Source organism: Shewanella kaireitica (assembly GCF_023284045.1).
GTDB classification, from domain to species: domain Bacteria; phylum Pseudomonadota; class Gammaproteobacteria; order Enterobacterales; family Shewanellaceae; genus Shewanella; species Shewanella kaireitica.
The window spans coordinates 519,042-576,712 of record NZ_JAKIKQ010000001.1; the positions used below are offsets into that span (position 1 = coordinate 519,042).

The window sequence follows — 57,671 nt, forward strand, 5'->3', positions numbered from 1 at the left end:
ATCGAGAATTACAGGCTAACTATTGTTATATTCCCAATTTACCGCGCAACGACATAACCACATCACACTGGCGAGAAGTCGCAGTGTCAGGCAATGTATTTGCGTATAAATAACGGTGAATATAAGTGTCATGTTACCAATAGAATTTAATGTCTCGAAGGTTCAATAGTCTATTTGTTGTTCGCTTGAGTCAACAGTTAAATCATTAAAAGGTAAATTAAATCTATGCTGTATTTTTTGGGGAGAATATTAGGCGGCTATGCCGTTATCTTTGTTATGCAGAAACGCGAACGCTAGATAGTCAAAAGGGGCTAAGCCCTTCAGCTTTTGCCCCTTTTGTTTGCGGTTGTATGATCCTTTGCCTTTTTTAGGTTTTTCAGTACGTGTCCTAAATAGTGGACTGGTAACGATAGCCTTTAATGCGTTGTCTTTAATAACTCCGCGGCCACTTTCGTGCTTTATCTGCGGTGGTGATTGGCGATGTTTTGCCATTTGCTGACTCCAGTTAAAATACTCGTTTGAGTGTTAGTACTCGCTAGCAATTATACGCTTATAAATTGTACGCGCTAATACTTTTTACAACGGTAATAGGTATTAGCACGTAGTAGTTGTTCAGCTATGCGTTAAGCAAAGATGAAGCTATAAAGGTAACCAGCACCTATCGCCATACCGAGAATGACAGTTAAAAATGCTGCTATCATCTGATTTTTAAAAATCGACTTAAGCAAAATCACTTCCGTAAGACTGGCGCCTGCGCTACCGATAATTAGCGCCATGACTGAGCCGAGTGCCATGCCTTTAGCAACTAATGCTGAGCTTAATGGAATGACCGCCTCTGCACGAATATAGAGAGGAATACCAATGACTGCAGCAATTGGAATGGCATACCACATGCCTTCACCTGCATACTTTGCAATAAGCTCAGTAGGCATAAAACCGTAAATGAATGACCCAAGTAAAATACCGACCATTAAATAAGGTAAAACCTGCTTAAAGTCTTTCCATGTTGAACGCCAAACACGCATCCAACGGTTGTCTTCAGTTACTTTAGCCTTATTGTCGCCACAGCTACTTTGCGCAGTACTCGCAGGTGAGCTGCATGAACTTGCTAATGGAGCGCTGCCACATGATGCTGTCGCAAGTACTGGAGCGGCAGGGGCTGATTCACTACAGCAAGATGTCACTTCTGCTTTAACGGGCGCACTTTTAGGCGCTGTATCGCCACAACTAGTACCACAGCTAGAGGCTGTTACCGCTTCATAAGCTTCAGGTTTCACGTAACGTTCAAATCCTAGTTTCTCTAGCACGTAGCCTGCAGTCACCGAAACGACCATAGCGACTAAGAAATAGAACACCGCGACTTTAAAACCAAATGTCACGACGAACAGCCCAATAATAATTGGGTTCAATAATGGGCTTGAGAACAAGAATACCATCATAGGGCCAAAACCAGCTTTTGCTCTAAGTAAACCTTTCAAAAAAGGAATTGTTGAGCATGAGCAAAAAGGCGTTATCGAACCCAGCAGCGCGGCAATGATGTAGCCTTTGCCTTTCTTTGAGCTCAAGATTGATTGGATTTTTTCTGGTGGAATATACTCTTGCAATATTCCGACTATGTAACTAATTGCAAGAAACAGTATGGTTAACTCTGCAGCTAGAAACAGAAACATATTGGCTGTTTCTTTTGCCATGTTGAAGATTTCAGGGCTCATAATAATGACCTACTAAATGTTTGTTCGTTATTTCTGGAATTGCCGAAATAATTAAGATGGACAGATAATAGACTTATTCAAAAATAAATCAACAATTATTTCGGCATTTGTCGAAATGGGTTTTGAGTTTCTTCGATAGTGTTAAAACTTCTGGCTAATAAATGAAGTAAGCGACTATGATAGGTTAAGGCTTTTCAAGAGCTTAAAGGAATAAATATGTTAGACGCTATTTGCAAATTAGATGAAGCTGAGCCGATAACTTTTTCAGTGTTCAAGTTTCAAAAATTATCAGATGAGGATATAGAAAAGTATCGTCAAGCACTTGTTTGTCCTGCCTGTGCAGGTAAGGCTTATTATCGTAAAGCCTCAAAAGACGGTAAAGCTGCTTGTTTTGGTTCCCGCTATCATCAAAGTGATTGCGTCGAGTTTAAACCATCTGCAGCTAAGACTCGTGAGGAGCTACACGCCATTGAAGTGAATCAGCTAGTGGTTGATAGTGATGCAATGATTATCGATTTTAGCCAAGCAGCAAAAGTTTCTAAGGCTAAATCTCAGCAAAAGGTGTTAAAGGAAACATCGTCGAATAGCGATACAGCGGTAAAAACAAAGCCAGAAAAAAGTGTGCTTGAGGGAGAGGAAGCAGCACTCCCGTCTAAGACTTCTTCCGATTTAAAAGTAACAAGTGATGTTGAAAATAATCAGCCTGAAAAGCGCGTTGCGACTCAAGGACTGGAAAAAGTGCTACATAGTTTATTGCGAGGTAGTGACTTAGCAAGCTCAGACCTTTGGGTTTACACTGATGAAAAGTATCGCTGGCGAGCAAAGAACTTGTTTGTTAATTTTGCTGATGCAGAGCCAACTGAAAATGGTGCGCCACGAATGTATTGGGGCACGATATCCCATACCGATAAAAAGCGCTTGTGGTTAAATCCTGCAGAGACCAAAGATGTTGGGATCCCAATTGATATGTTTTCGAGTTCGCTAGCATCTCGTTTCGATCTACAATCACGTCGCGACTTTGAAGGTGCGGGGATCATTTTGTTCGGCAAGTGTTTTTGGAACAAAAGTAAAAGCCGTAAAATTATTCAGTTATGGGGAAACGATGTTAATCGGCTATTTATCTCAAAAGCGGACGAAAATGAATAGCGATATTTGTTAATCAATAAGCTGCTTATTGCGTGTTGTTTCATATGCTTGAGCCATAAGTTTACTACTATGTGCAAAAAAGTATTTACGATATTAATAATATTGATTGACTCAAAAGCGATTGAGGATTATTTTCTGCGCGATGTTTTTCCTAGGGCGTGACAACAGACCCGTAAAATACAGAGTATCGGCAGGTACATTAACCGGAAAGCAGCAATTGAACTCGGCAAATAAGTGTTTGAGTTTGGTGAATAATCTTGCCATTTTGGCACTTTATTATAAGGACCTTAGCGCATGTCTGAGCCGACAGCCTTAAGTCTTATCCCACCTGCGGTGGTTTTGGTGTTAGCAATCGTGTTACGCCGTCCAATCCTTTCTTTGATTATTGGTGCTTTAGTTGGCCTCGCGATGTATGACAGCGCGAATATGTTGACTAACTTTGCTGATACATCTTTATCTGTTATGGCTGATGAAACTATTGGCTGGTTAATTCTAGTCTGTGGTGGTTTTGGTGCTTTGATTGCGCTGTTGGTAAAAACAGGCGGTTCGATGGCATTTGGCCGTCATGCACTCAAGTTAGCCAAAGGACAGAGGTCTTCACTGTTTATGACGTTCATTCTTGGGATGGTTATCTTTATTGATGACTATCTGAATGCGCTAACGGTGGGATCAACCATGAAGCGCGTGACTGACAAGTTTAAGGTCTCTCGTGAGATGTTAGCCTATGTCGTTGACTCAACTGCTGCGCCTGTTTGTGTGCTCGTACCGCTTTCTACTTGGGCTGTGTTTTTCGGAGGACTCTTAGTTGATAACGGTATTGCCAGTGAGGGACAAGGAATTGCAGTCTACATGCAGGCTATCCCATACATGCTCTATGCTTGGTTAGCGGTCGCTATGGTGCTATTGGTTATTTTGGGCGTTATTCCTGCCTTTGGGCCGATGAAAAAAGCGCAGCTTGCAGCCGCAAAAGGTGAGCCCGCAAAAAAACAGATCGATTTAGATGAGGTACAGACCTCAGATGAATATGCGCTTAAAGCCATTGAAGATGAGTTTAAGAATGCCGATGACGGCGGCAAGTTACATAACTTCTTTGTGCCCATTTTATTGCTAGTTGGGTTTACGGTTTACTTTGATATTGATGTGCTGAAAGGGCTTATTGCGACATTAGCAATCACCTTACCTTATTACGGTATACAGAAGCTGATGCCATTGTCTGAGATGATGGAGCAGATGATTGATGGCTTTAAGAATATGTTGCCAGCAATTGGAACGGTAATTGCCGCATTCATCTTCAAAGATGTATGCGACAAATTGATGTTACCTGAGTTTGTTATTGGGAGTTTAAGCCCCTATATGACACCGGTTTTGTTACCGGCTGTGGTCTTCTTAACCATGTCATTGTTAGCTTTTGCAACTGGATCAAGTTGGGGGATTTTTGCAGTATCGATACCCATTGTGATGCCGCTAGCTCAAGCGGTTGATGCCAATATTCCGCTAGTGATTGGCGCGTTATTGTCGGCATCTTCATTTGGTAGTCAAGCTTGCTTCTACTCTGATTCTACGGTACTGGCAGCGCAAGGTTCGGGTTGTAATCTGGTGAGTCACGCGGTAACCCAATTACCCTATGCACTCATTGCTGCAGCGCTCACCTTTGTAGGGTTTCTACTGCTAGCGTAAATATCTACTATTTTGTTGTTACAAGACAAGCCGCATATTTTCGTGTGGCTTTCTTGTGGATTGATGTTTTCGCATTGTTGTAAGTGATTAACTCTTTAGTAATAGGCTCTATGGTGATTACTGTAAAGTAGACTTTTAATGTAAGGCATGTTCGCTGCTTGTTTATGCGTCCCGTTGTAATGATTAGTGTACAGTAGCCGTCAATAAACAAATGTCTTATGCTGTTATCTTGTTTAAATCTCCCCCCCATCAAAACTTGTGATGGGTTGCTAAGTAAAGCAACCCATAACTACCTCTTATAGGCAGGAAGTTCCTTCCCCCCAGAATTGACTCGCTATTTTCAGGCTTTTAATCGTATTTATTATGACTATTTTTTCTTTTTATAATAATAGCTTAAGGTCTTTGTTGATTGACTTTTCAGCAGACTTATAAGCCAAATAAGTGAGCTGTGTTGGTTGAACCTGTCAACTGGGTCGTCATAAGTAGATTCAAATGTTAATTTTTGGTTGCGAATAAGTTAAAAGTGCACTTATGTTTAATATATTTCATGTTTATTTGTATATTTGGGTACTTATTGTTGACTAAATGTGTCGAACATGTAGATTTGGTGCTTGTATTTATTGGTTTTATTTACAGTAAAAATATAAAACCCGGTAGGTGTTAACAAGCTGGGTACATAACCAACAAAGGGAATGATAAGTATGTCATCAATTAGCAGTTTGACTAAAGCGGTAAGGATTGCATTACTTGCAACTACCAGCGCAGCCTTAATGGCAAGTACTGGTGCTTATGCAGCAGATGAAGAAGATAATGGTATTGAAAGAATTGAAGTTACGGGATCAAAAATTAAGCGTATCGGCGAGCTCTCGCCAACGCCGGTAACAGTCATTACTGGTGCCGACATGATGGACATGGGGATTACTAACGTTGCAGATATCCTAAATAAACTTCCATCTTCAACTGTTGGTATTTCACCTGAAACATCGAACAATACGATTTTTGCAAACGGACTGAACCAAACTAACCTTCGTGGTTTAGGTAGTGACCGTACTCTTGTGTTAGTTAACGGTCGCCGTTTTGTAGCTGGTTCAAATGGTAGTTCGGCAGTTGATTTGAACACGATACCAACAGCAATGGTATCTAGAATCGAAGTTATTACTGGTGGTGCCTCGGCTGTTTATGGTTCAGATGCAATCGCAGGTGTGATTAACATTATCACTCGTACAGATGTTGATGGTGTTGAATTAGATGCTTCTTACATTCAGCCAGAACAAAGTGGCGGTGAAGAAAGCCAGTTCTCTTTGACAGCTGGTGGCGATTTCTTAGATGACAAACTTTCTACAGTATTTAACTTTACTTATGCAGAGCAAAAAGAGCTGCGTAACACTGATCGTGACTTTTTAGATAACCCTGTTAACAGCATTTATAATCCAGATACATCAGATGGTGCCCCTGCACGTATTCCATATACTGGTCGTAAGCCGCTATCTTGGATTAATGAAGCGGGTACATTCTTTGCTAATGATGGTGGTCAGTATACTTTCGCTGAAGATGGCAGCATGAAAGTATTTGATTACGGCGAAGGCTTAATTGAAGGGCCTGGCAACAACAGTAACTATTGTGGTCCAAGTTGTGAAGGTTATGACCCTGTTGATTATGGTCTAGTGCGTACACCGCTTGAGCGTATGGTGTTTACCTTAAATACTGATTATGAAATTAACGACGATCATAAAATCTTCACCGAAATTACTTATGTCGACTATCAGTCTAACGGTGAAAGTACGCCTGTTTTCCATACTCGTAACTTTATTGAAGCAGATAACGCATTTCTTCCTGATGCAACCCGTCAGCTAATGACCGACACAGGAATGGATTACTTTAACCTTTACCGTATTGATAAAGAGTTTGGTAACCGTACTTACAACCAAGATCGTGAAACAATGCGTTTTGTAATTGGTCTTGAAGGTACGATTAGTGATGATTGGGATTACTCGATTCATGCGCAACGTGGCCAGCTAGATGAAACTACTGTTTGGGGCGGTGAAATCTGGGGTGACCGTTATGACCAAGCTAAAGATGCTGTTTTTGCCGCAGACGGAAGCGGAAGCATAGTTTGTCGTGATGCTGATGCTCGTGCTGCAGGCTGTGTACCATTAAACCTTCTTGGTGAAAATCAAGCGAGTCAAGAATCAATTGATTGGGTAAGTACAAGTGCTGGTCAAACAGCTAAAACAACTCAGACAAGTGCTGGTTTAGTTGTTAGTGGCGCACTATTTGATCTACCTGCTGGTTATGTTAGTGCTGCATTTAGTGCTGATTACCGTAAGGAAGAGTCAGAAACAAATCCTGATCAAGCTCTTATTGACGGCACTATTTTTGGTAATACAGCTGTTCCAATGAAAGGCGAGTATGACGTTACCGAGTTTGCTGCTGAATTTAGCATTCCACTATTGTCTGATATGTTCCTTGCACACGACTTAGGTGTTGACCTTGCGTACCGTTGGATGGATTACAGCACCGCTGGTTCTGATGATGCATGGAAAGTTGGTTTAAACTGGGCGCCAATTGAAGATCTTCGTGTTCGTGCGACTCGTTCAAAATCAGTACGTGCTCCTAACATCGGTGAGTTGTTTGATCCGGGTGGACAAACATTTGAAAGCTTCACTGATGTGTGTGACTTAATCAACGTTGAGTTAGGTCCTGATGCGAACCGTAAGACAAACTGTCAGGCTGCAGGCTTACCACAAGGTTGGAACCCAACTGATGCTTGGTATCAGAGTAACCATCCTGGTACTAACGCTGGTAACCCAGATCTAAAAGCTGAAACATCGAACGATTACACTATCGGTGCAGTTTATACTCCAAACTATCTTGAAGGTTTCTCTATTACAGTCGATTACTGGGCGTTTGAAATTGAAGATGCGATTAACAGTATTAGTGTAGGCACTGCCGTTCGTTATTGTTATGACTCAGCTTCATTAGATAATATCTACTGTGATCTATTTACTCGTGACACGAGCACTGGTGACATTATTGATTTCGTACAGAAGCCAGTTAACTCAGCTTCATTCGATGTTAAAGGTGTAGATATTGAAAGTCAGTACGATATTCCTACTGATAACTTTGGTGACTTTAAGATCCACGTAATTGCTACATACCTAGAGCAGTGGGAAACAAACCCAACAGGCTTTGCTGAAGATCTACAGGTTGATGTTGGTGAATACACTGATCCACGTTGGAAAGCGATGTTTAGTTTAGGATGGCAGTACGACGCTCTTAATCTAGAAGCGAGATCTAACTACCGTCACTCAGCAGTTGCTGACAACGAGTGGAAACCAGAGAACAACAACTATAACGATATTCCATCACATACTGTTTGGGACTTCACTGGTTCGTATGCATTCACCGATACGCTTTCTGTACGTTTTGGTGTGAAGAATGCATTTGATATAGCGCCGCCACGTAACCCATATGTTTATGATGGTGCTGGTTACTATGACACAACAGGTCGTGCATTCTTCTTGGGCGCGAACTATAAGCTTTAGTAGTAAAAGTGTGTAACTCTATTTGTTCAGATAGATATTAAGTAAAAACCAGTAGTGATTCACTACTGGTTTTTTTATGCCTAAAAGGAGGTAATCAAATACGCACTTTGTTTTGAGGTTGTTGCTCTTATGTTTCTTTTTTTGTTGTGATTGGTTCGGTTTTTGCGTTAAATGTAACAAAGTGTTTGGTTAAATCTCTATTTACTGCTAGGTATAAAAGGGCACCCACTCAAGAAAGGATAATCTATGAGTCAAAATAGCCTGTTTAGTCGTACTAGTATAATGCTAACCGGAGCCCTAGTTACTTTGGGTTTATTCATCTTTATGTCACAGCTAGTCAAAACGGATCAAGTCTCTAGCGGGGCACCAACGGTCGCACCTGTTTTTCAAATTACTGCTGATATTCCTGAACCATTACCGCCTAAAAAAAGTGTTAGGATTGAGCCTAAACCTGTTGTGACAAAACCTCCTGTGATTACTATCCCTAACGGTGGTGACGGCGATGTCACGTCGATTGCTGAGATGACTCCACCTGTCATGCCACAAGTTATAGAGCAGTATACTCAAGGCCCTATTAATCAAGATGCATTGCCAGTTGTACAAGTATCACCCCAGTACCCGATTGCAGCAGCAAGAGACGGTAAAGAGGGCTACGTGATCCTTGAGTTTGATATTAGTACTCTTGGTAGCGTCACTAATGTTAGCGTTTTAGATGCCAATCCAAAACGTATTTTCAATAAATCTGCCGTACGGGCAATTAAAGGCTGGAAATACAAGCCGAAAGTCGTTGAAGGTAATCCTGTCACGCAAACAAAGCAGCAGGTGAGGTTGGACTTTACGTTGGATAAAGCTCAGTAGTATGAGTTCGAATTGAACTCGGGCGTAATCGAAGGAGAAGAGTTTACCGCGTAAACATGATAGCCATGATTACGCGGATTAACTGTGTGCTAGTGAAGTTATTGCAGGTCGATTGTTACCACATTGGTGACGCCAGACGCTAATTGCACCATACCTGTGGTATAAAAATCACCACTTTTGGCCTTAGCCTTTAGATAATACTGACCGCTATTAAGCATCTTAGTTCTGGTGTCTAATGTTAGAATTGACTTCTTATTCATCCATCCATTCTCATCCATTGAATATAGATATTGGTTGCTCTCTAATGCTGCACCGCTATCGAGATGAAAAGCAACAAAACGCACCATCGTCATTCCATTAGGGTTTTTCTCTGCGGTAATAGAGCGAATAACACCGTAATCCTTACTTGTTTTACCTGTGCGATGTACGCTGATATCTTCGGATTCATTAGAATATTGCACAGGATTGTGTTCGTAGCCTGGAGACGTCGTGGTGGTGTTAGTCGTTGTAGCAGAACCTATGCTTGCTATGTCTGATACTGAGCTAGTGATGTTACGAATGTCGGTGCTTTTGCAGGCAGCAAGGCTTAACACCGCTGCACATAGGAGTACTTTTTTCATTATTTAGTCCGTTAAAGAGGCTTCAATCCATGATTAAATCTTAGTAAAACTAAGTGGTTAATTTTGCGCAGTGCTAAGGTAGCAATCGCTTAGGCAGGAGTCAATATAAGCTTATTATGAATAATATTGATTTAGAGCAACTGAAGCTGGCTCTAAATCAATAATTTAACGCTTGGTAACTGCGTACTGATACTAAAGAAATATAGCGCCCCAGAAAAACTAAACCACTTGAGGCGATAGAGTGTTGGATTTAGAACTGATAAGCTGGCTTTTAGAGGCAAGAACAGCAAATATGCTCCAAACTAATGCGACGATTGCACATAGAGCGAGAGGTTGTTGCCAGCTGCCGTTATGTTCATGAATCGCTCCCATTATAATTGGTCCCGTCGCGGCCAAAAGGTAACCTAAAAACTGCGCCATTCCCGATAGTGTGGCTGCTTGATGTGCCGTTTGGGTACGTAAACTTATCAGTGCTAATGCAACAATAAAACCACCTCCCGCGCCAAACCCAAATAACATTCCCCATATCATGGCGTAACTCGGCGCATAGATGAGGCCGACAATTCCAAAAAACGCCATGATGGTTAAGCTAAAGCTAAGGAAGCGTTTATCACTGATCTTTGCCATTAGAGGAATAAGTATAATCGCAGGTACGGCCGTGAACAGTTGTAGCACACCATGAATGACGCCTGCTTGATGGTGACTGTAGCCGAGCTCAACCAATATAGTTGGTAACCAACTGATAAAGATATACATCAAAAATGAGTTCAGAGCTAAAAACAAAGTGATACTCCAAGCATCGACATTTCGCCATAGATAACTATGGCCTTCAAGCTCACTGGAATCTTTGCTGGGCGCTGTATTACTACGTAGTTGTGGTAACCAGACGAGTATGGCAATAACTGGGAAAATAGTTAGGCTAGCTAGTGAGAGCGCCCAGCTAGGAACTGCACCAATTGACAGTCTTGATGCTAGATCTGCTAATGGAATTGCTAAACTGGCACTTAGCGCTGAACCGACCCCCATCATGAGCACGTAAATAGAAGTCATAGTGGCGATCTTGGTTGGGAAATCACGCTTCATTAAGCTCGGCAACAATACATTGGCAATAGCAATGCCGGCTCCAATAATTATGGTCCCAGAAAATAATCCAACAGAGTTACCAATAGATCGAATGACTAAGCCAATGGTCACTAATATCAGTGATAGCATTAACGCTTGTTCTAATCCATGCTTACGACCAATTCTGGAGGCGATAGGAGAGAAAAAAGCAAATGCGAGTAAAGGTAGTGTGGTCAGCATTCCAGCTTGGGTCGCCGATAAATTAAGTTCTAATCGAATCAAATCAAGCAGTGGGCCGATACCTGTAATCGGGCTTCTAAGGCTAAGCGAAATAATTAGCACACCGAACATCAAAAAAGCGCCGTGAGTAAGACGAAAAGAGAATGGATTTGCCATGATGAGTTCCTCGAGCAAAAGAATGACTGCTTGGCAGTGAAAGTGGGCTAGATTACGCTTCATTTTTCTTGCTGTATTGAGATATAGTGACATTTCATATCTAAAAACGGCCAAAATAATTGCAGCAAATAAATTCTTTTCCAGTATTTGACTCAGATGCTTTTCCACAAGATGTGGTAGCTTTAAGCATGTCTGGAGGAGAGCGGGATGCAGAAACACCACAACATCAGCATCGTAAGTGTCAGTTAGTCATCGCACTTAGCGGCTATGTAAAGTGTAAAATTGCCGATGCTATTTGGATGGTGCCTCCCAACAGTGCAGTGTGGATCCCAAGCCAACAATGGCACAGTAATTTGATCTCCAGTAATGCTAATGTATGTATGCTATTTGTTGATCCTGACGTAGCAGGCATGCCAGAAAAGAGCTGTACCTTGTCGATAACACCATTGATAAGGGAGTTGACGATACATTTGACTCAACAAGAGCAGGACTACCAAGCCGGTAGTGCTACAGCCCATGTGGCAAGAGTGTTAATCGATCAATTAAGACTGATGCCGACTGCGCACTATGATTTTCCAACGCCGAGTGAGCCAAGGCTGAAGTTGATTGCGGCGAAGCTTATTCAAGCACCTGATGATAGACGAACCGTTGCCGACTGGGCAAAAGATCATGCCATGAGTGAGAGAACCTTAGCGCGACTAATCAAACAAGAGGTCGGGCTAACCTTTGGCCGTTGGCGAGGGCAGCTGCATATTGTATTAGCATTGCAAAAACTTGCTAGTGGTGAGTCTGTTCAGCGTATTGCTGAAGAGCTAGGTTATGAATCTGTGAGCGCTTTTATTACTTTTTTCAAAAAAACGCTCGGCAAATCACCCAAGCAATACATTAAGCAGGCTGATACTTGAAGCAATGCATTATAGCTTGATCATCTCTTGATAATGACCGCTACTTTCTAAGCCACACATCTCATCATACGCTGTTTGGTACTCAAGCTGCGTCTGTTGGTAACGATGGTTGCGCAGCAGCTGCTTGGCCTGCACAAGTGAATTAACAACTAAGATCTCTTCCTCTTCAGTTAGCTCAATGAAGTTTTTATTGGAATCGACTGCACCAACAAGATAATGGGTGGAATCTGCGACACCGATGATCTTGGGTACATTGGTTTGCTCGAACGCTTCTTGTTGCAGTGTGTCTGCTTTGCCGAAGTTTTTCATAGGTAGCTCCTTGTCTATTGTCAGGGTATACGTTTTCTTGGTGAAATTAGTTCACCTTTTAAACAGCTTTATGCGCCATCAAGGTGATGTACTGGCAGACCAAGTTGATGCTATTAACCTTAATTACTTACATCTACTTGGTTTATCTGACTGGCTTTTGCTGTTTATTTGGTCTTATTGACCATGACTTTCTTTGTTGGTTGAGGCATTGTATTGAGTGTCTAAATTAGACTTCTCCTATTCACTGCTTGGTTACGCATGAATGGGTAGAACAGGCATCATTAAAGAAAGGATAAGCAATGACGTTAATATGTCCGAGGATTGTGATTGTGGGCGGCGGCGCTGGTGGACTTGAGCTGGCGACTCAATTAGGGCGCAAGTTAGGTAAAAAAAAGTTAGCGCAGATTATATTAGTTGATAAGAATCGGACCCACATTTGGAAACCTTTGCTACACGAAGTCGCGACGGGGTCGTTAGATTCTGATCTTGATGGTGTCGTTTATTCAGCACATGCCGCTAAACATGGTTATCAATTCCAACTTGGGACCTTTTGTGGTTTATCGCCAGAGGATAAGTCTATCTCTGTAGCACCGATTACCGATGATAGCGGCAAAGTGTTATTACCTGAACGTCAGATACAGTTCGACAAACTGGTGATTGCTATCGGCAGTGTGAGTAATGACTTTAATACTCCAGGAGTAAAAGATAACTGTTTTTTCCTCGACTCTCATCAGCAGGCGAATCGTTTTCACAATGCGCTTTTAGATAGCTTTACCCGGGTGCATCAATCAGATTCAATCAACGAGCTTAATATTGCTATTGTTGGTGGAGGCGCGACGGGGGTTGAGCTTTCTGCTGAGCTTTATCATGTTACCGATCTTCTTAAAGTATATGGCCTGAGTAAAATGACGGCTGATAAGCTCAATATACATTTGATTGAAGCTGGGCCGAGGATCCTGCCAGCTTTGAGCGAAAGAATCGCTGGCTCTGCACGTCATGAACTTACTCAGCTTGGCGTCTCAGTAAAGGAAAATACTCGCATTAGCGAGGCTACTGCTGCAGGGTTTGTCACCGCCGAAGGGGTGTTGATTGAAGCTAACCTGATGCTTTGGGCTGCAGGTGTAAAAGCACCTGATTTTATCAAAGAGATGCAGCTATTTGAGCTTAACCGAGCTAACCAGATTAAGGTTAAAGCGACGCTTAAGAGTACTGTGAACGATGATATTTATGTGATTGGTGACTGCTGCGCCTTTGAACAAGCTGACGGTAGCTTTGTGCCACCAAGAGCGCAATCGGCGCATCAAATGGCGCAATGTGCCGAAAAGAATATTATCAAGGACATGAATGCAGAGCCATTAATCGAGTATGTTTATGTCGACCACGGTTCCTTGGTCAATTTATCGCGCTACAGTACTGTTGGCAGTTTGATGGGAAACCTGACCAAAAGCAGTATGTTTGTTGAAGGGAAAATTGCGCGTTTCGTTTATATATCTTTGTATCGTATGCATCAAAAGGCGATTCATGGCACCTTTAAAACCATAGCATTGTGGCTAGCTGAAAAGCTTATGAGAGTGGTTAGGCCGAGAATGAAATTACACTAGGTCATTTGTTGTTATTAGCTTTGTCAAAATTACACTTTTCAAAGGTGATTGAGGTAAAGTAAGTGTCATTAAGAATGGTTTATATTTCATAAACAGATGGATATTTGATGAGTAACCAAGTGATTGATTTAGGATTCGATTTCGATAATAGTTATGCCAATGAACTAGAAGGGTTTTACGTCTCTTGCCAAGGTGATAAAGCGCCTGCTCCTGAATTGGTGAAGCTAAACATTGCATTGGCTGAACAGCTAGGGATCAGCAATCGAGATCATGCTCAGTTAGCCGAAGTCTTTTCTGGTAGCGAAGCGCCGCAGGGAGCTGCTCCACTCGCACAAGTTTATGCGGGCCATCAGTTTGGTGGGTTTAGTCCGCAATTAGGTGATGGCCGTGCTTTGTTGTTAGGGGAGGTGCTTGATTCAAGCGGTAAACGGCAAGATATACAGCTAAAAGGATCTGGGCGTACTCAATTCTCTCGCGGCGGTGACGGTAAAGCGGTACTTGGCGCAATTCTACGTGAATATATTCTGTGTGAAGCGATGCATGCGTTAGGCATTGCCACCACTCGAGCACTTGCAGTCGTAACCACCGGCGAGCCTATTTACAGAACGCGATATTTGCCTGGTGCTGTACTTACTCGGGTGGCATCAAGTCACATTCGGGTGGGAACATTTCAGTACTTTGCTTCGCAAGGGGCGGAAGATAAAGTTAAGCAGCTGGCTGACTATGCCATTGCACGTCATTACCCTGAGCTTAAACAAAGCCCACAACCATACTTAGGTTTAGTTTGCGCAGTGCGTGACAAACAAGCGCAGCTCATTGCCCAATGGATGTTAGTTGGCTTTGTACATGGAGTCATGAACACGGATAACATGACCATTAGTGGTGAGACTATCGATTACGGCCCCTGTGCATTTATGGACGATTATGATGCTCGTGCGTTATTTAGTTCTATCGATCAAGATGGTCGTTATAGCTATAGTAATCAACCCGCGATGGCTCAGTGGGATCTCGCTCGCTTTGCTGAAACACTGCTCCCCTTGATTAATGACGATTCAGATAAGGCGATAGCACAGGCCACGGATGCAATAAAAGCATTTTGGGATCAATTTAAATCGCACTGGCTGCAGGGCATGCGCGCTAAACTTGGCATGGTTGCCGAACTTGAAGGTGATTATGAGCTTTGCGAGCAGTTACTGGCATCGATGCAAGGGCAAAAGGTTGATTATACTCAGCTATTTCGTGTGTTGGCCGATGATCTGTTGTCAAATAGCAATGAAGCAGAACCGCTTTTTACTGACTCTAGCTTATTTATACAGTGGAAGCCGTTATGGCAGGTCAGGTTAGCGCAAGAGTCATTGTCTACAAAAGAGAGTGTTGAGTTAATGAACACTGTTAACCCAATTTATATTCCGCGTAATCATTTGGTTGAAGCTGCTATAGAAGCGGCAGAAGAGCGTAGTGATTATCAACCCTTTGAAACACTCATTAACGTTTTAGCGCAGCCTTTTACACAGCAGCAAGGTAGAGAGGAGTATGCTCAGGCAGCCCCAGCAAGTTTTGGAAAGTTTACTACCTACTGCGGTACTTAATCTCTCCGTTTTTACAAAAAAACCACGCAATGGAATAGATCATTGCGTGGTAGTCGAGTACTAATGCCGAGTTGTGGGGTGAGGCATCAATCTAAAAACGCTAGCTCTAAGTGTGCTTTTTCACCTTTGACTTCGACGGCGACGCGATAGCTGTCAATGGCATCTTTCCACTCAACTGAACCTAGCTCAAGGTTGTACTTACCTGATTCTGATTCTGTTATTGCCATGGTGCAGTCGACATCGGCAATGCAGTTAGAATTGTTAACTTGATGCCAGCCAAGCTTATATTTTACTGATGAACCGCCCTCTTCAGGATAGCCCATAAGAATTAAGTTAAAACCACTGGCTTCAGTAACTAACTTGTCGTCATCCCCAGTCAGTGTTAATGCCACGCTGCCTTTTTCTGCATCGACTGTTGTTAAGTTAACGGTTAAGGTTTCAGTATCATTAATTCCAATTGTTGAAACCGGTGGCTCGACGGGTGGCTCAACGGGTTTGTTGTCGTCATCATCACTACCACAGCCGAGTAAAAGCACGGAGCTTAGACCGATAGCACAATATAATTTAGTGTGTTTCATCGTCATTCCCTCTAGTTTACAAAGTGGCCTGTGTGGCAGGTATCACATGCCATATTGGTTTTCACACTTGGTTGGAATGTTGATTCTGAAGTATGGCAAGTTTGGCATCCCGCAACCGTATCTGAAATTGGGTGTGGATTTTCCGTTTCGCCGTCAAAAGCGTTGTTAAGCATAGTGACTAGCTCATAAACGACAGACGCTGATAGTTGCTTGCAGCGCATACCTTTTTGGCTGAATGACTTACCATTTTCTCTTGCCCAAAGGCTGATTGAAGAGTGACACATAATGCTGTTTGCTGATGTTGGCGTACCCACTTGATCCTTGGTTTCTGCCATATCAGCGCCGATGCCTTCAATAAACTCAGCAGTTTGCAGCGGTAGCTCTGCACTCTCGTAATAGCGCATGGTTGGGTTAAGAATACTATTGGCTGATTCACCATTAATCGAAAGCAAGTTAACTAGCATGCCGGTGGCGTTAATATTACCGCAAACGGTTCCTTCGCCTAGCATACCCGCATAACCGTAATGTGCCATTGCTGTAGGCACTTGAGCAAATTTCTCAGCATCTGGTGAGTTTGATGCCGCTAAGCTTTGAATGATGCTATCAAACACTTGGAACATACAACCGTTACCTGTCTCATAAGCTAGTTTTGCGACAGTCATTGGATCTAACTTAACATAAGCAAGGCGAGTACCCACTTCTAGTTTCCAATCACCGGTGCTGCTTGTTACTGCTGCAATAACAGGGTTGGCTACTAGTGCGCCGCCTGCGGCTACTGAAGAGATACCAATGATACGGTTTATTGCTTGTCTTCTATTTAATGTTTTCATCGTTTCACGTCCCATTTTTTTTATAAGTCACTCAATACTTAGGTTGAGCGTTTTGAATTAGCAGCAGACTATTGATAACTGTTTTAAATAATTGCCAGATATCTTTGCTGCGTTGGCTTGAGGTAAGCATGACAGACGTGAAAAACAGCGGTGAGAGCTAGTTCAAAGTAATTTTTGGGAATTTTACAGAGGTGAAGGTAGATAGCTTTGTTGATGTTTTATTTCTTCATTATGCATTTTTGAGAGATAAAATCTCTTTATGTTGCACTTTGTTGGTTCGTAATGCTAATTACAGGGTTTTATCCTACTTATTATCATCGGTATTTATTGATCTAGATCTAATAAAGAGTTGAATCGTTATATATTTATATTATCGACTTGTAATTCTTTACTGACTTATTTGTGAAGATTTAATAGTCATGCACTAGCCAAGTTTTGTATTAACATTAAGTAGATAAGTGCATTGCTTATTAGTGGTTTATAACATTGACGGGCTCTACATTATTGGCATTAGTTAGAACTAATGCATAGTTGTCAACAAATTATGCAAGCTATTACTAATTTGTGATTAGCTAAAGGTTTGTTGGCTCCTAAATCCAGTAAACTGGCTTTAGACTTCTATATGGATGCGATTGATATGCGGTTAAAAACCTTTGAGTTTGATATTGCTAATAGCCAATTATTCAACACTGAAACTCAAAGCTCATTTCATCTAACTCGTACCGAATGCCAGGTACTTGAACAGCTCGCTAACCACCCTAATCAAGTCATGAGTAAGGGGCAGCTTGCCTGTGCTGGTTCACAAACTGCAGTGATGAGTGAATCTGCAGTTGCTAAGGCGGTTTTTACGCTGCGAAAATACTTTGGTGAACAGCACGAAGACTTGATTGAAACGCTACCGCGTAAAGGATATAGACTCAATATTCAAGTCCCCACTGCAAGTTGGTCAAAGCGCTCAAAAGCCAGAAAAAAGTACCTTGCTTTAACGGTGGCAGGTCTGCTGTTGGCTTGTATTGCTATCGTCACGGCGATGCATCAATACATATTGTTTGAGAGTGTCGATGCACCGACTAAAAATAGCCGTAATATCGTATTAGATAACGGTGAAGAGGTGCTACTGACTTGGCTAGAATCGCCACGTATTAGATTGCGCCAAGAGGTTCCCATTGAAGAGAAAGTCATTTCGGCATTGAATCGTTGCCCACACCTAACGTGGCAGAGTGTAAACCTAGCGTTTTCTAATGATATGCAGGTACTAAATGTATCAATGCTTGGGCAGTCTGCGAGTGGTGAAACATTGATGAGAAACATTAAAACTATTGATTTTAGCTTGAGCCCAGAGTTCATTTCGAAAAGCTGGCTTGAAGAGGTATCTCTCTGTGATTAAGTATTTGAAAGTTGCGCTTAGCGGTGCGTTGCTAGCACTTGTGATTGGTGTCATCGTGCTGCAGCATATTAAGGCCACAGAAGTCGATATTGTACTTTCTTGCCGTAATGAATTAGTGGCAACCAATCCACAAACCCATGAAATTGAACATCATTCACTAATTGCTGATTTTGCGTTGCAAAAGCGATCTGCCAGTATCAGTTATCGTTACTTCACCACTGACGGTATTCCAATTGCGACTCTGCAGTTGAAGGGCGACATATTGAGCGCTAACAAAGATAAAGATACCTATATTCTTAACTTAGTGAGCAGTAAATTAGTACGTCATAACAATGATTTGTCTTTGCCGTTGCATGGAACACATCTAGAAGCATTCGCTAGTCGTAACATCACTAAGGAGGGGGTACATAATCTGACGATTCAGATAGTTAGCCGTGATGAAGCGGAAAATACAGCGCTATTGTACTTTTTACCCAGCACTAATATCTGCGCCTGTAGTTTAGTGACTATGGGTTAAAGTTGCTTTTACTAGCAAAGATATATGGCAGGCAAATCGATCCATCATCAATCTGAACATGGCGTGTATGGCAAACTGCAGAAAATATAGCAACTTTTAGTAGTCAACAACGGCTTAGTCAATAGAGCTGCAACAGACAGTCCCACTTTTGTAAGATCAGCTATAATTTCATCATTGGTTCGCTCTTATATTTCGGCTTGTCGTTCTTCAAGTCAGTTGTAAGATTTACATATCGGTGATGAGCATGACAGAACTTAAAGTGACCCGTGTCGGTAAAGGACTTGGGTTAGAACTCCCGCAAGAGATTGTTGAACAGTTACACCTTGGTGCAGGTGATAATATTAGTTTAGAGCAGATGGGGCATGGTAGTTTTCGACTTCGAAATCAAACTGATACTCAGGCTGAACAGATAGCGCTAATAGAGGGCTATATGCATGAAGAGGATGCTTAGCCTTTGTGTTTTTTACTGCTTATTCTTGGCGTCATTGAAACAAGTCATCACTGACGCAACACCTCTGCCACTCTTAAATCATTAGTACTTATAGACTCCCAACGTTTCAATTATCCTAGTGCGATTTTACTGTTAAAAATCGCTGAAGCTGTCGTTTTTCATTAAATACATCTCATGGTTATTATTGTTTATCGATAACTAGTTATTGACTAGTGTTGAGTACTCAGGTAGGTTTTTAGCTAAATTAGCTAGAGTTAAATAAAGAAGTTGAATGAAAGGCGCTATAAACATAGTGATGTTTTGTATCGGGTTATTGCTACTATCGGCTTGCCAATCTATATCTATCTCCGAGAAACACTTTCTCTACCCTGACGATTCAGTTACTCAAGATCAAATAGACCGTTGGGGGCGACAGCAGCAACTTGAGTTTATAGCCATTAATGCAACTGACGGCACCAAGCTGAAAGGTGCGCTAATTACGCGACCCAATGCTCGTTTTACATTGATCTATTTTGGCGGTAATCAGTTTCGATTGGAATCTCAAGGTGGAGAGTTAGCAAAGATAATGAGCCAGTTTGAGAATAACTTACTGATTATGGACCATCGTGGATATGGCATGAGCCAAGGTTCTCCGAGTATTGGAACATTGCAAACTGATGCCGTTGATATTTATGATTATGTAAAATCTGACCCAAGCTTGGGGGAGCTCCCTGTTATTGTCCACGGACTATCGTTAGGCAGCATGGTTGCAGGCCATTTAGCACATCAACGCCCAATAGATGGCTTAGTATTGGAAGGTTCTACAACGACTGCGCAAGGGTTGGTTGATGCGCAAGTACCTTGGTACGCAGCGCCATTTATAGAGCTGAATATTAGTGATGAATTGGCAGGTATAGATAACCTAGCCAATATCGAAAACTATAGTGACGACTTACTAATAATGGTTGGTGAAAATGATCAAACAACGCCAGTGAGTTTGTCTGAGACTTTATATCAGCATGCAACAACGGCAAGTAAGCAGCTGTTTGTTGTAGAGGGAAAAGGGCACGGTAATGCGATTAAATCAGAAGCTTTTTCCGCGAGATATGAAGCTTTTGTGCGAGGCGTTTTATTAGCCAAAACGAGTGAAGCGTTATGAATAGAATCAAAGCGTTGAGCTTGCTTGTTAAACTTGGGCTCTATTTTACCTTGCTATCTATGTGTTTGAGTTTATTGATAGGGGTTTTTCATCAACAACACCATGTTGTTATCGGTGGGGAAGGTGGTATGAAAGCTTGGTTGGGGCTTGAGGTTTCTGGTAATTGGCAGCCACTGGCTGACCAATTAGCACTTAGTGGCTTCAACGAAGTGCTGATATTGGGCGTAATACAGTTAGCACCACTGCTGGTTATAAACGGTTTGTTGTTGCGACTATTTAGCTTGTATCAACAAGGCAGAGTATTTGATCTAGCCAATATCAATTGTTTTAGATATTTAGGTTGGACGTTAGTTGGCCAGTTTTTGCTAAATATCATCTATCCCCTATTGGTTACGTCGACTATGAACAGCATTTACGCTGATCTGACTCTGACACGATCTATTACCTTTGGCGAAAACGATATTGCAATGTTATTGGTAGGCTTTATCATCATTGTTATTGCTGAAGTGATGCGGCAAGGGCTAATGTTGCAATCAGAGCAAGAGTTAACAATTTAATATGCCAATCATTATTGAACTTGATGTACAGCTAGCAAAGCGTAAGATGAAATCAACTGAACTCGCCGCTGCAATAGGTATTACCCCGCAGAATCTATCGATTCTTAGAGCGGGACGAGCTAAAGCCATTCGCTTTTCGACATTAGAGGCTATTTGCGGTTATTTACAATGCCAGCCCGGAGATATACTGCGTTATCAAGATGAGCTTACCGAACCTTGAGCGAACTTCATCATTAAGCTGCATTGGCAGATCAAGGCTTGTACCCCAAGCCTTTAAATTATTTACTTTAGTGTTGGCTTTTAAAGCTTGGCCTTATTCTAATCATCAATACTTTCTGCAGGGGGCAATACACATAAATTTGCAGCACTATATCGCTGTTCTTAAAAAGTCTGCTAAAACTGAACCGAGTGGTATTAATGTACGCTTTGGTGACTGAACCTTAAATGTTTGGCGCCTTTAATTAGCTTGATGAAGTCACTACGATTTATATGCACTAGACTACTATGATCCCCTGCCTCAAAATAGATCTCTTTAGCTTCAACCAACAAGTCATCATAAACAGCTTCTAAATTAAAAGCGGCGCCCACAGAGGGGATGGCACCACGCTGACAGTCATTAAACATAGGGTAGAGTTCTTGTTCGCTAATTAAACGTAGATCTCGATTTAGCTTATCTCCGAGAGCGCGCAAACTCACTCTATGATTAGCGGGTAATACCGCCATAACCCTGCGCCCCTCGTGATCTTCTAAAATGACTGCCTTGGCAAGTTTTGCGGGGGAGATATGGGCTGCAATTGCGGAGCCAACAGAGCTTGTACTGCGAGCGTGGGGCACAAGATCGTACTTCACGTTATTATCATCTAGATATTGATTCAATCGGCTTGAAATAGTCATAATATTACCTCTATGAACGATATGACTGTAGCTCTAATTATAGTTCAACCGTACTGAATTTTGTGGTTAGTCTGACAGAGTTAAGCTGGGTTTATAAAAACGCAAAGTTTGCCTAATCTAATTATGCTGTAGTTGGCACTTTGTCACTCGGTGAGAAGCTGAAGTGTGTGGCTTAATATTGTTGCTTTTCGGGTTAATTTGGTTTGAAAAAGATTGGTTGCAGGGCTTTTTTGCAGTCCTAATAATAGTTTTCTTGGCTGCGGGTAGACTCGTTAATTCTTTAATCACCTTAATAGGTGTATGCTGGAGACCTCTGTTTATAAAAGTAACTATTCAATGTTAATTTTAACTTCTAAGACTGGATGTAATTGATCTTACCTCGCACCTCTCAAACAGGTGACGATTCCTCCCTTTTTGCATCCATTGCAAATGACATCGCTAGCAAAGGTTACAGTATTAACCCTGTAGCATTACCACATGATTTAGCCTATTTATTAGCATCGCACATTACCACTATGCCCAAGAGTAACTTCAAACGTGCAGGTATTGGTCGTGCAGTGAGCCATAAAATAAATGATTTTGTCCGCACAGATGCCATTAGTTGGATTGGTGATGATACTGAAGCGGGCAAAGCGTGGCTTGATTGGACTACGGCGTTGCAAGTCTTTTTAAATAGACGGCTTTTTTTAGGGTTGTTCTCGTTCGAAAGCCATTTTGCACATTATGGTGAAGGCGACTTTTATAAAAAGCACAAAGACGCCTTTGTCGGCGAGGGTAATCGAATTTTATCGGTAGTGGTGTACCTCAACCAATATTGGTCGAAAGATGATGGTGGTGAGTTGGTGATCTATCAGAATCAACAATCCACCTCTGCAGTTATTAATGACCATACCATTAGTGTGACGCCAGGCTTTGGTACGATTGTGGTATTTTTAAGTGAGGAGTTTCCTCATGAGGTGCTCGCTGCTAAACGGGATCGATTTTCTATTGCTGGTTGGTTTAGGCTTAACAGCAGCATAGCCAATAATATCGATCCACCAAGCTAGTAATTATCTGCTTATCGTGCAGGTGTTAAATACAGCTTTTTAACTTTTAGCTGGAACAACGGCACCGCATCTGAGGCGTTGAGTTAGCCTTTAATTTGCTGAGGGATGACTAACTCTGCGCGAGTAACGCTGTTCAAAGTTAATAGCACTCATTTTAAAGGTACGAACGGCGTCAACCCAGCCGACAATCATAGGCACTAACGTCCAGCTAAACATTAGGTACAGGCTGCCTTTTAAGTAGTGGCCTAGGTAGAACTTATGTAAGCCCAAACCGCCAAACAGAACACTAAACCATATAGCGAGTCGCTGATTTTTAATGCGAATATCAGGGTCGACACCACAGAGAGACTCCAGCCCTTGTGCGGCTTTGCAATGAGGACAAACAGCTAGGTTTAGGTCGATATCTTCGTGGCACTGAGGGCAATTGATATTCTGCATCGCAATCTCCAATTATCAAAAACACATTATGCGTACATGTGTTCGCCGAAATATAGGTGTGCAGCTCACACTATTAAAATAAAGCTCATAGGATTGATGAGTTAAAGAGTGGTTTGCTGAAATTGAGTTTGGGCTATTGAGGTTTCTAGGAGGGCAATGCATATGTCCAGCGCTGTTTGCTTATATCAATTGATATAAGCAAACTTTCTACTCGTCGTCTTTTTGTTTGTTATCGATAATATTCGCTGGCTAAGGGCTATGAAATGATATCTCGATAGAGGTTAGATAATTTACTGGTGATGCTCTTTTAACTTCTGAAACAACACATCTTTTAGGTTGGCGCGCTGTACTTTGAGTTGATGCATATGCTCGTCATCAGTCGGGCTACCGTCAATTTCTAGCTGACGAATTTCATAATCTAATAGGTGATATTGCTTGGATTGTTCTTCAAAGATTGGGTCTTTATGGTTCAAATGAACAATGTCTTGTTTAAATTCTGGGAAATCAAAAATAAGCGCGTGATTTTCATTTAGCATAGTTACTCCTGAAGTGTGAACGATAACCTTGTTACTATTTACACTACAGCATTCTTGATTTTATCAAAGGCTAAATTTAGCTATTTTAGTGATCTTCCTAACAAATTTTATTAGCCTTGTTAATGCCATTAAATGAGGTAGTTATCAAGCTGGCGAAAACCTAATTGAATTCGCCTCATGAAGTGTTTTGGCCATATTATATGGTTAGCTAAACGTGTCCTTTAATTGATTGGCAAAGGCGATAAACTTCTCTTTAATGGTGCGCTTCACCGATACAGATAAACTGCCCAGAATGACTTTACCTTCGATGGTAATGATAGGTGCTTGGCGGTTCGCCATCGACGGCGCACAGTTTTCAATACTACTTACAGCGCAGTAGGTTTTACACACCACATTGACATTCTCAGGAATAAATACCGTTGCACTGCCTAAAATACAGTTAAGTTTTATGGTGATATCTTGGTGCTGAAAAATAGCATCGGTAAAGTCGAGCGTCGTTTCACCCAGTACATTATTAATTTGGATTGTTTTAGGGACTGCCCACTGGCCACTGCGCTCATTGTTGCCGAGCACACAATTAATATTCAGTGTGTCATCTTGCTGCTTGCTCGTGTAATTAGGAGTGAACTGTTGATCTTTCTTACTGCTGTACTCATCGTCTGCAGAAAGCGACAAATCGGCCACTAAGTCGAGCAGCTCTTGATGAGAGTCACTGGCCATCGCATCATCGAGCCGGCGCTCAAACGCTTCCGCGGAGATTATTCCGTGACTGTAATTCACAATCAGCTTATCGATGACTTCTTCTCTAACCTTTTCAATTGGTCGATCTTCTAATGTGACAGGCATCTGCCGCTCCTTTGGCAATTAGTCGCTATTAACAAAAATGAACCACTAATTAAGCATGTTATGTACCAACTTTTTAAAAGTAAATGCTATCAGGGTGTTACTTAAATGTTGGTATTGGTTTGAGTTGATAGACTGTTATAATTTCACTCTTTAGTTAAACATAGCACTAAAAAGTGGTGCTTTTAACCGCAGTACTTGCATTACTGCGGTTGTGAACGCTAAGGGGAAAGGCGGAGTTTGCGACTAATTTGCTTAAGGCGTGCAAATGATTAAAGAGTAAAATCCTGCCAGTAACTGTATAGGCCACTGATATTCGATGAGCACATGAAGGCCATCGCACCTCTGAGCTCTTCATCGCTCCAAAGCCACCATTGCATTTCAAGTAACTGAGATATTTCTGTTGCAGAAAATCGGAAACGAATGTGTTTAGCTGGGTTAGAGCCCACAATTTCGTAAGGTGCAACATCTTTGGTCACCACCGCGCGGCTGGCAATAATAGCGCCATCACCAACATTGACGCCACTCATTATCATGGCTTCACTACCAATCCAAACATCATTACCAATAACGGTATCGCCAGCACGTTCAAAACCATCAATCCCATGGCTAAAGTCTTCATGATCTTGATAGAAAAAGGGAAAGGTACTGATCCAATCGTGTCGATGACCTTGGTTTCCTGCCATCATAAATACCGCACCAGATCCAATTGAGCAGTAGCTACCAATAATGAGCTTATCGATGTCAGTTCTATCCGCCATTAGGTAACGTGCACAATCATCGAAACTGTGATTATGGTAATAGCCGGAGTAATAGCTGTGTTTGCCAACGATAATGTTGGGGTTGGTGACTTGCTCTTGCAGTGGCTTACCCACAAATGGGCTTTCGAAATAGTTGTTCAAGCTAAAAACCTTTAGTTTTAATGCAGGCAATATTTAAGTCAGTATTAGCACTGGCTGACAACACTGGTAATTGTTGGCTCTCCAGAGGTTTGCCAATGGTACTCAAAATAGCAATTAGTTGCTTTTACCTCGGTAGCACTTGGCTCACTTTTATCGAGCACGCTGATAGGAGTAGCCACTACCGAGTAACTGCCACTTTGCACGTAAATACGATAAGCCCAGTCGTTAACATCTAACCCTGCACCTTCAAATATTTCAGGTGGTGATGAATAGTCTGCAGAAAAACCATTGGCGGTAGCGGTGGCTGCCCAAGGTTGGTAATAGCTGCCTTTAACATCGGAGAATTCAACCACGTCTGTAAAGCTACTTCCTGAGGTTAACGTTTTAGCTTTAAAGAGTGAGACTGCTGTTTTTATTGAGCCCAAAGCTCCTTTAATCACAGCTTTATTGGCATCGGTTTTCAAATTGATAAATTTTGGTAATGCAACGACAGACAAGATCCCTAGAATGATAATCACCACCACGAGCTCTATTAGGGTAAAACCAGAATTACGGGAATATGTTCCACTATTTTTTGAGGAGATCATTGTTTGAATGCCTTTTTAACATTTGCCGGTTTATCATTAGTTGCTGTGTGCCTAACTCGCGAGTGTCTGCTGTAAAAGCTACTCATTTTTTGTTGCGATTCGGCTGATGACCTCATGAGCATCTTTTAGGCTAGCGCCTGTCTCTTCACGATATAACCGAATAGCGGTTAACTTTTTACCTAAGGTAATCGCCGTTAACACATCTTTAGATACATGTATGTTTTCATCAAACACAATGCCATTATTCTCTAGTAATGTGTCTATTTTATTTTCTATGATTTTTAATTTGCTATCTGTTTTTTGTATATGGAAAATGCAAAAAACGAGCCCTAAAATAACGATGATTAACAGTGGTTCATCCATGATGTATCGATTCCTTGTCCCTTGAGGATTTTGTTGCAGGGTATTTTAAATTGATCGTTATTAACTCACTTGTTCTGTATAGCACTTTTGCTTTATTTAGGGAAGCGGGCGCCTCTGTTGTGTCGCGATTTGAGAGAGAGCTTCATCAAAAAACAAAGAGCTTTCAGTTAAAAATTTAGATTTGAGCGTTACATCGGAAAGTGGATTGAATTAAAAGGTAGAGACAAAAATACCGATAGTGGGTCATCACTACCGGCATTTAATTTAGGCTGAACTAGCTCTTAAGAATGAGGGCTAGTTAAGGTTAATCTTCGCTTTCCAGCCACTCCAGATCTGAGTTAACCCAAGCAAGTGTCAGTTGCGCTAAGGCGATATAGAAATTGCCAGTGTCGACCTTGGCGACTTTTGCTACAAAAGTTGCTAACCAATTAGCCAGGTTGTCGCGAATAAACTCAAGCTGCTGTTGGTTACTGCAATGCATATTGATATGCGCCACATAAGCCAATATTACCGCTAGGTGATCGGCAGGCTCTGGAAACTCACTCTGTACCTGCAGCTGGCTCTGTTTTAAAAATTGCGTCATCTGCTGGTGTTGCTCACCAAATAGTAAAGGCTCATCACCTTTGGCTACAGGAGTGTCAGTTAAATACAGACTTGCGTAAGGTGAAGCACTGTTCTTAGTACCGACTAGAAATAGGCCGCAATAGTCGGCAGCAAGCTCTAGCAAGGCTTTATCGCTATTGAGTTTGGCAAACTCTGCAACAAGCACGTCAACATCAGCTTTAAAGCTAGCTTCGGCGGCAAGTTGTGACCAAAACGCTTGTGCTTGAGTACTGGTTAATTCATGCAGTGTTTTATGATCAATCTCTTTGGCGAACAAAGATGAAAGCAACTGATAAATAGTACTTCTTGCCTGATTTACTGGGTTAGCTGTTTCTGTGCTCATAGTGCTATCTCAACGGGTCCGCTAAATGAACTGACTCTTGGTACTTTACCTTGATACTTTTCAAATTCAACTAGGCAGGTATAGGCAGAGCATGCTTGCGCCAGTTTTGATGTACCAATATCTTGGGTTAAAGTGTTTGGATCACCGTAGCTACATAGTGCGCCAATTTCTGCGCCACCCTCTTTGCTACCGTCTTCGCCAACGGGACCATACCAAGCGCCTTCGTGAATACGAATAACTCCTTTAGGGAAGTTATTTGATACCACAGCACCCGCTAGCAGCTGGCCACGGTCGTTAAACACTCGCACAACGTCACCTGCTTTAATACCGCGTTTTTTAGCATCATTAGGATTTAAATAAACCGGTTCGCGACCATTAACGGTATAGGTTTCACGGTACTGCTCAGATTCGCACATCTGCGAGTGTAAACGTTTATCAGGGTGACAAGACTGCATCCACACAGGGAATTTGTCAGAACCTGGTCCGCCATGGCTGCGCTCTGATTTTTCCATCCAAGTTGGGTGGCCTGGACAATCATCATATTGGTACTGGGCTATCTTACGACTAAAGATCTCAATCAAGCCTGATGGGGTACCCAATGGGTTGATCTCTGGATCTTCTCTAAAGGCTGCATGACGTGTCCAAGGCTTACCTTCACCAAAGTGTACGTAACCCTGTTTCCAGAACTCATCAAATTCAGGCATCTCAAATTTACCCGCGTTAGCATTCTTACAGTCAGTGTATAGTTTGTTTAGCCATTCACGTTCGGTCATGCCGCGAGTGTACTCTTTCTCTTTACCCATAATACGGGCAAAGCGAGTGAAGATTTCAAAGTCAGACAAGCTTTCATAAAGTGGCTCGACCATCTTCTGCATTGCTAATACACCGCGGTTAGCGTAGCTGCCATAGACATCAATATCGTTGCGCTCGAACGTAGTACATGCAGGCAGTACTATGTCTGAGAAGCGACAAGTTGCCGTCCAGTTCATGTCGATAGTTACCACACATTCAAGTTTCTGAAATGCTTGCTTCATGCGGTTACGATCTTGGTGGTGGTTCCAAGGGTTGTTACCGGAAAACACCATCATTTTAATATCAGGGAAAGTGACTTTACTGCCGTTTGAGTCAATGGTTTTACCAGGCTCAAGTATCGCGTCTATCCACCGTGCAACTGGTATGGTGCTGCTGGTGCCTTTAAAGTCATTGCTATTAAACAGTGGCTTTTGGTCTTCATCCAAGTTACGCGGGAATGCGCCTGGCGCTGCTGCACCAGATGAAGGCACGCCAATGCTCGAATAATGATGACCATAGCTAATACCGCCGCCAGGTAAGCCGATTTGACCTATCATGGTGGCGAGAACTGCCGCCATCCAATAAGGCTGTTCGCCATGCTGCTGACGCTGGATACACCAGCCCATGAGCATTTGGGTGCGGCTCTTTGTCATTACCTTGGCGAGATCTCGAATGATCTCAGCAGAAACTCCTGTGATCTCAGCGGCCCACTCTGGTGTTTTCTCAACGCCATCGGTTTCACCTTGAATATAAGGCAAGAAACGGTCGAAGCCTAAGCTGTAACCTTCAATAAATTTGGTGTCATGAAGGTTCTTTGCCACCATTTCGTGGGCAATACCTAACATTAACGCCACGTCAGTTTGTGGGTTAACGTATAACTGCTCACAGCCTAAGTACTGTTGTGTTTTAGTGACAACAGGATCGATGCTAATTACGCGGATCTCACCTTTTGCCACTTTCTCTTTTAGCTCGGCAAGGTAAGCATAAGACTCATGAGTCTCAGCATTCCAGCCCACTTGCAGGTTCTTATAAGGATCGTTCGACCACAAGATAATCGTCTTAGAGTTCTCAAGAATAAGCGGCCAAGATGTGCCTTGGGCATATACTTCTGTAGAGCCTAAGATGTAAGGCAAAATGGTTTGCCCTGCACCGGTAGAGTAGTCGCCGACCTTCTTAACAAAGTTGCCATGCATGCCAACAGCACGTTGCATATGGCTGGTGCTTGAGTGTAGCTGACCGGTTGCACGCCAGCCGGTTTGGCCGGCATGGAGCCCTGAAGGGCCATATTTAGTTTGCACTTCATCAAGTGAGTCTTTAAATAGTGATAGCGCCTTATCCCAAGTGACGCGTACAAAGCGGAAATCACCACGTTGGCTAGTATCACTTTTATGACCTTTCAGTAAAAAGTCCAAACGAACCATTGGGTAACGCACACGAGACGGGTTGTAGACTAAGCCCTTAACGCCGTTAATCATATCAGTTGGATACTTATCACGGTCAAACGGGATGACCTGATCAATCACGCCATTTTTGCGCTTCATCTTGAATGCGCCAAAGTGTGAACCTGTAGTCAACCATCCATCACTGGCTTTTGCGCCTGAGGCCGCTAAAGCATTTAACGGTGCTAAGACTGATGAGCCGCTAAGTACAACATATGAGGTGCCGACTAAGCCTTTTAGAAAATCTCTTCTGTTCATAATCTGCAGTCCTATTAGTGAGCCGACTTATTGAAAGTTGATGAATGCTCTTGCAAGTATTTCTGTACTAACGCTTGAGTATCTTGATCCATGTTGACGAAGGCGATCATGCCTTGGAACATTCCTGGCCAAGTGTTGGCGTCAAAGTGCGCTTCATCTGGCTGGGTGTGACACACACTGCAGCTGTCACTATAGGTGCTGCGAGCATAGTTCCAAAGTGGCTGTAGGTCGCTAAGTAAGTAGTCTGTATCTGTCCAGATAACGGCTTCGACACGCTGCCATTTTAGGCCTGTCATTGGATCTTCTTTCTCTTCGAAAGTCTGAATGACGCCCTCTTCGAGTGCTGCATCCTTGGTCAGTTGTGCTGAGAGAATGTTTAAACCGAAGTCGTAGTAGATCACGCGACCTGCACCGATTTTTTTTCTCCAGCCATCGATACCGATTTTGGCGCGGTTACCCTTGAGCTCTAATACTTTCACTTTAGTGGCGATGTTCAAAGTGCCGGCTTCAACGTCTGTTTTCTCATTAAAGTAAACAGGCTTGGTCAGTGCGGTAAAGTAGCTTTGGTCAACCTCTAAGCCGTTAACGCCAGAGCCTACTTCTGCAATGAGTTCTGGCGCACGAGCGGTGCCCATATCTGGTAGCTTATGGGCGATGCCTTTGTGACAATCAATACAGCTTTGATCGAGTTCTGCGGCGCGCTTCATCTGTTTTTGTGCGAGCTTAGACATGCTGTCCCACTTCATTGAGTCGTAGTTATGGCAGTTTTTACAGGCTAGCGAGTTATCGCGGTCGAATCGCTTCCACTCTCGGCTGGCCATCTCTAGGCGTTTATCTTCGAATTTCTCGGGGGTATTGACGGTCTGTAATAACCAACCCCACACATCGTGAGAGGCTTCAATTTTACGACCAATTTTACGGCTCCACTCATGAGGAACGTGACAGTCAGGGCAGGTTGCTCTTACACCAGAGTGATTTGACCAATGCACTGTTTCTTGTAGCTCTTTATACGGCATGCTTTCCATGCTGTGACAGCTAATGCAAAACGCTTCAGTGTTAGTTGCTTCAAGTGCGGTGTTAAAGCCACCCCAAAAGATAACGCCCATTAGAAACGCTGACACGCTAACGGTGCCGAGTGTAAGGTATTGTGCTGGTTTGGTTAGTGTGCGCCAGATGTTAAGTAACCATCTCATAATCGCATCCTCGTAATAAGTTTATAAAGTGAAATAGGGGATTAGTGAGCGACAACGCCGCCAAACGCTTGGATCATCCAAATGACGAAGCCATAGCTACTCACAAAGGCGATGCTAAGTGCAGGGAATAATATAAAGATGATGAAACTCAATGCTTTAAGCTCATCTTTCTTGCTACTCGTATTCAGTTTATTCGGATTTTGATTTGTCATGACCGTTCAGCTCCAGCTCAATCCTTTCTTTGATGAGGTCATTATAGGGAGATGATGTGAACAGCAATGGGGCTTGCAATGAACGGTTTGAGACAAGTTATGAAGAAATATGAATAGAATTAGGTAAGGGTAATTAAGTGAGTTGTAATTTTTAAAATCAGTGACTTGTATTGATTTAGGCTGGAGGGTGGGCGTAATAACTTGCAGGGGTTATATCAGCCGCCCATAAGCGCTGCAAACAGCGGCTGATACTAAAAGTAGGATTATTTTGTCATAACATGGTAGCAGATAAATCCAATCCAACTTAGGGTCAATAAGCCCCAAGGCAGATAAGGACTGGCGGCGCGGTCTTCAATATTTTCTTCAATATGCTCAGACTCTGCAGCTCTCGCCTTAGCGCGAACCTGCTGTTTCTTTTGCTTATCGCGTACCCGAGCTTTGCCTTTTTGTTGTTTCTTGTATTCGGCAATACCCTTTTCAATGCCTTGAGCAATCAGCTTAGTTTGCTCTTTTGTTTGCCCTGGTTTCTGGGTCGATTTTGCCACTTTCATTGCTTCGTTCTTGGTTTCGTCTGAGATCTGCTGTGCCATATTTTATGAATGCTTAGCTAAGAATAGGCTCACTATAACATGAGCCGATTTATCATTTAGTGACTTATTTTCTCCGCGAGAATAAATCCTGTTTAACTTTTGTTTTCAGTCAGAAACTCAAACAGACCTGTTTGCATATTTACATTCCAAAAACGTCCTGCCAACGTCAGTGTTAATGCGTTGCTGCTAAGCTGCGCAAGTCCATTGCTTTGCCATGCTTCAAAAAGCGGCTGTAACTGTTCTACCAGGTGAGTTTCAAGTTGGTTAAACTGCAATTTGCCACTATCTAAACCGCGCTTAAAAATAGCGTCGAGTTTCGCAGATGGGTTAGGCGTAAACATCATTCCTGGTACATTATGAGGCGTAGATAACGATGCGTCATTGCCGATAGTGCAGGGCTGTTGTTGGGCTTGATGCCAGTCGGTTAAACCGCGAGCGTTCATCATCGAATACCCATGAATACTGCCGCCTGCTCCTGCACCAAAGGGAAGGATCTCAATGCCACTCTTAGCAAGCGAGTTATAAACGCTGCGCTCGCGAGCATCTCGACGCCAATGGCAACTGGATAAGCGTTGCCATTGCTTTGACTCTAAATACTCTGCGCCATAGGCATACATCTGCGCCCGGGTTTGGCTGTCGGCTTGAAACTCGCTGCTGGCAGTACCAAGGATCTTACCTTTGTCATTGGCGCGATCTATGCGGGTACCACCTAACCCTATTAATTGATACAAGTCGACGCCGTGGACGCCGCTGTCGATAACTGCTTGTAGATCTTGCTGCCAAATAGGCAGGGTTTGTCCCGGTAGGCCAAAAATAAGGTCAACTACGATGCTGGCGCTGTCATGTTGGCTTAACGTGGATAACCGTTGTAGCAACTGCGCTTTTTCATCAAATCGCCCAGCTGCACGCCTAACCTCGGTATCGAAACTTTGCACACCGAATGAAAAGCGATTAAAGCCAACATCTAATGCGCTATGCCATTTGTCGTCATCAAAGCCATTGAGACGACCTTCGAGCGTCACCTCTGCATTATCAAGCAGTGGAAAGCGATGTATTGCCTCGCCTAACATTGCTATTTCAGAGGCTGTTATATCTGTCGGGGTACCACCACCGACGTAAACGGTGTCGAAGCCTTGGCTTTGCGCAAATGGGCTGCTAGCAGCCACAGTTAGTTGCTGGCACAACTGCTGCACGTAATCGCTAATCCGTTGAGGGTTTGCGCCATTTTCGAAGAAGTTACAAAAACTACATCGCTTTCGGCAAAAAGGGATGTGGATATAAAGCGCTCTTTGCTGTGCCTGAGTAGGCTGTTGCCACCATTGCTGCCAAAGCTCTGGGGTGATATTAAGTGGGCGACTGCCGCTGCGACCAGCGTGCGGTGCGCTCTTGACTTTAAAGGCGTGTTGTAAGGGATCTGGACTCGCGAGGCCTGTCATTGTTGGCGTTAAGATCATTATCAGTCTCAATCACAAAATAATATGGTAATGATAATCATTATCCTTTGCGGTGTAGGTGAAGTAGATCAAGTTAGCCGTTATTTGCATTGTAAATATTGCCTGATAACGGGCTATGAATGGGGTCGGTCATTCCATCCTTGGAATGAATACAGTTCAAAGCGATGTATTAAAACAATAGCGGTGTTTGCTTCCCCGGCTCCATCACTACAATGGGGTCGTACTTCCAAACTTGTCTTATGGTTTCCGGCGTTAAGGCCGCTGCAGGAGCACCATCACTGACGATTTTTCCTTGCTCTAAAACGATCAGCCTGTCGGCGTAGCGTGAAGCTTGGTTCAGGTCGTGTAGCACCACGACTACCGCGTAGTTGTTTTCATGCGCAAGCGACCGTGCCAGTTTTAACACTCTATGCTGCTGTGCAAGATCCAATGCTGAGGTCGGTTCATCTAAAAACAGGATTGCCGGTTTATCCGATTGAGCGAGCTGGGTTAATACTCGGGCTAGCTGCACTCGCTGCTTTTCACCTCCTGAGAGAGTGGGGTAACTGCGGTGCTTTAATGCCGTTAGATCTAACCTATCGAGCTGTAAATCAATTAACTGCTCGCCTTGTCGTTGAGATAGGGTTAAGGGATACAGGCCCATTTCAACCACTTGCTCTACCTTAAACGGAAAGGTCAATGAGGCGTGTTGTGGCAAGACAGCAAGAGATTTTGCCAGTTGGCTGCGATCCCATTTTTTCAGCTCTTGACCGTGTACTTTAACCTGTCCGGTTTCCGCTGCAACCTCTTGGCATAAGCTTTTAAGCAAGGTTGATTTTCCGGCGCCATTTGGCCCTAGAAGTGCGGTCACTTCACCAGCTTGGATAGTCAAGTTGATATCGGTTAGAACTGGCTTATGACCGATGCGCACTGAAAGGTGGTTAACTTCTATCACTGAGGACTGCGATTGCGACTGTGATGTTTGCTTCATAGTTATACCAACTTACTGCGTTGTTTAAGCAATAGAACGATAAAGAAAGGCGCGCCTAAAAGCGCAGTGACTAAACCAACGGGGAGCTCTGAGGGGGCAACAATAGCCCGTGCCCCTATATCTGCTAGCGCCAACAGTGCAGCGCCGAGCATTGCACTTAGTGGTAGAAGCTGTTTATGGTCGGGCCCTACCAACATACGCACTAAGTGCGGTACCACTAAGCCGATAAAGCCAATAATACCGGTAGCAGCAACGGATATCCCAACGCCTATAGCGCATAGCACAATCAGCTTGAGTTTCAGTTTATCAACATCTAATCCTAAGTGACGCGCTTCAGCTTCACCAAGCAATAGAGCGTTTAGCGCCTTTGCGCTGCGGTTAAACTGCCAACTGACAAGTGCAAGCGCAATGAGTGTGAGTACGACATAATGCCACTGCGCTCCCGCAATCGATCCAAGCTGCCATAGAGTGAGATCTCGTAAAGCCATGTCGTCAGCCATATAGGTCAATAACCCGATTCCGGCGCCAGCAAGAGCGGCAACGGCAACACCCGATAGCAGCAGTAACACGACAGAAGTACCAGTTGGACTGCTAGCAAGGCGGTAGACCACTAATGTGGTGACTAAACCTGCCAAGAAGGCACTGACTGCAACGGCATATTCACCACCTTGGGGAAATAGTACGATACAAATAGCGGCGCCGAGCGCAGCGCCAGAGGAAACACCAATAATCCCGGGATCTGCCAGAGGATTTCGAAACAGCCCCTGCATGACGGCGCCACATTGCGCCAGCACTGCTCCCACAGCTAAAGCAAGTAAGGTGCGTGGCAAACGGACATTATCTATAACGAGTTGTTCATGGGGGGCAACGCTTCCAATCTCAAAATGCGTTGCCCAATTTATGACGGCACTGAAGCTAGCACTGGGGCTAATCTGCAGTGGACCTATGCTGACAGACATCAGGCATGTTACGACCAAAGCGGTCAGTAAACAGGGCCAAAGCCAACGAGTATTTTCCATTTATCTATCCCAGTTTTGCTGATTTAGTAACGCTTAACGCTGATGAAATCACTGGCTAACTTATCAGCTGCAGCAATAGCACTAATCCCGAGTCCACCGAGTAAAGCTTGCGGATTAAGATTTTGGATCTGCTTATTCTTACCCGCTGGCGTGTGGGCTAGCAATGGCATACTTTTTAGTAGCGATTCCACAGGGTTCTCGGTTGCTTTATCAGAGCGATTTGAGATTAAGATAACGTCAGGGTTGAGCGCAAGGATGCCCTCTTGTGAGACACTTTTATAGCCTGAGAAGCCAGCGATATTTTTACCACCGGCTAAGTTAATAATAATGTCAGCGGCAGTTTCATCACCACCGACTCGCGCTGGTCTGTCAGCTTGTAGCAACAAAAATAGTACTTTTGGTGCATCACCTTTACTCGCTATCTGCTGTTTTTTAGTTTCTATATCTTTAAATGATTGCTGTAAATCAGATTTAAGCTGTTTGGCTTGCGGTTCCCTTTGTAATAACGTACCCATTGCATCAATATTGCTAAATAGTTGAGCTTGGGTGTTGGCACTGGGGAGCTGTACTACATTAATTTTAGCGGCTGACAGCACATCCAATGTGGCTTTGGGACCCATGGCATCAGTGCCCATGACTACGCTTGGATTAAGCGCCAAAATACCTTCTGCCGATAGCATGCGGTGATAACCAAGTTTGGCAATATTCTGAGATTCATCTGGCAGTTGGCTGGTAGAGTCAACGGCAACCAGTTCATCGCCAGCATCTAAAGCAAATACCAGCTCTGTCATTCCCGCGCCAGCACTAACAACCCGAGGAGCTGCGTGGTCATGTTCCCCTTGGTGGGCAATCGCGCTGCTACACAAAAGTGTAGATAAACCAAAGCCCATAGCCATGCGGCGAGTCATAGGGAGGAAAGCATTAAAGTTAAGCATGAAAAACTCCAAAAAATTAAACTTATTCATAAAAGCGTGTACCCGCACTTGGGCACACGTAAATTCGATAGTGTGACTAAAAGCGATTTGCCTAGGGTGTTTCCTGTATAAATGCTCTGTATTTAGAGCGCTTTACCTATTAAGGCTCCATCAAAATTTGGGTATTGCTGATCTGTTGTCGCTGTAGCAGTGCCAACACATTCATCAAGGGTTGAACGGGTGCTGTTTTATCGGCAGCGACCACGACGTTTACTTCCGGATCAGTGCCAAAAATCTTGATGAACTCGGCTTCAAAATCATCAAAGTTTTGAAAAGTGGTGCCATCAATCGCCCAGTGTGGTTCGGTGGTGAGGATGTTTATTGCTATATGTTTGTCGTGAGACAAGGCGCTTAAGTCAGCATCAGCTTCAGTTGGCACATCCACAGGTAAGCTCAGCAGCTGCGTGTTGGCGGTTAACAGCAAAAACACCAATACAATAAAAATTATGTCAATGAGTGGAGTTAGATCTAATCCTTGCAAAGCGCTGCTTTGCTCGTTATCACTTGTGATCATCAGCTAGCTCCATTTGGCACTTGGCAGCTTGCTTCTTTGCAAGTTGCCGCTTTACTACAGAGCTGCGCAGCAGAATCGCTACCTATACTTAAGGCTTGATCAAAGCCTTCTAACCACAGGTTTAACAGATTAAGCGCATGGGCCAACTTATTGCATCGTCTCTCAGCCCAGAGTGTAAACAGATGTGCCATAGTGATAGCGGGGACGGCAATAATTAGACCAGCTGCGGTGGTATTCATCGCAAGGCCTAGTCCAGAAGCTAATTCAGAAGGGGTTACAGGTCCGTCGGAAAGCCCGAGTTGATTAAACATTTCGATTAAGCCAAGCACAGTGCCTAGCAGACCTAGCAATGGGGTGATAATACCAATGATTTGCAAGATCTTAAGGCCTGATAGTAAACGGCCTTTTTGTTTTACTAGCCACAAGCTGACAATCTCTTCGCGCATCTCGCGACTTTGATCACTATGGCTTAATAACAGTGCTGTGCCTTTGGCAAGCATACTGCGTCCTTGGCTAATTTGTGTCGTGAGTTGTTGGCGCTGCTCTGGTGTCGCACTGCGTGCTTGTTGCCGTAGTTGAGCTAGCCAACCGTCTCTTTTAGGCAGTTCGTACAACATTAACGCTAAGCGTTCGAGAATGATCATCAGTGCCAAAAATGCGCAGATGAATAGCGGCCAAGTGAGGTAACCTAGCTGCTCTGACAGTTGGTGATACAGGGGCTGGGAAGCTGACTGCGCTGCCGATTGAGATAAAGATTGAGACATGTAATTTTCCTATACGATTATCTTTGTATCGCGTCGTGTTAGTTGGTTAATTCGCGTCGTCCCTAAAACGCTTGTTTAAAATCTTCAGCATTAGCCTATTGAAGCTATGCTCCTCTCTCTCCTAGAGAGAGGTCATTAACGATCATCTAGTGGCTTAGCACCATTTCATCGATTGCTTTAAGTTGATATTGAGTTAATTCAGCTGAAACTTAACCGGTACCCGCACTGTATAGGCGTAGGCTGTTTGCGGCGTGGGAGCTGAAAACTGCCATTTTTCTACGGCATTGAGTGCCGCTTTATCTAGCAGTCGATAACCTGAACTGTCGACTAGTGTTAGTGATAATTGTTCGCCTACCTGATTGAACATAACCTCGATGGTTGCTGTTCCTTGGAGCCCACGTTTACGGGCCTTCTTAGGGTAGTGAGGCTGTGCTGGTGGCGCGGCAAACGTTGGCTGACTTAACTCTACAGACTGCTGCGTGATGCCTTGCTTGCCACTTACTTGGCTTTGATTATGAGCCACTTGTTCAATGCTATTGTCCTGCGCTACTTCTTTGATAGCCTCAACTTTCTCTGGTTGTTTTTTCGCTACAGCTTGCGGCTTGGCGACAGACTTTGTTTCTGCAGTGGTTTTTTTGCGGACCTCAGTCGTTTTGGGCTTTGTGTTTACCGCTGGCGTGGGGGCGACAGGTTTGGTCTTAACTATTTTCGGCGCTTGCTTTACAGGTGCGACTTCCTTTACTGGCTCAGGTTCAGCAGCGGCACTCGCAGGTGCTTGGCTTGCTTGCATAGCAATAGATAGATTCATGGCCTGATTAGAGCCCATGGCTGAGCCTGAATTAAGTTGCAAAGCTGGGGAGCTGTTTTGTGAGGCGAGCACACCACCTTGGATTAACAGCGTGATGCAACCAAAAGCAAAGTATCGTTTAGGGGTCATGAGCGATTGTCTTCGTTAAAATCAGTGCTACTGCGATACACCTTATAAAATACATATGCTTAGATAAGCTTTACAAAACTTACAATTTACATATTTTACAGAAGGTTATGTTCAACAGTTTTAGTTAATGACAATAAGATATACGAATCTTAACAAGATCGCAAATGATAATGATTTTCATTTGATCTATGTTTTTTTCTCAGGTAAAGTGCCAAAAATAATAGAACGGGTGTCCGATTCTGCGCAATTAAAGGACTAAATGAGTGTTGTCGCTGCCCCATAAACTTACCTTGAGGATTGAAACATGACCAAGAAGCCGCTCGTAATTGCGATGGCAATGGCTTTTAGCTCCAGCGTATACGCACAAGATACCCAAAAAGTCACCGAATTCGATGAAGTTGTTGTTTCTGCCACTCGCGTTGCTGAAAAAGTGTCTGAAACCAGCCGCAGTGTTGCAGTTGTGAATGAAGAGCAGTTACAAGAGTTCCAGCCAGCGTCTGTTGCACAAGCGCTTAAAAACGAAGCTAACGTGAACGTATCAAATGGCCCTAGAGCTTCATCACAAGGGGTTGAAATTCGTGGTTTAGGTGGTCAACGCGTTTTACAAACGATTGATGGTGCACGTCAAAATACTAATTCTGGCCACCGAGGGACCTATTTTATAGATCCTGAACTTTTGAGCTCTGTTGAAGTCCTACGTGGCCCAGCAAGTAGCCTTTGGGGAAGTGGTGCTATTGGTGGTGTTGTTGCCCAAAACACCAAGTCTGCGAGTGACTTTCTTGAAGATGAAGACACGTTCGGCGGTTATATAAAGCAAGGTTTCGAAAGCAATGGCGATCGCATTAAAACCAGTGGTGCAATCTACGGATTATCTGAAACCGCGAACACAGGCAAGGTCGATTGGCTGATAAATGGTAGTTATTACGACAGTAATAATATTAAAGTGGGTAACGACAAAACCCTTGAAAATAGTGCTTCTGAAGGCACAAGTGGCTTAGCCAAGTTTGGTTGGGAGCCGACAGACGAGCAGCGCTTACAGCTTTCTGCAAGATTTTCAAAAATCGATGAATTAGTTCCGAGTAATCCTACCACTGAAGTTGGCAGTTCTGTACCACTGGTGAAGCGTAAAACAAACGATCAAAACGTCACCTTAGATTATAGCTTCAACCCTGAAGCGAATCCGTTGCTCGATGTTAATGCCACACTGTATTGGAATGGCACTGATTACGATGAAGATCGTGTCACTAAAAATCAAGTCGATAGCACTGAATATAACACTCTTGGCTTTAGCATTAATAACAGTTCTAAGTTTGCTAACACCATACTGACATACGGTGTAGATGGATACCAAGATACGATTAAAACAGTGCGTGATGACAGTGGTCAAGCTGGGCAAAGGCCGGATGATATTGACGGTGAAACTGCAGTTTGGGGAGCATTCACCCGTGCTGATATTAGCCTGTCTGATAACTGGAAAGTTGATGCTGCCGTGCGTTATGACGCATTTAAAAACACCAGTAACAACTTAAACCAAGAATCAGATGATAGTGCATTTTCACCCTCCTTAGGCTTGGTATGGACGGCAACTGATTGGTTAACCTTGAGTGCACGATATGATCAAGCGTTCCGCGCACCAAGCATTGAAGAGATGTATTCAACCGGTACTCATTACTGCATCCCACCGATCCCTGGCTTCTTGCCTGGTGGACTTTGTAATACGTTTGAAATCAACCCTGATTTACAAGCTGAAAAGGCGCAAAACAAAGAGATAAAAGCGGATCTTCGCTTTAGCGAACTCGCCGGTGACGACGAATTAGCAATGACGCTAAGCGTATTTAGAAATGATGTTGATGATTTTATCGAGCAATCGGTATCTGATCCGCTGATGGGAATTCCTGGTTTTGAACAAACCACCTCTTGGAATAACGTTGATGAAGCCAAACTAACAGGTTTTGAATTCAGTACTCGCTACCGTTATGAGCAAACTCGCCTGAGCTTGAATTATGGTCAAACAGAGGGCAAAGACAAAACCGAAGGCGATTACCTGACTAACATCCCAGCTAAAAAATTGGGTATCGACCTGTCACAAGCCATTATGGAAGGTGATATGAAGTTCGGTACTCGTTTCACTTACGTCGCTGAGCAAGATCAGTTACCTGAGGATTACGCTAATCAGTATGACTCATACAAACTTTGGGATGTCTATGTTGCATGGGAACCTGCAATGGGCACATTCGAAGGCTTAAGAGTCGACTTTGCAGTTGAAAACATCGGTGATGAGGAATATCGCCAAGCGTGGCAAACCCTGTATGAACAGGGAAGGAACTTTAAATTGTCTGCGCGTTATAGCTTCTAACTAAGCTATCGAATAAGGCCAAGTCACCAACAATAGGTGACTTGGCCTTTTGTTGTTTTTCTAATTGGAGATATTCCATGCCAACTACAGTAGAAACCATCCGTCAGCATTTGATTGATAATCCAAGTGCAATGCCTAGTCAAATAGCAGCAGAGCTCAATGTGTCAGAGTTTGAAGTGGTGTCAGTATTGCCTACCGAGCAACTGGCGTTACTTCCCGTCTCTGAAAAAGATGCCTTGCTAACGTCTCTGCCTGAGTGGGGCAATATGACCACGATAGTGTCAGCTTCAGGAAGTATTTTTGAGTTTAAGGGTTCGTTTCCTAAAGGGAAGTATGCCCACGGTTATTACAATCTCATCACCAAGGGTGATGGTTTGCATGGTCACTTAAAGCTAGATGATATTAGCGCCATTGCCTTAATCAGCAAACCGTTTCGCGGTACTGAAAGTCACTCAATTAACTTCTTTGGCCCCGCAGGTGAAGTGGTATTTAAAGTGTATTTAGGTCGCGACAAAAAACGAGTATTACTGCCAGAGCAAGTCGCTCGCTTTAAGGCAATAAAAGCTGAGCTACAGGCTGCTACTGTTTAAAGCTATACACAATATCTTAGCGGAACAAACCTAATAGCCACAGCTCGAAAAGCCGAAGCACTGGCTACAAATTAAAATAAGAGAATAGCGCAATGACGACTGAAAAAGAGCAAAGATTACGAGACAAACTACTGCCAGAGATTGAAGAGTTTAAGCATGCTCGTTCAACTCTGCAGCTTGCAACACAAGACGCTAGTGGTATTCCAAACGCAAGCTATGCACCATTCGCATTGGCCGATGATGGCTTTTACATTTTAGTCAGTGAGCTTGCTCGTCACGGCACTAACCTAAAAGCCTCAAATATCTTGTCTGTGATGCTGGTTGAAGACGAAAATGAATCCAAGAGTGTTTTCGCCCGTAAGCGCTTAACCTTTGATGCCACTGCTGAATTGGTCGAGCGTGATAGTGAAACTTTTATAAAAGGGGTGGCGGCACTCTCTGGCCGCTTTGGTGAGATGATTGATAACCTCGCCAGTCTAACCGATTTCAACCTGTTCAAGCTTAACCCCCATCAAGGGCTCTATGTTAAAGGCTTTGGTCAGGCATTTAGCCTATCAGGAGCGGAACTGCTTGATGTCGATTGGAAACGCGATGGTCATCATGGCACACCAAAGGCGGAGCTTGCTGACACGGCAACATCTTAATCCCAATCATGTAGCAGCTTAAACAAATCAAGCTGTTTGCACTCTTTCACACAATCATTACCCGCTACTCAGCGGGTTTTGTTATTCTAATCTTGTTTACATTCAAATTTAGGACACTGCATTGAGCCAACAAGCATCCTCTGTCTCCACTGGAACCTCTGAGACAACCGCGCCCCATAAGGCGCCGCTAGAAACTGCCAGCGTCACATCTTCGGTTAGTCGCCGCGCTGTTTTACCATGGATTGGTGCTTTTTTGAAACCTTATCGAGGGCGAGTCATCGCTGCGATTATCTTCCTATTTATCGGCTCTTTAGCCTGGCTTTCACTCGGGCAAGGTGTCCGTTTGATGGTTGACGAGGGTTTTTTGCAAGACAATAGTTCACGACTTAATGAAATCATTTTGTTGGTGATCGGGATTACGGCATTAAGCAGTAGCGCAATATTTTGCCGCTTCTATCTGATGACTTGGCTAGGCGAGCGTGTAAGTGCCGATATTCGGCTTAAAGTTTATGACCACCTATTAAAGTTATCGCCCGGTTTTTACGCCAAACTTAGAACAGGTGAAGTGATCTCACGCTTTACTGCTGACTCAACATTGCTGCAGTCAGTGGTAGGACAAAGTTTGTCTATGGCACTGAGAGCTAGCGTAACTGTGATTGGCGGCATCGTCATGATGGCTATCACCAGCCTTAAAATGACTGGACTGGTGTTATTGGCGGTACCTATGGTGCTGGGGCCAATCTTCTTTTTTGGCCGTAAGGTGCGTGATTTATCTCGTAAAAGCCAAGACAAAGTCGGTGACTTGGGCGCTTATGTCGATGAAACCTTGCATGAGATCCACACTGTACAAGCTTATTCCCATGAAGATAGAGACCGCGCGCTGTTTGGTGAGCGTGTTGAATCTGTAATGGACGCTGCCAAAGGGCGTATCAAGTATCGCTCTATCCTTATTTCGCTAGTGATGTTTTTAAGTATTTTAGCTATAGCATTAGTCACTTGGGTGGGAGCCCATGATGTAATGAACGGCAGTATCACCGGTGGTGAACTATCCGCCTTTATGTTTTATGCGGTGATGGTGGCAGGTTCAGTAGCAACAATCAGTGAGGTGATTGGCGAAATACAACGAGCTGCTGGTGCTACTGAGAGGTTGATCGAGCTAGTTGAAACGCCGATAGATATTCCCACTGTTGCGGAGCCATTGTCTTTACCTGAGGTGGTTAAAGGTGAACTGGCGTTAAAACAGGTGCGATTCGCTTACAGTAATATCCGTGAAGGCGGCATAGAAGAGCAGGGCGAAGATGAGGTGATCCGTGGGCTTGATATTCACATTAACCCAGCAGAGCGGGTAGCCCTTGTAGGTGCCAGCGGAGCGGGTAAAAGTACATTATTTGAATTACTGCAGCGCTTTTATGTGCTTAACAGCGGCAGCATTGAGCTAGACGGTGTTGATATCTCAAAGCTGTGTCCGCAAATCCTCAGGCAGCAATATGCATTAGTGCCACAAGAGTCGGTTATTTTTGCAACCAGTGTGCTCGAAAATGTCCGCTATGGCCGCCTTGATGCAACCGAGGCTGAGGTGAAGCAAGCTTGCATTGCAGCCCGAGCCGATGAGTTTATTACTGAATTTAGCGATGGTTACCACACCTACCTCGGTGAACGAGGCGTGCGTTTATCAGGCGGACAAAAGCAGCGAATCGCCATTGCGCGAGCGATATTAGCAGATAGGCCAATCTTATTGCTTGACGAAGCAACCAGTGCGCTGGACGCAATCAGTGAGCAAAAGGTTAAGCAAGCGCTTGATAGTTTGATGGTAAACAAAACAACGTTAATCATTGCGCATCGCCTATCAACAGTCATTAATGCCGACAGGATCTTAGTGTTAGATAAAGGCCTGTTGGTTGCTAGTGGCACCCATAATGAGTTAATGCAAAGCAGTGAGCTGTATCGAGAATTTGCCAGTTTACAGCTATTGACTGAAGACCTTACCGCGCCAACGAGTTAACCGTGTCATTGTATGGTTTATAAAGGGCGAGTTATCTCGCCCTTTTTTTACTTTGAAAACCAAGTCGCAGGTTAACATTAAACATATTAAGATAAATTTGCGGCCATAGTGAACTATATTCTGGTCGTTAACGTACTGAATCAATGTTGTTTACTACCACTCTCTTGAGGGCTTATCTATGCGATTTTGCTTAGTGTTATCGATGTTGTTTTTGTCAGCTTGTACTAGTCTACCAAAAGGCATAGAGCCGGTTGATGATTTTGAGCTAACTAAGTACCTCGGCACTTGGTATGAGATCGCAAGACTCGACCATAGCTTTGAGCGGGGCATGACGCAAGTGACTGCTAATTACGAGATGCGTGAAGATGGTGGCGTTAAAGTGACTAATCGCGGTTTTAAAACCGACGAGCAAATGTGGGATAGCGCCGATGGTAAAGCTTTCTTTGTTGACGGGACCAACATTGGCCACTTAAAGGTATCTTTCTTTGGACCATTTTATGGCTCTTATGTGGTCTATGAACTGGATAAAGAGGGTTATCAGTACGCTTTTATCACCAGTTACAACCGCGATTACCTGTGGTTTTTATCTAGAACGCCAGAGGTAAATGAGGAGCTTAAACAGCAGTTTATCAAGCAAGCTAAAGAGTTAGGGTTTGCGATGGATGAGATTATTTGGGTTAGTCAGTCGTAGGTTGCCTAACACTATAGGCCTATAGTGACGAACAGCGCGGTGCTTTGTTCATTATTGTAAAAAGAGCCAAGCCAAAGGCGGCGGAGCGCTTGCTCTTTTTAATTGTAAATCGCAAATACCGATAGCGTGCACTTTGGCAAACGATTGTAGATGCGACTGAGAACCGTGCTTATTTAGCAACCACTAAAGTCTGTTTCTATGATTGCTGGAGTAGTGAGGCTAGCCGCTCGAAAGTATTTTACTCTACACCGCTCTGGTGTTGGCGCTGAAGAGTAGTCGAATACGGCTGGTGAAGCACTATCGTCATAGGTAATGTCAGTGTCGCTATCTAACTCTATCAAACTGTTTACTGCGAGTGCTTTATCACTGGTAGAGCCATCGCCATAGATCACAAAGTCAGGGTAACCATAACGTAAGCCATAGTGTTTCCCGCTAATGATCAAGCTGTCACTAGAGCCCATTTTGTTTGATATTAATGCTTTTGCATGTGCCATCTTAACAGCGTCGCTCAAACTTCCTTTGAGAGACTGCATGACTGACTTTCTAGCATCGCTGCCCAAGTCGATAAACTTAGGCGCTGCTGTTACGGCTAAAATACCTAAAATTATAATAACGACAACCAGTTCAATCAGTGTAAAGCCATTCTTTTTCATGATTAATTTATTCCTATTGCTCTGGCTAATACAGGAATGTATATTTTTTAGTTAGCATTCAATGCAGCAGTATTTAGCGGTGTTGAATATGAGTCAACATAATTAGAATGCTTGTCGATGAAAATTATTCAGCTAAATAGTCTACGGACTAAATACTGTAATTTTTTCTTACTTTACATTCATTCTAATGTGAAAAATTAGAGGTAATTCTAATAGTCGGGTTTTAACTAATTTAATCTGGATGGTTGAATTAGTTACATGCTGATTGAAGGTAGGTCTATGAAAGTTGAGTCATTTGGGCTTTCTTCGAACGGCCTTAGAATCTCTTAGGTAACCAAAAAGGTGGAGTGTCTTCTTATTAGTAGAATATAAGGGAGCGGTGGACTCCCTTATAGTATCTTCAAGCAGAAACTACTTACGCAGCTCTCTACGCAAAATTTTACCTACGGTTGATTTAGGCAGGGCGTCAACAAAGCTGATGATCTTAGGGACTTTGTATGCCGTGAGCTGTTCACGGCAGTAGCTGTCGATCATTGTCTTTGCTTGCTGGTGTTCCATATTGTTGTCACTGAGCACGATAACCGCTTTTACTGCTTCGCCGCTGCGCTCATCTTCGACACCGATGACGGCGCATTCGAGTACAGCTTCATGGTTTGATAGCACATCTTCGACTTCATTAGGGTAAACGTTAAAGCCTGAGACGATGATCATATCCTTTTTCCGGTCGACAATTTTGTGGTAACCGTCATCTGTAGCTAAGGCAATATCGCCGGTTTTAAAGTAGCCATCACTGGTCATCACCTTGGCGGTCTCATCAGGATTATTCCAGTAACCTAACATCACTTGCGGGCCAAAGACGGCAAGTTCGCCTGTTTCACCGATAGGCACTTCTTTATCATCCATGTCGAGGATCTTTACATGGGTACCAAGTACTGGTTTTCCTATGGTGCCGAGTTGTTCAAGCCCTGGCGCATTGAGTGAAACTACTGGAGAGGTTTCTGATAATCCATAACCTTCAGAGATGGTGCAACCTGTGGTTTGCTGCCAAATATTGGCGGCGGCTTGTGTAAGTGCTGTGCCGCCTGAGATGGTGACTTTTAGGTGACTAAAATCCAATGCTTTAAACTCAGGTTGATGGCAGAGGCCAACAAATAGCGTGTTGAGTCCGGCAAAACCGGTGAATGGATATTGCGCTAGTGTAGAGATTAATCCTGAAATATCACGAGGATTGGGAATCAATACTGAGCAGCCGCCACGTTCATAATAAAGCACCAAATTCACCATGAAAGCGTAGATGTGATACACGGGGAGCGGGGCGACAAATATCTCTTCCCCTTCCACTAAACGATCGCCTAAGCGGGACTTTATCTGCATCGCATTGGCAAGTAGATTGCCATGGGTCAGCATCGCGCCTTTGGATAGACCCGTGGTGCCACCTGTATATTGCAGCGCGGCGATTTGCCCTGGAACACTAATCACTGGCGCGTAGTTGAGCTTTTCGCCTGCCGCAAGCACATCACAAAAAGGTACGGTTGCAAATGGCACTTCTGGTTGTGACTGTGGTGCAATTAAGTCCATCGCATGGGTTGAGATAACTGTTTCTATGTCCGTGTTAGCGACCACTTCGGTTAGCGTTGGTAGTAAGTCCGATAACACGACTAAGGCTTTTGCGCCTGAGTCATTGAACTGGTGGATAAGTTCACGTTGGGTGTAGAGTGGGTTAGTGTTAACTAACACCATGCCAGCTTTGATAGCGCCATATGCGGCAATCACAAATTGGGTAATGTTAGGCAGTTGAATCGCGACTCTGTCACCTTGTACTAGATTGGTCTCTTGCTGCAGATAAGCAGCAAATTGACGTGAGTAGTGGTTAATTTCGTTGAAGGTTGTCTCGTGGCCTAAGCAGGAGTATGCGGCTTTATCACCGTATCTAGCACTAGCAAGTTCTATCAGATCATTAAGCGATGCATAGCGTGAAAGGTCTAGTGTCGAGTCTGAATCATATGCCATGGAGATACCTTAGTTAGCCAGTTTCTAATTATTATGGATTAGTAAAAATCAAACAGGTGTTTAGATTAGTGCGAATATCCCTCCAAGGTCAATGGTCAGCGGTGAAATAAATTGTTTCAGCAAAAATCAAACTAAAGAGAAGTATCGCATTGTTAGATTTAGACTTTTTACTCTACTTGGTGGCGGAGGCTATATAAATGAAAGGTAATGCAAATCGTGCATTACCTTTCATTGTTTGAAGTGAAAACTGGAGTTTAAATTGGGCTAAAGAAGCTGGAGTTTTGCGTTACCTGACTATGGCTGTGTTGCTCGGCGACCACAAAGGTAATTTCATTGCGGCTTTTATCAAGCGCGTTTAGATCGGCTGACACCGTTACTGGGTAATCCAGCTGCTCGCCTGCCTCAATTAATACTCGTGATTTGCCCGCCAGTTGGTAGCTGTTATTACCCGATACGTATATTTGATAGTGACGTGCCTGCTGAGTTTTATTGCGGATCTTTAAGGTAAAACTATTCTCGATAGCATCGCTGAGCGTTTCACGGTAAAGGGTTTGTCGATCGCGAATAACATTAAGCTCAATGGCTGAACGGTTACTGATATCAAAACCAATCACAGTCAACATGATCAATGCGGCGATGCCATAGCCTAGGAATTTATAAGACTCGTAAAAAGGCACGGCTTTATCGACTAGCTCATTTTCGCTGGCGTAGCTGATGAGGTTAGTTTTATAACCGAACTTCTCCATGGTTTGATTACACGCATCGACGCAAGCACCACAGTTGATGCATTCGTACTGTAGGCCGTTACGAATATCAATGCCAGTAGGGCAAACATCCACACACAAGTTACAGTCTACGCAGTCGCCTAAATCAGTTTCTTGTTTGCGTTTGCGTGGGCCACGGCTTTCGCCACGGGCGGCATCATAGGTAACTGTCTTGGTATTAGCATCAAACATCACTGATTGAAAGCGTGCGTAAGGGCAGCAATGTAGGCACATCTGTTCGCGCATCCAACCTGCATTCAAGTAGGTACAAATCGCAAAAAACCATACCCAGGTGGCGACCCAAAAGCTGGCTTCGAAAGTCAAAATGTCTAAATACAATTCTCGGGCAGGAATAAAGTAAGCGATAAAGCCACAGCCGGTAAGTAGAGCAATAACGCCCCAAGCTAAGTGTTTGCTGATGCGCTTGCTCGCCTTTTGTGCGCTCATCGGCGCCTTGTCTAGGGCTAAACGTTTGTTGCTACTGCCTTCTATGCGCTCTTCAATCCAAACGAACATAAATGTCCAAGCGGTTTGTGGGCATAAGTATCCACACCAGACTCTGCCCCAAAATACCGTGGCAAAAAACAGTAGGAAAGCGGCAGCAATAAATACCCAAGCGAGAATGGTAAAGTCTTGCGGCCATAAAGTGGTGCCAAAAAAGATAAACTGCTGCTCACTAATATTGAACAAAATAGCTTGCCGGCCTTGATAGGAGATAAAGGGCAGTAGGAAAAATAGCGCTACTAGAAGGCTATTCATTCCGGTTCTAATGCGTTGAAAGTATCCCTTTTGCTGGCGAATATGGATCTTGCCACTGGTTTGGCTGTCGATCTGTTTAATAGGAATACGCTGATTTTTTAGCGGGCTGCTCTTAGCCACGTTGCTGTTTTCTACTGCACTGCTGTTACTATTGCTATTTAACATTGGCTTCTCTATAGACACTGACATTGTTCACTCAGGAGCTATATAGCAAGCATTAGGCCATATTTTAAGTTATTGATTATATTGTTATTAGTTCAATTTGCCATCTGATTCTATCACGACATATCGATAAGTGACGATATGTCGTGAGCTTTCGAGTCATTAAATGGGACGGCTAATACCCAACTTGCTCATTCGAGATCGCAAAGTGCTAGGTGGCATACCGAGTATTGCCGCCGCCCCTGTTGTACCAGAGATCCGCCATTGGTTCTGCTTTAATATCTTTAGTATGTGGGCTTTTTCTATTTCAGCTAATGTTTGCTTAGCCCCGGTGCCGCTTGACGTTTGCATGTGTGGTTCTGCGGCTAACTGGCCAAACTCTAGTATGGGGCCATTTGATAAAATCATTTCTCTTTCAAGGACATTTTGCAGTTCACGCACATTGCCAGGCCAGCTGTGTTTGATGAGCTTTTGCATGCCGCGTTGGCTCACTTTACTGATCTTCTTACCGAGCTTTTTATTAAGCTCTAGGATTAAGTGGCTGACAAGTTCTGGAATATCAGATAATCGATTACGCAATGGCGGTACTATGATTGGAAAGACATTCAGGCGGTAGTATAGATCCATTCTAAATAACCCCTGTTCAACCCGTTTGAGTAGGTCATGGTGAGTCGCAGTAATCAACCTAATATCCACCTTTATCGTTTGGCTGCTGCCTACTCGCTCGAACTCTTGCTCTTGAATAACGCGCAGTAACTTTGACTGGGCTTCAAGGGTTAGCTCTGCTACTTCATCGAGAAACAGCGTGCCATTGTTAGCCAATTCAAATCGTCCCTTGCGGCGACTTGTCGCTCCAGTATAAGCGCCTTTTTCATGGCCAAACAGTTCACTCTCTAACAGCGCCGCTGAGAATGCGGCGCAGTTAACACTCACTAACGGTTTGTCGGCGCGGTTACTTAAGCGGTGTAGGTTACGCGCAACCAACTCTTTACCAGTGCCGTTTTCTCCACTAATGAGTACGGTGCTCTCTGTGTTTGCCACCAGTTTTATCTGTTGGATTAACTGAGATATTTGATTGCTGCTACCTGATATTCCTACATCCCCAGTTCTGTCGGCAAGCTCAAGTTGCAGGTATTGATTTTCGAAAGATAACTTTTCTGATAAGGCCTGAACCTGTTCTAATGCTTGTCGCAAAGACTGTTCCGTTTGCTTTTGAATACTAATGTCACGAAATATCGCGACTACGCCCATCATTACGCCATCTTTATAGACGGCGGTTGAGGTGTAATGTACTGGAAAACTAGAGCCATCTTTACGCCAGAATACTTCGTGGCTTATTTCGCGGGCAACACCATCTTTAAGCGTGCTGTAGATGGGGCAGTCCTCCTTGGGGTAGTGGCTGCCATCGTTGTGGCTATGGTGATGGCAGTCATGAATATTTTTGCCTAATAACTCTTGAGTTTGCCAGCCTGTCATTTTTTCAGCGGCAGGATTAATGAACACCGCATTGCCTTCGAGATCAAAGCCATAAATGCCTTCACTAACTGCATTCAGTATCAATTGGTTTTCTGGCAGAAAGTCTGCGTGTGTGGTTTTTTGTTGCAGATTGATAGCTGTCATGGTCTTCCTATCGCGATATAAGGTGAGCAATCCAGCATAAGTATACGCTAAAGAGTCAAGTCACGACATAACGTGACTATATTAATCGAGGTAAGTGTAAGATTATTGTCTAAGTGAATATTTGCTGGTGACTTGTTTTTATTAGTGATGAAAAGATAATTGAACAGGGCAGGTAAGCATATATTAAGTTAAAATGGTACTTGTTGAGTCTTTACTGAGTTTTGAGCCTGATTATGGAATACGATTTTTTGCGCAATACAATAACCGGTACTGCATTTGCGCGGTTTAGTATGGATCATGAAGCGTTAGGTTTTTGGTTGTCTGAAGAGCTAGGTGATAATGCCGAAAAACATGTTGATATTTGTCAGCATATTGAAAAATTACAAGCTAGCCAACTAAGTGACTGGCGTCTCGTTGGGAAGGCACTCTCTATTGAGTTAGATCGTGAGCAGGCTAGGATCTTTGCAAATAATATCGCCGAAGGTGACTGTGATGATGTTGAAATGGATGAGTCGATGTCATTTTATGATGGTGAGTCAGAAGCTTTTTGCGGACTAGAAGATTTTTACGATGTATTGATTAATTGGCGGAAATTTTTAGATGAACGCTAATGATGTAATTTATGTCAGTTAAGCACTAAAGAAAAGGCAGCCTAGGCTGCCTTTTATTATTTAGTTTTGAGTAGATAACTACTGGTTAAGGTATCTAACTGCCATCTCTGTACGAGATTTTGCGTTTGCTTTACGCAGTAAGTTCTTTACATGCACCTTGACGGTACCTTCACTAATATGCAGTTGCTCAGCAACGACGCGGTTGCTTTGGCCCTCTGCGAGGTGTTGCAGAATTTCTAGCTCTCTTGGCGTTAGGTTTTCAATCCATTCCTGTTCGTTGACAGAGCTATTTAGCTCTGACAAATACTCTTTCACATTATCGCTAATAATGCGGTGTCCAAGCATAGCATTTTTAAGCATGTCGAGCAGTAGATCTGGCTCGGTATCCTTTAGCAGATAACCATCAGCGCCCGCTCTTACAAGCCTAATCACATCTTGCTTAGCATCGGAAACGGTCAAAATGACAATACGCGAGGTGACCCCTTCTTGCCGCAATGCATTGAGCGTATCTAAGCCTGTCATCCCTTTCATATTCAAATCGAGTAGTACGATATCAGGTTCATTTTCAGCAACTGCTGAAAGTGCATCTAGGCCACTTCCTGCTTCACCGAACAGAGTAAAATCTGAATCTGAAGTAATAAGCTGACAGATCCCACGACGTAAAAGTGGATGATCGTCAATAACGAGTACTGAATAAGGCTTACCCATTTAAAGGCCTCCTGCTGAGGTAAATTTGTAATTCGTTAAAATATGCATCTGCTATGCCTTATGAGCCTGTTCTATAAGCTAATAGTTTTATACAGGTTCTTGTTGAGGCGGGAAAGTTAAGGACACTGTGGCGCCACCTTCCACATTTTGATTAAATTCTACCACACCTGAAAGGCGACTGGCGCGCTCATGCATGATCCCTAAGCCAAAATGTTGGTCTCTCTCTTTGAGCTTTTCGATACCTACGCCATCATCACTGATATCGATAATCACTTTTTCGTCACTGATCTTCTGACAACTAATATGAATATGCTTCGCTTTAGCATGCTTTACTGCATTAAGCGTTGCTTCTCGAGTGAGTTGAAGGATATGAATATGCTGATGTGCGCCGAGCAATTGTACCGGAAGCTTATAGTCTAAGGTTATTTCGGCATCAGTTTGGCCACGAAGTTGTTCGATCATAGCTTCTATAGCATGGCCTAGGTTGGGGTCTTTAATGGTTAGTCTAAAGGTTGATAATAACTCCCTAAGCTGAACATAGGCGGTATTTACCCCTTCATTTATTTCTTGTAACTGTTCTGCTGCTCGGGGGCTCTTAGAGGTTTTGTCTAACTCTTTGGACAGTAGGTTAACTTGGATTTTTAAAAATGACAGTAACTGGCCCAATGAATCATGCAACTCACGAGCAATGACGCCTCGCTCCTCCATCAATGCTAATTGTTGTCTTTGCTCTCCAGCATTATGGATAACCATAGAGCGCGCAAGCATAATGGCAAAGTTACTATAAAGTGCGGTTGAGAAGGGTTGCTTTGAGTTCACCTCTAAATAGCCTAGGTTGCTCTGCTCGAACTGCAGCGCAAACTTTTGTGTGCTTTTAACATCACGCGGCCACTCCCCTTGTGCGTCGATGATATATTGCACCTGTTCATCCTCGACTATCACTAGCCTCAAGTTGATATCGGGATTATGGCTCTGCAACTGATTTATTGCATCGGTTAGTGTACTTATGTCTAATTTACTTGAATGTAACATCACCACATTATCGTAGAGTAATTTCAATTCGTTGTTAGCACGGGTGAGGGCAATCGTTTTCTCTTGAACTTGAGACTCGAGTCCCTGATATACACTGGCAAGCTTTTTAATTGTGGTATCGAGAGCGCTGCTTAATGCACTCAATTCGATATACTCTGTTTTAGGCATGACTACATTAAAATTACCTTGTGAAATTGTATCTGCAGCCTGCATCAATTGTTGCAAAGGCTTAACAACTTTGCGTTTGGCTATTCTGACGGTGACAAAGGCAATGAGTAACATTATAGCCAAACCGGTTATTTGACTAATGGCGAGCATTTTTAGTTTAAAGGCGGCGTGTTGCTCTGTCTCTAGTACAAATAGATCAATGGTGTCGACAAAGTCTTTTAGCGCTGCCGCGTATAGCCGAGAGTTTTCGGACTCGATGTAATAGCGCATAATTTGCCATTTATCGATGACGGCTAAGTATTTGTCTTTAAGATCTTGGGGGGTGTACCAAGTTAGCGATGCTCTAAGTGCTTGAGAGTTTAGTGTATTTTCAAACTCCGCAATTTTATCTGAGGCGGATTCACTACCAGAGTTTGCATAAAACATGAGTCGGTAACTCTGCATACGAAGTGAACCAGATGCATTAATTGCTCTAGCATCGCCCAAGCTATATGAGAGATTTACAATAGCAAAAATGGCAAGACCACTAGAGAGTAATATCAGCGTCAACATGAATCCCCATATTGCCGATGTAAGTCTGCCTTTTTTCATTCAAAAACTCTCAATTATTGGATTTATGTGCTATTCGTTTATAGCGGTTCTACATTAGTGGTTGATTGAATACATTAACAAAAACATAAAAGTGTGAGCAACAACACGTTCACATGTTGATCTAACGCAAGTTTTACATTGGATACCCCCTAAGGGGTATGTTTTTGTATTAAATAAGAGTCTAACTTCAACCTTGCAATAGGTGGGGCTATAAAGATTATAAAGTAATATGGAGATGAGATGGTGAGAACATTAACTAAAAAGACTTTTGCACTTAGTGCAATGGTTGTTGCTAGCTTACTAGCTGGTAGCACATTCGCAAGTGATAAAACTGAACCTCGTAACGAAGTTTACAAGAACAAGTTCAAGAATCAATATGAGACTTGGCATGACACTTCAGAAAGCAAAGAAATTGTAGATATGCTTGAAGAAGTACCTAGCCTAGTTGTTCTTTGGGCAGGTTATGGTTTTGCTAAAGACTATAACGCTCCTCGTGGTCACATGTACGCAGTTACAGACGTACGTAATACGCTTCGTACTGGCGCACCGACTTCAGCTGAAGATGGTCCAATGCCAATGGCATGTTGGTCTTGTAAGAGCCCAGACGTACCTCGTATGATCGAAGAGCAAGGTGAAGATGGTTACTTCACTGGCAAGTGGGCTAAAGGCGGCCCTGAAATCGTTAACGCTCTTGGCTGTGGCGATTGTCACGTAAAAGGCTCTTCTAAGCTACGTATCTCTCGTCCATTCGCTGAACGCGCAATGGAAACACTTGGCACTCCATTTGATAAAGCGTCTAAGAAAGACAAGCAGTCAATGGTTTGTGGTCAGTGTCACGTAGAGTACTACTTCGAGAAGACTAAAGATAAGAAAGGCTTTGTTAAATTCCCTTGGGATATGGGCACCACTGTTGAACAGATGGAAGCTTACTATGACAACATGGAATTCTCTGACTGGACTCACGCTGTTTCTAAAACGCCAATGCTTAAAGCACAGCATCCAGGCTATGAAACTTGGCAGTTAGGTGTTCACGGTAAGAACAACGTAAGTTGTACTGACTGTCACATGCCTAAAGTTAAGAGTGACAAAGGCCGTAAATTTACTGATCACAAAGTGGGTAACCCATTCGATCGCTTTGAAGAAACTTGTGCAACTTGTCACGAGCAAAGCAAAGAGTTCATGGTTAACCTAACTGAAGAGCGTAAGCATAAAGTTGCTGACCTTAAAGAGCGTGCTGAAACTCAGCTAGTTAAAGCTCACTTCGAAGCAAAAGCTGCTTGGGATGCGGGTGCTACTGAAGCTGAAATGAAGCCTATCCTTATGGATATCCGTCATTCACAATGGCGCTGGGACTACGCAACTGCATCACACGGTGTTGCTGCTCACGCTGCTGATGAAGCTCTTCGTGTACTAGGTACTGCGGTAGATAAAGCTGCTGACGCACGCATCAAGCTTGCTCAACTACTTGCTGCTAAAGGCGTTAAGCAACCAATTGCTTACCCAGACACTTCTACCAAAGCTAAAGCTCAAGCAGCTCTAGGTATGGATATGAAGAAGATGAATGCTGATAAAGCTGAATTCAAGAAAACGATGTTACCTAAGTGGGATGCAGAAGCTGAAAAGCGTGAAGCGACTTACAAGTAACAGCTAATATATAGCTAAGTTTTCTCTGCATAGCTCTATTGTAAAAAAGCCCTCATTATGAGGGCTTTTTTTATGCGTCAAAAATTGTTTAGCCTTCTGTTAAACACCGCTATTTAATTAACGCTAATAATGCTTTAAAGCGCTCGCCTATTGCTTCATGCTGCAATTCGAATAGCAATGACTCTACATTTGTTTTTAGCGCGCCATGTTCCTGCATCATCTCTATACCTAACTGTTTATTCTCAGGTGTTCTCGAAGACATAGCATCGACGATTAAGTGTGTAGGGTAAGCATTGTCGAGAAGGTCCATACAGGTCTGATAGACACAAACATGAGTTTCTATCCCTGCTACCAATATATGTTTCTGTCCCATAGCGGAAAGCTTTGCTCTAAATTTAGGGCATTGCCAGCCACTAAAGTGCTGCTTTGCAATTGGCTCTGTGGTTCGTATCAACTCTGTGGCGAGTACGTCAGTTGTCGCACCAAGCTTATCCGGAAGTTGCTCTAGCCATAAAATAGGTATGTCGAATAACTGTACCCCTTTTATCAATATGGTCAGTTTTTGGTGTAGTGCTTCACTTTGATGCATCACTCGTGCGAGTTGCCCTTGCACGTCCACAACAACTAATACGCAATCTTCAGGTTTCAACATTCAAGGTCCTTGGTACTTGTGGATTATTTGCACTAGTACAACCCAAATCTGTGTCGCAGCCAATAGGCGATAAGTCTAAGCCGTAATGACTGTGCCTTATGGCAGTGCAGTCGCTGCATAAATGCACTCGATTGGTGCATTTAAATTCCTTCTAACATGAGTGTTATTCTCTATCTATATGTTTTTAATCGCTTTGTAATTTTGGCCTAATGCTTGAATTGTCTTTATCAGAATTAAAAATAGTCTTCAGGGAGATAGCCATGAAATTGGTCAGTGCCATTATTAAGCCGTTTAAGTTAGATGATGTAAGAGAAGCTATCGCCAATGTTGGTATTGAGGGGATGACCGTTACTGAAGTTAAAGGCTTTGGTCGTCAAAAAGGCCATACAGAGCTTTATCGAGGTGCTGAGTATCAAGTTGATTTTCTGCCAAAAGTAAAACTCGAAATAGCAACCAAAGCGGAAAATGTAGAAATGCTAGTGGAAGCGATTACCGGAGCTGCTAGAACAGGCAAGATTGGTGATGGCAAAATTTTTGTTACCAACTTAGAGCAAGCAACCAGGATAAGAACTGGCGAACTCGATAACGAAGCACTTTAAAGGGGTAGGGAAATGGACGATTTAACTAAACTTGGATTAACGGTAACAGAGCTACGTTTCGCTCTGGATACTTTTTATTTTTTGATCTCCGGTGCGCTAGTGATGTGGATGGCGGCAGGTTTTGCCATGTTAGAAGCGGGACTTGTTCGCTCAAAAAACACCACTGAGATTTTAACTAAGAACGTCTGCTTATATTCAATTGCATGTGTAATGTATCTAATCGTTGGTTACAACATTATGTATGTAGATAATGGGGAGGGTGGATGGTTACCCTCATTTGGTTCTCTGATTGGTTCACAAGCGGATGGTGCAGATCATGCGCTTGAGTCGGATTTCTTCTTCCAAGTGGTATTTGTGGCAACTGCCATGTCGATCGTATCTGGTGCTGTGGCTGAACGTATGAAGCTATGGGCATTCTTGGCATTTTCAGTGTTTATGACTGCAGTTATCTACCCTGTTGAAGGCTACTGGACTTGGGGCGGCGGCTTCTTATCTGAAGCTGGTTTTGTTGATTTTGCTGGAAGTGGCATTGTGCATATGGCTGGTGCTGCAGCGGCTATTTCGGGAGTATTGTTACTTGGTGCTCGAAAAGGTAAGTATGGTGCAAACGGGCAGGTGAATCCGATCCCAGGCTCCAACTTGCCTATGGCAACCTTAGGTATGTTTATTTTGTGGATGGGTTGGTTTGGCTTTAATGGTGGTTCACAGTTATTGCTATCGGACGCTGAGAATGCAAGTGCTGTGGCAAAGATATTTGTTAATACCAACTCTGCTGCGGCGTTTGGTGCGATATCGGCCTTAATAGTATGTCGACTCATTTGGGGGAAAGCTGACTTAACAATGATCTTAAATGGAGCTTTGGCTGG

The 57,671-nt window shown here is 43.4% G+C and carries 56 protein-coding genes (1 of these 56 only partly in view); 23 read left to right on the forward strand and 33 right to left on the reverse strand.

Annotated elements, in window-relative coordinates; all coding sequences use genetic code 11:
• Nucleotides 1-249: 249 nt before the first annotated feature.
• Both L2730_RS02205 and L2730_RS02210 read right to left on the reverse strand, forming a co-directional pair.
• Complete coding sequence (locus L2730_RS02205) at nt 250-492, reverse strand: ribosome alternative rescue factor ArfA (protein ID WP_248973093.1); 243 nt, start codon at nt 490-492, stop codon at nt 250-252.
• A 131-nt stretch (nt 493-623) separates the two neighbouring features.
• Complete coding sequence (locus L2730_RS02210; RefSeq protein WP_248973094.1) at nt 624-1,712, reverse strand: permease; 1,089 nt, start codon at nt 1,710-1,712, stop codon at nt 624-626.
• 216 nt (nt 1,713-1,928) lie between these two features.
• Here L2730_RS02210 and L2730_RS02215 point away from each other — a divergent pair, with 216 nt between their 5' ends.
• The 4 genes from L2730_RS02215 (at nt 1,929) to L2730_RS02230 (ending at nt 8,938) form a co-directional block, all read left to right on the forward strand.
• A complete protein-coding gene (locus L2730_RS02215; RefSeq protein ID WP_248973095.1) occupies nt 1,929-2,858 on the forward strand; it encodes a hypothetical protein in 930 nt (309 codons plus the stop codon).
• A 294-nt stretch (nt 2,859-3,152) separates the two neighbouring features.
• On the forward strand, nt 3,153-4,535 hold the full coding sequence (locus tag L2730_RS02220) for a Na+/H+ antiporter NhaC family protein (protein WP_248973096.1): 1,383 nt from the start codon (nt 3,153-3,155) through the stop codon (nt 4,533-4,535).
• A 701-nt stretch (nt 4,536-5,236) separates the two neighbouring features.
• Nucleotides 5,237-8,080, forward strand: a complete 2,844-nt coding sequence (locus tag L2730_RS02225; protein WP_248973097.1) for a TonB-dependent receptor domain-containing protein — start codon at nt 5,237-5,239, stop codon at nt 8,078-8,080.
• Nucleotides 8,081-8,326: 246 nt separating this feature from the next.
• Complete coding sequence (locus tag L2730_RS02230) at nt 8,327-8,938, forward strand: energy transducer TonB (protein WP_248973098.1); 612 nt, start codon at nt 8,327-8,329, stop codon at nt 8,936-8,938.
• Nucleotides 8,939-9,036: 98 nt separating this feature from the next.
• Here the strand turns inward: L2730_RS02230 and L2730_RS02235 are convergent, their stop codons facing one another.
• Nucleotides 9,037-9,558 carry a hypothetical protein gene (locus L2730_RS02235; RefSeq protein WP_248973099.1) on the reverse strand — a complete coding sequence of 174 codons (522 nt, stop codon included), beginning with the start codon at nt 9,556-9,558 and terminating at the stop codon, nt 9,037-9,039.
• 219 nt (nt 9,559-9,777) lie between these two features.
• On the reverse strand, nt 9,778-11,016 hold the full coding sequence (locus tag L2730_RS02240) for an MFS transporter (RefSeq protein WP_248973100.1): 1,239 nt from the start codon (nt 11,014-11,016) through the stop codon (nt 9,778-9,780).
• A 188-nt stretch (nt 11,017-11,204) separates the two neighbouring features.
• Between L2730_RS02240 and L2730_RS02245 the strand changes: the two genes are divergently transcribed.
• Entirely contained in the window at nt 11,205-11,921 is a 717-nt protein-coding gene (locus L2730_RS02245) for an AraC family transcriptional regulator (protein ID WP_248973176.1), read from the forward strand.
• A gap of 9 nt (nt 11,922-11,930) precedes the next feature.
• On the opposite strand, the gene L2730_RS02250 is transcribed toward L2730_RS02245, so the two are convergent.
• Nucleotides 11,931-12,230, reverse strand: coding sequence for a DUF6482 family protein (locus tag L2730_RS02250; protein ID WP_248973101.1), 300 nt, complete (start codon nt 12,228-12,230; stop codon nt 11,931-11,933).
• Nucleotides 12,231-12,529: 299 nt separating this feature from the next.
• Between L2730_RS02250 and L2730_RS02255 the strand changes: the two genes are divergently transcribed.
• Complete coding sequence (locus tag L2730_RS02255) at nt 12,530-13,831, forward strand: NAD(P)/FAD-dependent oxidoreductase (RefSeq protein WP_248973102.1); 1,302 nt, start codon at nt 12,530-12,532, stop codon at nt 13,829-13,831.
• Between the two features lie 107 nt (nt 13,832-13,938).
• Nucleotides 13,939-15,420 carry a protein adenylyltransferase SelO gene (locus L2730_RS02260; protein ID WP_248973103.1) on the forward strand — a complete coding sequence of 494 codons (1,482 nt, stop codon included), beginning with the start codon at nt 13,939-13,941 and terminating at the stop codon, nt 15,418-15,420.
• An 86-nt stretch (nt 15,421-15,506) separates the two neighbouring features.
• Here the strand turns inward: L2730_RS02260 and L2730_RS02265 are convergent, their stop codons facing one another.
• Both L2730_RS02265 and L2730_RS02270 read right to left on the reverse strand, forming a co-directional pair.
• Nucleotides 15,507-15,998 carry a hypothetical protein gene (locus L2730_RS02265; RefSeq protein ID WP_248973104.1) on the reverse strand — a complete coding sequence of 164 codons (492 nt, stop codon included), beginning with the start codon at nt 15,996-15,998 and terminating at the stop codon, nt 15,507-15,509.
• 11 nt (nt 15,999-16,009) lie between these two features.
• Nucleotides 16,010-16,828, reverse strand: a complete 819-nt coding sequence (locus tag L2730_RS02270; protein ID WP_248973105.1) for a cytochrome c3 family protein — start codon at nt 16,826-16,828, stop codon at nt 16,010-16,012.
• A gap of 637 nt (nt 16,829-17,465) precedes the next feature.
• Between L2730_RS02270 and L2730_RS02275 the strand changes: the two genes are divergently transcribed.
• The 6 genes from L2730_RS02275 to L2730_RS02300 all read left to right on the forward strand — a co-directional run bounded on the left by L2730_RS02275 (nt 17,466) and on the right by L2730_RS02300 (nt 21,098).
• A complete protein-coding gene (locus tag L2730_RS02275) occupies nt 17,466-18,215 on the forward strand; it encodes a winged helix-turn-helix domain-containing protein (protein ID WP_248973106.1) in 750 nt (249 codons plus the stop codon).
• Nucleotides 18,208-18,732: a hypothetical protein gene (locus tag L2730_RS02280; protein ID WP_248973107.1), complete on the forward strand. Its 525-nt coding sequence runs from the start codon at nt 18,208-18,210 to the stop codon at nt 18,730-18,732. Before L2730_RS02275 ends, L2730_RS02280 begins: the two co-directional genes overlap by 8 nt.
• A 244-nt stretch (nt 18,733-18,976) precedes the next feature.
• Nucleotides 18,977-19,183 (forward strand): AbrB/MazE/SpoVT family DNA-binding domain-containing protein, encoded by a 207-nt coding sequence (locus tag L2730_RS02285; protein WP_248973108.1) that lies wholly within the window; start codon nt 18,977-18,979, stop codon nt 19,181-19,183.
• Nucleotides 19,184-19,454: 271 nt separating this feature from the next.
• Entirely contained in the window at nt 19,455-20,321 is an 867-nt protein-coding gene (locus tag L2730_RS02290) for an alpha/beta hydrolase (protein ID WP_248973109.1), read from the forward strand.
• Nucleotides 20,318-20,878, forward strand: a complete 561-nt coding sequence (locus L2730_RS02295) for a DUF2975 domain-containing protein (protein ID WP_248973110.1) — start codon at nt 20,318-20,320, stop codon at nt 20,876-20,878. Before L2730_RS02290 ends, L2730_RS02295 begins: the two co-directional genes overlap by 4 nt.
• Before the next feature lies 1 nt (nt 20,879).
• A complete protein-coding gene (locus L2730_RS02300) occupies nt 20,880-21,098 on the forward strand; it encodes a helix-turn-helix domain-containing protein (RefSeq protein WP_248973111.1) in 219 nt (72 codons plus the stop codon).
• A gap of 194 nt (nt 21,099-21,292) precedes the next feature.
• On the opposite strand, the gene L2730_RS02305 is transcribed toward L2730_RS02300, so the two are convergent.
• Nucleotides 21,293-21,772 (reverse strand): aminoacyl-tRNA deacylase, encoded by a 480-nt coding sequence (locus L2730_RS02305; protein WP_248973112.1) that lies wholly within the window; start codon nt 21,770-21,772, stop codon nt 21,293-21,295.
• Between the two features lie 368 nt (nt 21,773-22,140).
• On the opposite strand from L2730_RS02305, the gene L2730_RS02310 reads away from it, so the two are divergent.
• Nucleotides 22,141-22,818 (forward strand): 2OG-Fe(II) oxygenase, encoded by a 678-nt coding sequence (locus tag L2730_RS02310; protein ID WP_248973113.1) that lies wholly within the window; start codon nt 22,141-22,143, stop codon nt 22,816-22,818.
• A 90-nt stretch (nt 22,819-22,908) separates the two neighbouring features.
• Here the strand turns inward: L2730_RS02310 and L2730_RS02315 are convergent, their stop codons facing one another.
• The 18 genes from L2730_RS02315 to L2730_RS02400 all read right to left on the reverse strand — a co-directional run bounded on the left by L2730_RS02315 (nt 22,909) and on the right by L2730_RS02400 (nt 38,549).
• The gene (locus L2730_RS02315) at nt 22,909-23,256 is read right to left on the reverse strand and encodes a TM2 domain-containing protein (RefSeq protein ID WP_248973114.1); all 348 of its coding nucleotides are present in this window, start codon (nt 23,254-23,256) and stop codon (nt 22,909-22,911) included.
• A gap of 290 nt (nt 23,257-23,546) precedes the next feature.
• Entirely contained in the window at nt 23,547-23,792 is a 246-nt protein-coding gene (locus L2730_RS02320; protein WP_248973115.1) for an HP1242/YdcH family protein, read from the reverse strand.
• A 204-nt stretch (nt 23,793-23,996) separates the two neighbouring features.
• Entirely contained in the window at nt 23,997-24,638 is a 642-nt protein-coding gene (locus L2730_RS02325) for a DUF1707 SHOCT-like domain-containing protein (RefSeq protein WP_248973116.1), read from the reverse strand.
• Between the two features lie 269 nt (nt 24,639-24,907).
• Nucleotides 24,908-25,537 carry a type B chloramphenicol O-acetyltransferase gene (catB, locus tag L2730_RS02330; RefSeq protein ID WP_248973117.1) on the reverse strand — a complete coding sequence of 210 codons (630 nt, stop codon included), beginning with the start codon at nt 25,535-25,537 and terminating at the stop codon, nt 24,908-24,910.
• A gap of 44 nt (nt 25,538-25,581) precedes the next feature.
• A complete protein-coding gene (locus tag L2730_RS02335) occupies nt 25,582-26,124 on the reverse strand; it encodes a type II secretion system protein (RefSeq protein ID WP_248973118.1) in 543 nt (180 codons plus the stop codon).
• 78 nt (nt 26,125-26,202) lie between these two features.
• Nucleotides 26,203-26,487 (reverse strand): hypothetical protein, encoded by a 285-nt coding sequence (locus tag L2730_RS02340; protein WP_248973119.1) that lies wholly within the window; start codon nt 26,485-26,487, stop codon nt 26,203-26,205.
• A gap of 304 nt (nt 26,488-26,791) precedes the next feature.
• Nucleotides 26,792-27,433: a molecular chaperone TorD gene (gene torD, locus L2730_RS02345; protein WP_248973120.1), complete on the reverse strand. Its 642-nt coding sequence runs from the start codon at nt 27,431-27,433 to the stop codon at nt 26,792-26,794.
• Complete coding sequence (gene torA / locus L2730_RS02350) at nt 27,430-29,922, reverse strand: trimethylamine-N-oxide reductase TorA (RefSeq protein ID WP_248973121.1); 2,493 nt, start codon at nt 29,920-29,922, stop codon at nt 27,430-27,432. Before torA ends, torD begins: the two co-directional genes overlap by 4 nt.
• A 14-nt stretch (nt 29,923-29,936) precedes the next feature.
• Nucleotides 29,937-31,115, reverse strand: a complete 1,179-nt coding sequence (gene torC / locus L2730_RS02355) for a pentaheme c-type cytochrome TorC (protein WP_248973122.1) — start codon at nt 31,113-31,115, stop codon at nt 29,937-29,939.
• 41 nt (nt 31,116-31,156) lie between these two features.
• Complete coding sequence (gene torE / locus L2730_RS02360) at nt 31,157-31,327, reverse strand: trimethylamine N-oxide reductase system protein TorE (RefSeq protein ID WP_248973123.1); 171 nt, start codon at nt 31,325-31,327, stop codon at nt 31,157-31,159.
• 263 nt (nt 31,328-31,590) lie between these two features.
• Complete coding sequence (locus L2730_RS02365; protein WP_248973124.1) at nt 31,591-31,917, reverse strand: DUF2956 domain-containing protein; 327 nt, start codon at nt 31,915-31,917, stop codon at nt 31,591-31,593.
• A 92-nt stretch (nt 31,918-32,009) separates the two neighbouring features.
• Nucleotides 32,010-33,371 (reverse strand): heme anaerobic degradation radical SAM methyltransferase ChuW/HutW, encoded by a 1,362-nt coding sequence (gene hutW, locus L2730_RS02370; protein ID WP_248973125.1) that lies wholly within the window; start codon nt 33,369-33,371, stop codon nt 32,010-32,012.
• A 169-nt stretch (nt 33,372-33,540) separates the two neighbouring features.
• Complete coding sequence (locus L2730_RS02375) at nt 33,541-34,341, reverse strand: heme ABC transporter ATP-binding protein (RefSeq protein WP_248973126.1); 801 nt, start codon at nt 34,339-34,341, stop codon at nt 33,541-33,543.
• A gap of 2 nt (nt 34,342-34,343) precedes the next feature.
• Nucleotides 34,344-35,360, reverse strand: a complete 1,017-nt coding sequence (locus tag L2730_RS02380) for a FecCD family ABC transporter permease (RefSeq protein ID WP_248973127.1) — start codon at nt 35,358-35,360, stop codon at nt 34,344-34,346.
• Nucleotides 35,361-35,383: 23 nt separating this feature from the next.
• Nucleotides 35,384-36,295, reverse strand: coding sequence for a heme/hemin ABC transporter substrate-binding protein (locus tag L2730_RS02385; RefSeq protein ID WP_248973128.1), 912 nt, complete (start codon nt 36,293-36,295; stop codon nt 35,384-35,386).
• A gap of 139 nt (nt 36,296-36,434) precedes the next feature.
• Complete coding sequence (locus L2730_RS02390; RefSeq protein WP_248973129.1) at nt 36,435-36,848, reverse strand: ExbD/TolR family protein; 414 nt, start codon at nt 36,846-36,848, stop codon at nt 36,435-36,437.
• Complete coding sequence (locus L2730_RS02395) at nt 36,848-37,612, reverse strand: MotA/TolQ/ExbB proton channel family protein (RefSeq protein WP_248973130.1); 765 nt, start codon at nt 37,610-37,612, stop codon at nt 36,848-36,850. Before L2730_RS02395 ends, L2730_RS02390 begins: the two co-directional genes overlap by 1 nt.
• Nucleotides 37,613-37,805: 193 nt before the next feature.
• Nucleotides 37,806-38,549: an energy transducer TonB gene (locus tag L2730_RS02400; RefSeq protein WP_248973131.1), complete on the reverse strand. Its 744-nt coding sequence runs from the start codon at nt 38,547-38,549 to the stop codon at nt 37,806-37,808.
• Nucleotides 38,550-38,853: 304 nt separating this feature from the next.
• Here L2730_RS02400 and L2730_RS02405 point away from each other — a divergent pair, with 304 nt between their 5' ends.
• The 5 genes from L2730_RS02405 to L2730_RS02425 all read left to right on the forward strand — a co-directional run bounded on the left by L2730_RS02405 (nt 38,854) and on the right by L2730_RS02425 (nt 44,832).
• Nucleotides 38,854-40,905: a TonB-dependent hemoglobin/transferrin/lactoferrin family receptor gene (locus L2730_RS02405; RefSeq protein WP_248973132.1), complete on the forward strand. Its 2,052-nt coding sequence runs from the start codon at nt 38,854-38,856 to the stop codon at nt 40,903-40,905.
• Nucleotides 40,906-40,982: 77 nt separating this feature from the next.
• Entirely contained in the window at nt 40,983-41,495 is a 513-nt protein-coding gene (gene hutX, locus L2730_RS02410) for a heme utilization cystosolic carrier protein HutX (RefSeq protein WP_248973133.1), read from the forward strand.
• 92 nt (nt 41,496-41,587) lie between these two features.
• On the forward strand, nt 41,588-42,139 hold the full coding sequence (hutZ, locus tag L2730_RS02415; RefSeq protein ID WP_248973134.1) for a heme utilization protein HutZ: 552 nt from the start codon (nt 41,588-41,590) through the stop codon (nt 42,137-42,139).
• 121 nt (nt 42,140-42,260) lie between these two features.
• Nucleotides 42,261-44,141: an ABC transporter transmembrane domain-containing protein gene (locus L2730_RS02420; protein WP_248973135.1), complete on the forward strand. Its 1,881-nt coding sequence runs from the start codon at nt 42,261-42,263 to the stop codon at nt 44,139-44,141.
• Between the two features lie 178 nt (nt 44,142-44,319).
• Complete coding sequence (locus tag L2730_RS02425; protein WP_248973136.1) at nt 44,320-44,832, forward strand: lipocalin family protein; 513 nt, start codon at nt 44,320-44,322, stop codon at nt 44,830-44,832.
• 173 nt (nt 44,833-45,005) lie between these two features.
• Here the strand turns inward: L2730_RS02425 and L2730_RS21930 are convergent, their stop codons facing one another.
• From L2730_RS21930 to L2730_RS02445, 4 genes are all read right to left on the reverse strand, one after another.
• Entirely contained in the window at nt 45,006-45,485 is a 480-nt protein-coding gene (locus tag L2730_RS21930) for a type II secretion system protein (RefSeq protein WP_283105616.1), read from the reverse strand.
• Between the two features lie 411 nt (nt 45,486-45,896).
• The gene (locus L2730_RS02435; RefSeq protein WP_248973137.1) at nt 45,897-47,495 is read right to left on the reverse strand and encodes an AMP-binding protein; all 1,599 of its coding nucleotides are present in this window, start codon (nt 47,493-47,495) and stop codon (nt 45,897-45,899) included.
• A gap of 254 nt (nt 47,496-47,749) precedes the next feature.
• Nucleotides 47,750-49,183: a cytochrome c oxidase accessory protein CcoG gene (ccoG, locus tag L2730_RS02440; protein ID WP_248973138.1), complete on the reverse strand. Its 1,434-nt coding sequence runs from the start codon at nt 49,181-49,183 to the stop codon at nt 47,750-47,752.
• A 159-nt stretch (nt 49,184-49,342) separates the two neighbouring features.
• Nucleotides 49,343-50,800, reverse strand: coding sequence for a sigma-54 interaction domain-containing protein (locus L2730_RS02445; RefSeq protein ID WP_248973139.1), 1,458 nt, complete (start codon nt 50,798-50,800; stop codon nt 49,343-49,345).
• A gap of 233 nt (nt 50,801-51,033) precedes the next feature.
• Here L2730_RS02445 and L2730_RS02450 point away from each other — a divergent pair, with 233 nt between their 5' ends.
• On the forward strand, nt 51,034-51,411 hold the full coding sequence (locus tag L2730_RS02450; RefSeq protein WP_248973140.1) for a YacL family protein: 378 nt from the start codon (nt 51,034-51,036) through the stop codon (nt 51,409-51,411).
• 78 nt (nt 51,412-51,489) lie between these two features.
• On the opposite strand, the gene L2730_RS02455 is transcribed toward L2730_RS02450, so the two are convergent.
• Together L2730_RS02455 and narQ are read right to left on the reverse strand one after the other, a co-directional pair.
• The gene (locus L2730_RS02455; RefSeq protein WP_020913972.1) at nt 51,490-52,119 is read right to left on the reverse strand and encodes a response regulator; all 630 of its coding nucleotides are present in this window, start codon (nt 52,117-52,119) and stop codon (nt 51,490-51,492) included.
• 87 nt (nt 52,120-52,206) lie between these two features.
• Entirely contained in the window at nt 52,207-53,910 is a 1,704-nt protein-coding gene (gene narQ / locus L2730_RS02460; RefSeq protein ID WP_248973141.1) for a nitrate/nitrite two-component system sensor histidine kinase NarQ, read from the reverse strand.
• Between the two features lie 240 nt (nt 53,911-54,150).
• Here narQ and nrfA point away from each other — a divergent pair, with 240 nt between their 5' ends.
• Nucleotides 54,151-55,554, forward strand: coding sequence for an ammonia-forming nitrite reductase cytochrome c552 subunit (nrfA, locus tag L2730_RS02465; protein WP_248973142.1), 1,404 nt, complete (start codon nt 54,151-54,153; stop codon nt 55,552-55,554).
• A 109-nt stretch (nt 55,555-55,663) separates the two neighbouring features.
• On the opposite strand, the gene L2730_RS02470 is transcribed toward nrfA, so the two are convergent.
• Nucleotides 55,664-56,206, reverse strand: coding sequence for an isochorismatase family protein (locus L2730_RS02470; RefSeq protein ID WP_020913968.1), 543 nt, complete (start codon nt 56,204-56,206; stop codon nt 55,664-55,666).
• A 260-nt stretch (nt 56,207-56,466) separates the two neighbouring features.
• Between L2730_RS02470 and L2730_RS02475 the strand changes: the two genes are divergently transcribed.
• Both L2730_RS02475 and L2730_RS02480 read left to right on the forward strand, forming a co-directional pair.
• Nucleotides 56,467-56,805: a P-II family nitrogen regulator gene (locus tag L2730_RS02475; RefSeq protein ID WP_248973143.1), complete on the forward strand. Its 339-nt coding sequence runs from the start codon at nt 56,467-56,469 to the stop codon at nt 56,803-56,805.
• A gap of 12 nt (nt 56,806-56,817) precedes the next feature.
• A protein-coding gene (locus L2730_RS02480) for an ammonium transporter (RefSeq protein WP_248973144.1) crosses the window boundary here: on the forward strand, nt 56,818-57,671 show its 5' portion. It continues 397 nt past the right edge of the window; only the first 854 of its 1,251 coding nucleotides appear in the window; its start codon is at nt 56,818-56,820; its stop codon lies off the right edge, out of view.

Bases quoted from the DNA above. Each gene is read 5' to 3' on its own strand.
- L2730_RS02205 (WP_248973093.1), bottom strand. From the start codon at position 492: ATGGCAAAACATCGCCAATCACCACCGCAGATAAAGCACGAAAGTGGC.
- L2730_RS02210 (WP_248973094.1), bottom strand. From the start codon at position 1,712: ATGAGCCCTGAAATCTTCAACATGGCAAAAGAAACAGCCAATATGTTT.
- L2730_RS02215 (WP_248973095.1), top strand. From the start codon at position 1,929: ATGTTAGACGCTATTTGCAAATTAGATGAAGCTGAGCCGATAACTTTT.
- L2730_RS02220 (WP_248973096.1), top strand. From the start codon at position 3,153: ATGTCTGAGCCGACAGCCTTAAGTCTTATCCCACCTGCGGTGGTTTTG.
- L2730_RS02225 (WP_248973097.1), top strand. From the start codon at position 5,237: ATGTCATCAATTAGCAGTTTGACTAAAGCGGTAAGGATTGCATTACTT.
- L2730_RS02230 (WP_248973098.1), top strand. From the start codon at position 8,327: ATGAGTCAAAATAGCCTGTTTAGTCGTACTAGTATAATGCTAACCGGA.
- L2730_RS02235 (WP_248973099.1), bottom strand. From the start codon at position 9,558: ATGAAAAAAGTACTCCTATGTGCAGCGGTGTTAAGCCTTGCTGCCTGC.
- L2730_RS02240 (WP_248973100.1), bottom strand. From the start codon at position 11,016: ATGGCAAATCCATTCTCTTTTCGTCTTACTCACGGCGCTTTTTTGATG.
- L2730_RS02245 (WP_248973176.1), top strand. From the start codon at position 11,205: ATGTCTGGAGGAGAGCGGGATGCAGAAACACCACAACATCAGCATCGT.
- L2730_RS02250 (WP_248973101.1), bottom strand. From the start codon at position 12,230: ATGAAAAACTTCGGCAAAGCAGACACACTGCAACAAGAAGCGTTCGAG.
- L2730_RS02255 (WP_248973102.1), top strand. From the start codon at position 12,530: ATGACGTTAATATGTCCGAGGATTGTGATTGTGGGCGGCGGCGCTGGT.
- L2730_RS02260 (WP_248973103.1), top strand. From the start codon at position 13,939: ATGAGTAACCAAGTGATTGATTTAGGATTCGATTTCGATAATAGTTAT.
- L2730_RS02265 (WP_248973104.1), bottom strand. From the start codon at position 15,998: ATGAAACACACTAAATTATATTGTGCTATCGGTCTAAGCTCCGTGCTT.
- L2730_RS02270 (WP_248973105.1), bottom strand. From the start codon at position 16,828: ATGAAAACATTAAATAGAAGACAAGCAATAAACCGTATCATTGGTATC.
- L2730_RS02275 (WP_248973106.1), top strand. From the start codon at position 17,466: ATGCGGTTAAAAACCTTTGAGTTTGATATTGCTAATAGCCAATTATTC.
- L2730_RS02285 (WP_248973108.1), top strand. From the start codon at position 18,977: ATGACAGAACTTAAAGTGACCCGTGTCGGTAAAGGACTTGGGTTAGAA.
- L2730_RS02290 (WP_248973109.1), top strand. From the start codon at position 19,455: ATGAAAGGCGCTATAAACATAGTGATGTTTTGTATCGGGTTATTGCTA.
- L2730_RS02295 (WP_248973110.1), top strand. From the start codon at position 20,318: ATGAATAGAATCAAAGCGTTGAGCTTGCTTGTTAAACTTGGGCTCTAT.
- L2730_RS02300 (WP_248973111.1), top strand. From the start codon at position 20,880: ATGCCAATCATTATTGAACTTGATGTACAGCTAGCAAAGCGTAAGATG.
- L2730_RS02305 (WP_248973112.1), bottom strand. From the start codon at position 21,772: ATGACTATTTCAAGCCGATTGAATCAATATCTAGATGATAATAACGTG.
- L2730_RS02315 (WP_248973114.1), bottom strand. From the start codon at position 23,256: ATGCAGAATATCAATTGCCCTCAGTGCCACGAAGATATCGACCTAAAC.
- L2730_RS02320 (WP_248973115.1), bottom strand. From the start codon at position 23,792: ATGCTAAATGAAAATCACGCGCTTATTTTTGATTTCCCAGAATTTAAA.
- L2730_RS02325 (WP_248973116.1), bottom strand. From the start codon at position 24,638: ATGCCTGTCACATTAGAAGATCGACCAATTGAAAAGGTTAGAGAAGAA.
- L2730_RS02335 (WP_248973118.1), bottom strand. From the start codon at position 26,124: ATGATCTCCTCAAAAAATAGTGGAACATATTCCCGTAATTCTGGTTTT.
- L2730_RS02340 (WP_248973119.1), bottom strand. From the start codon at position 26,487: ATGGATGAACCACTGTTAATCATCGTTATTTTAGGGCTCGTTTTTTGC.
- torD (WP_248973120.1), bottom strand. From the start codon at position 27,433: ATGAGCACAGAAACAGCTAACCCAGTAAATCAGGCAAGAAGTACTATT.
- torA (WP_248973121.1), bottom strand. From the start codon at position 29,922: ATGAACAGAAGAGATTTTCTAAAAGGCTTAGTCGGCACCTCATATGTT.
- torC (WP_248973122.1), bottom strand. From the start codon at position 31,115: ATGAGATGGTTACTTAACATCTGGCGCACACTAACCAAACCAGCACAA.
- torE (WP_248973123.1), bottom strand. From the start codon at position 31,327: ATGACAAATCAAAATCCGAATAAACTGAATACGAGTAGCAAGAAAGAT.
- L2730_RS02365 (WP_248973124.1), bottom strand. From the start codon at position 31,917: ATGGCACAGCAGATCTCAGACGAAACCAAGAACGAAGCAATGAAAGTG.
- hutW (WP_248973125.1), bottom strand. From the start codon at position 33,371: ATGATCTTAACGCCAACAATGACAGGCCTCGCGAGTCCAGATCCCTTA.
- L2730_RS02375 (WP_248973126.1), bottom strand. From the start codon at position 34,341: ATGAAGCAAACATCACAGTCGCAATCGCAGTCCTCAGTGATAGAAGTT.
- L2730_RS02380 (WP_248973127.1), bottom strand. From the start codon at position 35,360: ATGGAAAATACTCGTTGGCTTTGGCCCTGTTTACTGACCGCTTTGGTC.
- L2730_RS02385 (WP_248973128.1), bottom strand. From the start codon at position 36,295: ATGCTTAACTTTAATGCTTTCCTCCCTATGACTCGCCGCATGGCTATG.
- L2730_RS02390 (WP_248973129.1), bottom strand. From the start codon at position 36,848: ATGATCACAAGTGATAACGAGCAAAGCAGCGCTTTGCAAGGATTAGAT.
- L2730_RS02395 (WP_248973130.1), bottom strand. From the start codon at position 37,612: ATGTCTCAATCTTTATCTCAATCGGCAGCGCAGTCAGCTTCCCAGCCC.
- L2730_RS02400 (WP_248973131.1), bottom strand. From the start codon at position 38,549: ATGACCCCTAAACGATACTTTGCTTTTGGTTGCATCACGCTGTTAATC.
- L2730_RS02405 (WP_248973132.1), top strand. From the start codon at position 38,854: ATGACCAAGAAGCCGCTCGTAATTGCGATGGCAATGGCTTTTAGCTCC.
- hutX (WP_248973133.1), top strand. From the start codon at position 40,983: ATGCCAACTACAGTAGAAACCATCCGTCAGCATTTGATTGATAATCCA.
- hutZ (WP_248973134.1), top strand. From the start codon at position 41,588: ATGACGACTGAAAAAGAGCAAAGATTACGAGACAAACTACTGCCAGAG.
- L2730_RS02425 (WP_248973136.1), top strand. From the start codon at position 44,320: ATGCGATTTTGCTTAGTGTTATCGATGTTGTTTTTGTCAGCTTGTACT.
- L2730_RS21930 (WP_283105616.1), bottom strand. From the start codon at position 45,485: ATGAAAAAGAATGGCTTTACACTGATTGAACTGGTTGTCGTTATTATA.
- L2730_RS02435 (WP_248973137.1), bottom strand. From the start codon at position 47,495: ATGGCATATGATTCAGACTCGACACTAGACCTTTCACGCTATGCATCG.
- ccoG (WP_248973138.1), bottom strand. From the start codon at position 49,183: ATGTTAAATAGCAATAGTAACAGCAGTGCAGTAGAAAACAGCAACGTG.
- L2730_RS02445 (WP_248973139.1), bottom strand. From the start codon at position 50,800: ATGACAGCTATCAATCTGCAACAAAAAACCACACACGCAGACTTTCTG.
- L2730_RS02450 (WP_248973140.1), top strand. From the start codon at position 51,034: ATGGAATACGATTTTTTGCGCAATACAATAACCGGTACTGCATTTGCG.
- L2730_RS02455 (WP_020913972.1), bottom strand. From the start codon at position 52,119: ATGGGTAAGCCTTATTCAGTACTCGTTATTGACGATCATCCACTTTTA.
- narQ (WP_248973141.1), bottom strand. From the start codon at position 53,910: ATGAAAAAAGGCAGACTTACATCGGCAATATGGGGATTCATGTTGACG.
- nrfA (WP_248973142.1), top strand. From the start codon at position 54,151: ATGGTGAGAACATTAACTAAAAAGACTTTTGCACTTAGTGCAATGGTT.
- L2730_RS02470 (WP_020913968.1), bottom strand. From the start codon at position 56,206: ATGTTGAAACCTGAAGATTGCGTATTAGTTGTTGTGGACGTGCAAGGG.
- L2730_RS02475 (WP_248973143.1), top strand. From the start codon at position 56,467: ATGAAATTGGTCAGTGCCATTATTAAGCCGTTTAAGTTAGATGATGTA.